The following is a 54,971-nucleotide window of genomic DNA, read 5'->3' as shown; positions in this document are numbered from 1 at the left end:
GTCCTCGCGCGCTCATGATCATGAGCGCGCGAGGACGCGCGCGGTCCGGAAGACGAAGAACATGAGCGGCGCTACCTCGCCAAGTGCTGGCCGAGATGCGCCAGGGTGCGCTGGCGCGCCTCTGCCGCGGCCGCCTCGTTGAAGGGCGGGTATCCGGCGCGATTGAAACCGTGCTCGGTGCCGGCATAGTCGTGGATGGCGACACCCGGTTCGCTGCCCATGCGGGCCTTGATCGCCGCCACGGTCTGCGGCGGCACGTGCGGATCGTTCTCGGCGAAATGCATCAGGATCGGGCAGCGGCGGCGGCCGGCCTCTTCCAGGTGCTGGTCAATCTGCACGCCGTAATAGTTGACGGCCGCCTCGATCGGCAGGCGCGTGCTGGCAAGGTAGGCGAACTTGCCGCCGAGGCAGAAGCCCATCACGCCGACCTTGCCGGTGCAGTCCGCCCGACCGCGCAACGCTGTGACCATGTCCCCGAGGTCACGGGCGAACTGGTCAGTGTCGAGCTTGGCCCACAGCGCGCGCGCCTTGGCGCGGCCCTCATCGGTATAGGGCAGGTAGTTGGCGGCCTCCTGGCGCCAGAAGACGTCGGGCGAGAGAGCGATGAACCCTGCCGCCGCGTAGCCGTCGGCGACCGAGCGAATGTGCGGGTTGGTGTTGAACACCTCAGGCAGCACGACCAGGCCGGGCGCCGGGAGCTTCGCCGGCAGCGCGAGGTACGCTGCGAAGCGTCCGCCGTCCGATGCCGTCAGCGTGATTTCCTGGCCCATGCTTCCTCCGTCGCAACTCCGGCCATCCTAGGATGGCCGGCGGACGGCGAACAATCGCGGTCAGGCCGTGGAATTTCGCAGGAGCTACTCAGCCGCCTGGGGAACCCGCTTGCCCCGCATCGCGGCGTACTTCGCATAGGCCCGGTTGCGGCGCTCATCGAACTTCGCCAGGCGCCGCTGCGGGTTCAGGTTGGCGACGTTGTCCGCCGATCCCGGCTCCTTCTGCGAACCGGCCCAGCCGTGCGCCGCGATGTCGAAGATGATGCCGTTGAGGTCGGTGTGCTTGACCTCGTAGCCATCCGGATTGTCAGGATCGCCCATGATCCAGGTGGCGCCGACGTTGCGCGCGATCTTGCCCTGCTCCACCACGTCATCGACCCAGAAGCCGATATGGTGGATGCCGACGAAGTCGACGCCGGTCCCCTGCGAGGCCTCGTCGCTCTTGAAGTGGAGGATGGCGAGGTTGACCACGCCGTCGGTCAGGAACACGCCCTCGGCCAGGGCGCCGTCGATCTCCATGACTTCCTGCAGGCCGACGGCCTGCTTGTAGAACTCGGCGGTTTCCCAGGGGTCTTTTACGCTGAGGGCGACGTGACGGATGCGGCCTTTGGTCTGCGCAGTCATCGGCTGGCTCCCTTGCATCGGGCTGGCGTGCAGGGAGTGTAGCGGGAATCCGGCCAGACTGTCACCCCGACCCCGACTGTCACCCCGAGCGAAGCGAGGGGCCTTTGAGGCAACAGGAAAGGTCCCTCGCTTCGCTCGGGATGACAGCTTTAATTTGTCGGGATGACAGCCTTATTTGAACGTCGGCTGCCCCGATACATAGCCATAGAAGTTGCGCGAAAACTCCTCCACCGACAGCGTGCCGACCTTGGGGATCACCATAGGTGTAGACGTTGATGGCGATGCGGCCGTTCCTGACCTCCGGCGGCTCGTCGACGACGACGCAGTGATTCCAGAAGTGCGAGTTCATCTTGTTCTTCACGTCGTAGAGGATGTTGGTGTGGACGAACAGGCAGACGTCGCGATAGGCGCGGGCGTCGCGGTCGAACGCCTCGATCTCCTTGCGGCCCTTGGACACGAAGATGTTGGAAACGTCATGCACGCCGGCATAGCCGATCTGGCGGAACCACTTCGCCACCTCGCCCTCTCGCGTGCGGGCGGCGATGTCGTCGTCGACCGAGGCGACGTCGAGGATGGCGTTGTAGGAATCGCGCAGGCTGGCCAGCGCCACCCAGTCGACGGGCGCGATCTTGCCGGCCGGCGGCTGGTAGACGCGGCAGGCCATGCCCGGCTTGACCTCGAGCGAGCCGATGCGCGCCTTGCCGGTGGTGAAGAGGTCGATCACGTACTGGACGTAGAGTTCGGGCTTGTAGTTCAGCACGCAGTAGAAGAAGGACGCCGGACAGCACAGGCTCGCCGCGCCCTGGTCCTGCGTCACCGGGTCTTTGACGCGCTCGCGCAGGCCGGCAATCAGCTCGGCCGGATCGATGCGGGGAAAGGGACGGCCCTTGGGGAGCGGTGGAAACCTGTCGATCAGCGACAAGGCATAGTCCTTGCGCATCGGACCCGCGAACATCGGCGCCTCCAGCCTGATCACGCATGGTGAGGCGAGAACGCCGAGAATGACTGTGGGGGAAATCACAAATCGCAGTTAGGCTTCACCGTCATCCCGAGCGAAGCCGCCCGAAGGGCGGTGTAGCCGAGGGACCTGTTTTTGCCGACGCCGCAGCAAAAAAGGTCCCTCCACTCCGCCTCGCTGCGCTCGGCTCCGGTCGGGATGACGGGACTTCACGGGAGGGCTCCATGCCAACCAGAACCGGAGGCTGCCTGTGCCGGGCAGTCCGCTACGAAAGCACCGGTGAGCCGCAATTCGCGCTGCAATGCCATTGCCGCGACTGCCAGCTGCAGAGCGGCGCGCCGCATGTTGCGGCGGTGCGCATGCCGTCGGCCGGGTTCCGCATCGTCCAGGGTTCGCCGAAACGCCACGTCGCCAAGGCCGATTCCGGTAACGAGATCACCCGCGTGTTCTGCGGCGACTGCGGCACGCCAATCTACGTGCAGGTCTCGACGCGGCCCGACATCGTCGGCGTCCGTGTCTGCACCTTCGACGATGCGAGCTGGTTCCGGCCCGAGGCCAACATCTTCACGAAGAGCGCGCAGCCGTGGGACCACTTGGATCCCACGGTGCCGGCGTTCACGACCTATCCGACGGGCAAGTCGTATTGATCAGCCGTAGACCTTGCGCACCTCGCCGTCGGCCCACTTCACCGCCTCCTCGGCAGGCATGCCCTGGACGGCCTTCGCATACATGTCGACGATGATGTACTTGGAGAGCACCTCCGCCGCCTTCTGTCCTGCCGGTCCGGCATAGCCGTAGACGCGGCCGAGCCGGGGCGCCACGCGGTAGGGCGCCATCACCGGGTCCTCCTGCCACATCTCGTGGTTTTCCCACTGCTTGGTCGGGCCGGTGGCAAACCCCTTCTGCACGTTGAACCACTTGCCGTAGACCTCAGCCGAATGGAACCACTTCAGGAACTCCATCGCCTGCTGCTGGTTCTTTGAATATTTCATCACCATCATGCACTGGAAGGGATGCACGCCGAACTGGCCGGCAGGTCCCTTGGGCAGGGGTGCGTGCAGGATGTCGGTCTTGAGCTGCGCGCCCTTGTCGGTCTTGTACTGGTCGGGCTTGCGCAGCGCTTCGATGTAGATCGACGCGCCGTTCAGCGTGGCGCTGATCGTGCCCGACAGGAAAGCGCGGTTGTTGTTGGAATCGTCCCACGCCAGGCCGCCCTCGTCGAGGGCGTCCTTCCACAACGCCGTCAGGAACTTGACCGACTCGATCGTCTCCTTGGTGTTGAGCTTGACGGTCTTGCCGTCTTCCTCGACCTCGCGCCCGCCCCACGACCACAGGTAGGGATAGGCGAAGGCCGGCGCGTCGCCGACCGTATGGCCGAGCGTCTGCCCCATCGGCCGGCCCTTGACCTTGAGCTTCTTGCCGGCGTCCCGGAACTCCTCCCAGGTCTCGGGAAATTTCGTGACGCCGATCTCGTCGAACCACGATTTGCGGTAGGCGACCATGGCGCCGATGATGCAATAGGGCACGGCAATCCACTTCTTGCCGTCGTGCGTGTTGGCCTTGGCGAGGTCGTAGTAGCCGCCCTGCGCCGAGCCGAGCGCCTCGCAGACGGCTGAGACGTCGGCGACGCTGTCGGCATAAAGCTGCGCCTTGTTGTCGAAGATCATGATGATGTCGGCGCCGCTCCCGGCCTGGATCGCCGCCGTCGCCCGCGGCTGCAGGTCGTTGAGGCCGATCGTCTCCATGTTGACCTTGAAGCCCAGTGCCTTCTCGGCTTCCGCCAGCATCGATTGGCGAAGGATCTGATCGCCGGCTGGAACGAAGTCGTTCCACTTCAGCCAGTGGATGGACGACGTCTGCGCATAAGCGGGCGCTTTGCCGAGGGCCAGAATGCCAGCCATGCCGGCGGTCTTGGCAGCCAGTGCTCCTGTACCGGACGCGTTCAGGAACTGGCGACGCGTAACACGAGCCATTGTTTCCTCCCTGAGAACGCTTGCTGTTAACTCAGCACTATTTACTTATGCGGAAAGTGTAGGTGCGAGGCCCGAGCTAAACAAGGGCCGGACAAGGCCGGGTTGACAGCGCCGCCGGGCCATCGCCCGATGCCAGGCAACGCAACGAGAGGAAGGAAACAGCCCGATGTCCGAGACCCCGACCTTTGGCCGCTACGCCGAAGTCCCCTACGAGAAGATGAGCCCGGAACAGCAGGCGGGCTACAAGTCGATGATCGAGGCACGCGGCCGCCTGCCCGGCCCGACCAAGATCTGGGTGCACAACCCCAAGCTCGCCAAAGTCGCGGGCCCGTTCGGTGCGCATTTCCAGCCCGGCCAGTATTCCCTGAGCGAGCGCGAGCGCGAGATCGCCGTCTGCGTCATCACCAGCCACTGGCGCTCGGCCTATCCGACGGCCGCGCATGAGCGCATCGCCAAGGCGGCCGGGCTGCCGGCCAACAAGATCGACGCGATCCTGGGCGGGCTGCCGACATCATTCGACGACGCCCGCGAGCAGGTCGTCTACGAGATGGCGATCGCCCTGTCCAACGGCCGCTGGGTGTCGCGCGGCCTGCACGAGCGCGCGGTCAAGGCGCTGGGCCATGTCGGCATCACCGACGTCATCACCTTGATGGGACACTACACCAGCGTGGCGATGACGCTCGCCTTCTATGACGTCCCGGACGGGGCGGCAGGCATGGCGCGCTGACCTTCGCCGGGAGCGCGCCACACAAGTGGCGCGTCCTTGCCGTCCCTACAGTTTGCTTACCGACTCTCGACCGAAAAAGACACGGTTCCAGCGCAGGATCTGGGTTGGCTTCTTCAATGACTTGTAGATGTTGTCCAAACCACGAACGACGATGTAGAGAGCCCCGAGTGCCGTAAGGGATCGAGTGTCGGCATTTCCCAAGTTTCCGAGGACTTCGTTTAGGTAGTGAGCCGCGAGCAAGAATCCGACCGCGATTTCAAGACCGCCATACCACCCTGGTAGCCGGCATCTAAACCAATACAGTCCGGCTCCGAGAGGCAGAATTCCTGCCGCAAGAAATGGCAACAACCAGCCTGACTCGATTGAGCTCGCTGAAATTCCGGCAACGACCGATACAAAAAAGATCAGAGCGACCAGCATGCCTCCCAGTACCGGCCAGGTTGCGACAGCAATCAGGACGAGCGGAAGGACTCGCTTGAGAACGTCGACGGGATTGGGAAATTTCACGTAAGGCACTGCAATCCACGTTCCGCCCCATACCCTCGGCTTTCTTGCTGCAGGATCCATTGCACCCACTCTGCAATCCACAGTAGACAGATTATCATACTACAACTGTGACGGGCGCGGCTTTTCACTGCACGAGCGGTGCACCACTGGTGTTGTGCGCACTTCGAAGAACACACAGTCCCCTTGCGCAACACAGACGACACAAATCGCCCGCCCGGCAACACCGGGACGATATCCAGACTCGATAACGTCGTGATGCCAGGCGCCACGCTAGCCGCAGCGCCCGGCATCGCGCGGCGTAGCGTTGATGCGCGATGAGCGTACCAACCTACGGAGGACAGAATGCTCAAGAGCTTCTCAGCCCTGTTCGGAGTGCTTCTTCTGGTGTCGGCTTGCGGTGAGTCGACGCAAAACATGTCCCTGCAACAGCCACCGCCGGCCCCGCCGCCGCCGCCGAAGTCCTGGATGGTCTTCTTCGATACCAACAGCACGGCGCTGTCGCAGCAAAGCTCGACCACGATCGGCGAGGCGGCCACTGTCGCCAAGTCCATGCCGAGCGCGCGGGTGGCCGTCACCGGCTTCGCCGACACCGACGGCAATCCGGCCTACAATCAGCAGCTGTCGCTACGGCGCGCCAACGCGGTGAAGAACGCGCTGGTGAGCAACGGCATTGCACCCCAGGCCGTCACCGTGACCGGCTCCGGCGAAAGCGGCCTGCTGATCGATACGCCGGACCAGACGAAGAACGAGAAGAACCGTCGCGTTCAGATCGTCGTGCAGTAACCTGAGTCGCTTTCCTCCCCACGCAAAAGCGTGGGGAGGGACGTACTTTGACTTAGGCGGCAGCCGCGCGCGTGCCGGCCGCATCGAGGGCCTGCGAGAGATCGGCGATGATGTCGTCGATGTGCTCGATGCCGATCGACAGGCGCACATAGCCGTCCGACACACCGGTCTTGAGCTGCTCCTCGGGCGTGAGCTGGGAGTGCGTGGTGCTAGCCGGATGGATGGCGAGGCTGCGCGCGTCGCCGATATTGGCCACGTGATAGAGCAGCTTCAGCGAATCGATGAAGCGACGCCCGGCCTCGCGGCCCGCCGCCAGCTCGAAACCGACCAGGCCGCCATAGCCGCCCTTGAGATAGGTGTCGGCGCGGCGGCGCTGCTCGCCCTTCTGCAGCGAGGGATGGATGACGCGCGCGATCTCCGGGCGCTTGGCCAGGAAGTCGGTGACGGCCTGGGTGTTCCTGACATGGCGCTCGATGCGCAGCGCCAGGGTCTCGATGCCCTGCAGGATCAGGAAGGCGTTGAACGGCGACAGCGGCGCGCCGAGGTCGCGCAGCAGCGTCGTGCGCGCCTTGATGATGTAGGCGACGGGACCGATCGGCTTCACCGCCTCGACCCAGACGGCGCCGTGATAGCTCGGATCGGGCGTGTTGAGCGCGGGCTGGCGTGCCGCGTGGGCCGCCCAGTCGAAGGTGCCGCTATCGACGATCAGGCCGCCGATCGAGTTGCCGTGGCCGCCGAGATACTTGGTGCTGGAATAGACGACGACTGCAGCGCCATGGTCGAACGGCCGGCACAGGATGGGCGCCGCCGTGTTGTCGACGATCAGCGGGATGCCGAGCGGACGGCCGATGTCGGCGACCTCGCGGATGGGAAACACCGTGAGCTTTGGATTGGGCAGCGTCTCGGCGTAATAGGCGCGCGTGCGCTGGTCGGTGGCGCGGGCGAAGGCCTGCGGGTCGGCGGGATCGACGAAGCGCACCTCGATGCCCTGGTCCTTCAGGGTGTTGGCGAACAGGTTCCAGGTGCCGCCATAGAGATCGGTCGAGCTCACGACGTTGTCCCCGGCGCGCGCCAGGTTCTGCAGCGCGAAGGCCGACGCGGCCTGTCCGGAGGCCAGCGCCAGCGCGGCAGCGCCGCCTTCGAGCGCGGCGACGCGCTGCTCGAGCACGTCGGTCGTGGGATTGCCGATGCGGGTGTAGATGTTGCCGAGTTCCTTCAGGGCGAACAGGTTGGAGGCGTGCTCGGTGTCACGGAACTGATACGACGTCGTCTGGTAGATCGGCACGGCCACGGCGCCGGTCGAGGGATCGGCACGCCAACCGGCATGCAGCGAAATCGTTTCGGGATGACGTGACGCGACCATGCAGGGGCCTCCTGGGCTGGATGAAGGGGCGACTGTTTCAAACTGCGGGTGATACCGTCAACCGTAGCGGTTGCTCTCGACGCCCGTAGGTGAGGAATATCACGTTCGCGAAATGACGGCGCGACCGACGAAAATACTGCAGAGGCTGCCGCCCTACTCCACCGTCATGCCGGCGTCACGCACGATGGTCTCGTATCGTTTGCGCTCGGCCAGGATGAACTCGGCAAAGGCCGCCGGCGTGCTCGCGACCATGTCGCCGCCCTGCTGGGCGACCACCGTCTTCGCGCCCTCGGTCGCGGCGGCGCGCACCGCCTCGTCGGCGATCTTCTTCACCAGGTCCGGCGGCATGTCCTTCGGGCCGACCAGGCCGTACCAGGCAACCGACTGGTAGCCCTTCACGCCGGCCTCATCGACCGTCGGCAAGTCGGGATAGAAGCTCGAGCGCCTGAGCGAGCTCACCGCCAGCGCCCGCATCTTGCCCGTGGTCACGAGGTCCTTGGAGTTGGGCTGGGTGATCATCATGTCGACATTGCCCGCCATCAGGTCGAGTTGGGCAGGATTGCCGCCCTTGTAGGCGACGTGGGTCAGGGTGACGCCTGCCATGTGCGCCAGCAGCGCGCCGGCGAGATGCTGCGAGGAGCCGTTGCCGCCCGAGGCATAGGTGAGCGGTGGTGTCGCGCTCCTGGCCAGCGCCAGGAGTTCGGGCAGCGTGCTGGCCTTCAGCGCGGGCTTCACCAGCACGAGCTGCGGGAAGGTCGCGATCAGGCTTATAGGCGTGAAATCCGCGGTCCCGTCATAGGGCAGCTTCTTGTAGATCAGCGGATTGATGGCATGGCCCATGGCCACGACCGAGAGCGTGTAGCCGTCGGCGGCTGCCTTGGCGACGATCTCGCCCGCCACTACGCCGTTGGCGCCGGCGCGATTGTCGGCCACCACCGGCTGGCCCCAGGCCTGCGAGAAATGCTGGCCGACGGCGCGCGCCAGGAGATCCGTCGTCCCGCCAGGGGCGAAAGGGATGACCATGCGGATCTGCTTGTCGGGGTACGCGCCTTGCGCGCGCGGCGCGACGGCGGGCGCGGCGACGGCGAGCGCGCCGAGGCCCTTGAGGAAGTCCGCGCGCTTCATTGCAGGTAGTAGCCTGAGGGCGTGCCCTTGACGGTGGTGCGTTCGAGATGGCGCGTCTCGCCTTCCTCGTAGTCGCCCAGCGCAATGTGCATGGTGCAGCGGTTGTCCCACAGCACGATGTCGTCCCGGCGCCACTGGTGGCGGTAGACGAACTGCGGCCGCGTGGCGTGCTTCACCAGGTAGTCGATCAGGGGCTTGCTCTCCTCCTCCGTCATGCCGACCAGGCAGGAGACCTTGTCGCCGATATAGAGCGCCTTGCGGCCGGTCTCGGGATGGACGCGCACGACCGGCTGGGCGATCGGCGGATTGATCTTGCTCTGCTCCTTCTCGCGCTCGGAGGACGTGTCCAAGACCTTGCGCCGGCCGGTATGGATGGCATGCAGCGGCTCGATCATCGCCTTCATGCCGTCCGACAGCGTGTCGTAGGCGCGATACATGTTGGTGAACATGGTGTCGCCGCCCACGGGAGGAATGATGATGCCGCGCAGCAGCGAGCCCAGCGACGGCACCAAGGTGAACGACATGTCCGAATGCCACTGCTGGCCGGTGTACTTCGAGGCCGAGGGCTTGCCGTCCTCCTCCGGGATGTTGGTGACCAGCAGCAGCTCGGGATAGTCGGGATGGCGGTCGCGCGGCAGGTTGTCGTGCCGGTCGAGCTCGCCGAAGCGACGGCTGAAGGCGATGTGTTGTTCGCGCGTGATCTTCTGGTCGCGGAACAACAGGATGCCGCGCTCGAGAAAGGTGCGATGGATCTGGTCGAACTCGGAGTTGCTGAGCGGCTGGGCGAGATCGACGCCCTGGACTTCGGCGCCGAGGGCGTGGCTCAGGGGGCGGAAGGAGAGAGACATGGGGACCTGTGCTGACAGCAGAGGTTCCCATCATGCGCCCGACGATGGCGAGCCGAAAGCCCGCACAAACGAGACCAGATTCCGAAAGGCGAGATCACTCGGGGGCACATCTTCGCCATCGCAGCCCGGGAGCTGGGCGCCTACACCATCGAGCTCGGCCGATAGAACGGCTGGTGCTTCGACGTATCGATGTAGTTCTCGTAGAACTTCCGCGCATGCGGCAGCAGCGCCACCGAGAGCTTGCGGCGCTCGACCTCGTCGTCGGCCAAGGCCTTGCTGAGGTCGTCGTGCAGCGCCTTCAGCGCCACCGTCTTGTCAACCTTGGTGAACTTGCCGTCCTGGTAGATCACCTCGCCGTCGCACATGGTCATGGTGACAGCGTCGTTCTTGGCGCGCTGGACGACGGCGTCGAGGGTCGGGGTCAGCTCGTCGAGGTAGGGGTAAGCCACCTGGTCCCAGTCGATCAGGACCATGTCGGCGCCCTTGCCCACCTCCAGTGAGCCCAGGGTCTCGCCGTAGGGCGTCGTTTTTGCGCCGCCGACGGTCGCCATGCGCAGCACCTGGGACATGGTCGGCACGTCGGCCTCGACCATGCCGGGGACGCGATGGGCGCGCAGGACCAGCTTCAGCTCCTGCAGCATGTCGCGGTCGTCATTGATGCCGGCCTCGTCGAGGCCGATCGCGGTGTTGATGCCCTTCTTCTCGAAATGGTTCAGCGCCGCCACGCCGGACCGCAGACGGAAGTTGGAGGAGCAGTTGTGGCAGACGCAGCCGCCCGCGGCGGCCAGGCGGTCGATGTCCTTCTCGTTTAGCCACACGCCATGGCCCAGGGTCAGGCGGTTGGTCACCAGGCCGAAGCGGTCGATGTATTCCAGCGCGGTGCAGTTGCCGCGCCGCAGGGCGTATTCCTTCTGGTAGGCGGTCTCGACCAGGTGCATATGCATGGGCGCGTCATACTTGGCCGAGGCGTCGCTCAGGAGAGTCAGCGCCTTGTCGGAGCACCAGTGCAGGTTGGCCGGCGCCAGCTGGATCTTCACCCGCCGCTTGTTGTGATGCTGCGCGTGAAAACTCTTGAACATGTCCATGGCGTCGTCGAGGCTCATCTTGAAGCGGTCGAACCAGCGCTGCATGGGGCCCTGCAGCTCCTGGGGCAGGCTTTTCACGAACTCCTCGTCGGCCTGGTAGACGAGCCGGTTCTGGTCGCGCACGGCGTAGCAGTAGCTGACGCGCATGCCGACATCCTCGTAGGCGCGGATGGTCTCGGTGGCGCGCTTCTCGACGTCCGACAGCACGCCCGGCATCCAGCCCTGGATGTGCTGCACCGTGGTGATGCCCGAGCCGATCATCTCGAAGGCCGAATAGAGCGTGTCGAGGTAGAGGTCGAGGTTGCGGATCACCATGCGGGTGATGAACCAGAGCTCCAGCGGCATGTCGGGCGAGCCGAGCTGGACCGGCGTCAGGCCGACATGGTGATGGCCGTTGACGAAGCCCGGCAGCAGGATCTCCTTGCCGGTGCCGATGACGGGAACGGTCGGGTGCTTACGATGCAGGTCGTCGTAGGTGCCGACGGCGACGATGACGCCGTCCTCCTGCAGCACGGCACCGTCCTTGATCTCGTTCCAGGCGAAACGGTCCTTCACGCCGGTGATGGTGGCGCGGCTGCGGATGAGCGATGCGGGCATGGACGTCTCCTTGTTCTTTCTTCACCTCCCCCGTCATATGGGGGAGGCAGGGAGGGGGAAGGCCGCAGGGGCGATCCCGGAAGATGAGAGATCATGACTCATGATCTGAAACTGTCGGCATCTCGATTGGGGCCCTCCCCCTCCCTACCCTCCCCCGTACGGCGGGGGAGGAAATGAGGCGGTCAGGCGGTCATCGCCTCCTGCTCGGCGAAGGCGCGGTCGACCTCGTCGCGCAGCAGGTCGGTGAGCTGGATGCGCAGGGCCTCGGCCTCGCGGCTGAAGAGGTTGCGTGGGCGGGGCAGGTCGATGGGCACGATGGTCTTGATGCGGCCGGGGCGCGCGGTGAAGACGACGACGCGGTCGGCGAGCGCCACCGCCTCGTCGATGTGATGGGTGACGAACAGGACCGAGGCGCCGGAGTCGCGCCAGACGTCGAGCAGGAAATCCTGCATGCGGGCGCGCGTCTGCACGTCGAGCGCGGCGAAGGGCTCGTCCATCAGCAGGACCTTGGGGCGCATGGCGAGCGCCCGGGCCACGGCGACGCGCTGGCGCATGCCGCCGGAAAGCTCGTCGGGGCGCTTGTCCATCGCGGCCTTGAGGCCGACGCGCTGCAGCGCCTCGGCCGCGACCCGGCGGCGCTCGGCCTGGCTGGCGCCGCGGATCGCGAGCCCAAAGCTCACGTTCTGCCACACCGTCAGCCAGGGGAAAAGCGAGGTCTCCTGGAAGATGAGACTCCGCTGGGGCGACGGCGTCTCGACCTTGTCGCCGAACGACCAGATGGCGCCGTCGGTGGCGTCCTCCAGCCCGGCGATGAGATAGAGCAAGGTGCTCTTGCCGCAGCCCGAGGGGCCGAGGAAGACCACGAACTCACCGGGCGCGATGTCGAGGTCGACGTCGCGCAGCGCCTCGTGGGCGCGCTTGGTGCCGGCCGCCCAGGTCTTGCCGGCGCCGCGGCAGACGACGGCCGTCCTCGACGAAAAATGCGGAGCGTCAAAGGCCACGCAGCTTCTCCTGGGTGTCGGGGAGCCAGTACAGGATGCGGCGCTGGGCCAGCCGCAGCAGCCAGTCGAAGCCGAAGCCCAGCACGCCGACCACGGCGATGGTGAAAAACACCAGCGACGGGTTGAAGGTGTTACGCGCCAGCATGATCACCTGCCCCATACCGTAGCCGACGCCAGTCGATTCGGCGACCAGCACCACCATCCAGGCGCCGAACAGGTTCATCCGCAGCACCTGCAGCATGCCGGGCAGGATTGCCGGCACGATGACGCGGCCGTAGATCTGGTGTTTCGACGCGCCCATGGTGCGCGCGACGTTGATCAGGTTGGGGCTGACACTGTCGATCTGGGCGATGGTCGCCAGCACCATGTGGAAGAACAGCGCCACCACGACCATGAAGATCGCCGGTGCATTGCCGATGCCGAACAGGAAGATCGCCACCGGCAGCCAGGCGATCGGCGACACCGGCGAGAGCAAGGTGACGGTCGGCAGCACCAGCTTGTCGATGACATGCCAGTAGCGCACGGCGACGCCGACGCTGATCGCCAGCACGCAGGCGATCACCAGGCCGACGAACACGCGCATAGTCGTGGCGGCGACGGTGATCATCACCGATTCGAAGGCCGAGGGCCCCTCGCCCATCGACTGCCCGACCTGCCATCGGGTGGCGGTGTTGAAGAACTTTCCCTGTTCGCCGAAGTCCGAGAGGAAGATGTGCGGCGGCGGCAGGAGTTGGGGATCGGCCCATCCGACCGCCCAGAGCAGCTCCCAGAGGCCGGCGAACAGGCCGACCGACAGGCAGGTCCACCAGGCCTTGGTCAGCCAGTCGATGCCGCCCACGGACAAGAACCAACGCGCCGCCGGGCGGGATGTCCCGGCAGCGGCATCGCTTGGTCTGACGTCGCGTTCGACCACCGCCATCGTCAGGCCGAAGCCGACTTGTACTTGAGCTTGGAGTAGAGGTCGGGGTTCTCCTTGATCACGGCTTCGAGGAGGGTCCAGTCGATGGCGTCGCGGCCGGGCTTCTTCTTGATGTAGCCCATCTCCACGACGCTGTCGGTGCGCTGCAGGATGAAGTCGGTCTGGCTGCGCGCGTCGACCACCGCGGGCTGCTTGCCCTGGGCGATGCGGGCGTTCTCCATCGAGGTCTTGTAGTACTTGCCGACAAGCTCCTTCAGCACCTCTTCGGTCTTGGTCTCGGCGTCGAGCTGAGCCTGCATCATGCCCTTGATGATGGCCTTCAGCCCCGCGGGATTGTCCTTCATCAGGCTGGCGCGGGCGGCCAGCACGCAGTCGGTGTAACCCTTGCCGTAGAGATCGACGCCGTCGGTCAGCATGACCGCACCCTTGACGTCGTTCACCAGGGCCGAGGCGTAGGGCTCGATGGTGCAGATCCAGTCGATGGCGCCGGCCTTGAAGGCCTCGACCGCCTCGGGCGTGTTGCCCATGTAGCGGACCTTCACGTCCTTGAAGGCGATGCCGTTCTTCTTGAGGTAGTCGTAGGGCATGACCTCCAGCGTATCCATCTGGAAGGTGCCGAGCGTCTTGCCTTTGAGCTTCTGCGGCGAATCGAGGCCGGGACGGGCGACGATGGCGCAGCCCTCGACGCCGCCGCCGGCCACGATCTTGACCGGCGCGCCCTTGTCGTAGAGCGCCATGAAGCTGGTGTACGGCATCAGGCCGACATCGACCTGGCCCATGCCGAGGAAGGTCACCATCTCGGCCGAGGTCGGCGTATTGATGAACACCAGCTCGGTGCCAGCGGCCTTGGAGTACTGCCGCGAATGGGCGAGGAAGATGTTGAGGTTGCAGAAGCCCGAGCCGTGGGTGGACTTCACCGGCGCGCCGGCGTGGGCTGTGCCGCCCAGCAGGCCCATGCTGATGGTGGCGGCGGCGGTGCCTTTCAGGAAGCGCCGCCGCGAGGGCACCGCAGCGCCGGAAAAATCCATTTCGGAAAGCTTCGGAAAATGCGTACAGCCAATGCGATCACACATGACGTGCCTCCTCGTCGAGCGGGCTGTTTGAAGTGGGATTTACCGTGTCGGTAAGTGGCTCCTGACGAACTCCCTGCTGGAACACGTCGGCACGCCAACCGAAGAGAACCGCTGATGCGGCCTGCGCTAGTTGCGGCCGTGCAAGGTGCATGCCACGCGACCGTCATTCCGAGCGAAGCCGAGCGTAGCGAGGCGCAGTCGAGGGACCTTGTCTTTGCGGCGCCGATGACAAGAAGAGGTCCCTCGGCTACGCCGTCCCCGCCCAAAACTTGGTCAGATGATCATTTCTTGTTCGGAGCGTACCAATGGAAGCGACGCGGACAGTGACGACCCGTGACGGTCGCACCCTCGCCTGTCTCGAAGTCGGAGATCCGAGCGGCCCGCTGGTCATCCATAATCACGGCGGCCCCAGCAGCCGGCTCGAAGCGCGTCTCTTCGCAGGTGCGGCAACGAAGAACCGGCTGCGGCTCGTCTGCGTCGACCGCCCCGGCATCGGACAGTCCAGCCGCCAAACGAACCGCAGCTACGCCGGCTGGGCCGACGACATGACGGCGATCGCCGACACGTTAGAGCACGACGAGTTCGGCGTGACCGGCTGGTCGGAGGGCGGACCGTGGGCGCTGGCGGCCGCGGCCTACATCGATCCGCTGCGGCTGCGCCACGTCAGCAGCATCGCGGGCGGGAGCTACGGAGCGTTCGGCGACAACTGGGCCGCCGACCAGCTTTCCAAGGCCGACGCGATGGGCGGCTACCTCGCCCTCGAATTCCCGCCCGGTTTCCGTCTCATGTACGCGGCCCTCGGCCTGACGGCGAAATACTTCCGCCGCAGTTTCGTCGACCAGGTGCGCAAAGCCCTCAGCGACGACGATCAACGGATCCTGCGTCAACCCGATATCGAAGCCGCCTTCTGCGACACCAGCGCTGAATGCTTCGCCCAAGGCAGCGACGGCCTGGTCCGCGACAGCCAGCTGCTCTATCGGCGCTGGGCGTTCGACGTGTCGGCCATCAAGCGGCCGGTCCACATGTGGCAGGGCACCGACGACCGGCTTGTCGCGGCCTCCATCAACCGAACGGTGGCCGACCGGATGCCCGTAGCCGTGTGGCATCCGGTCGAGGGAGCCGGCCATTTCGTGGCCGTCGGTTCAGGCGACGACATCTTCGCCATCGCCGCCGCGGAACTCGGCGCCTGAAGCGTCAGCTCTTGCCCGGCGGCGGCGCCTGCTGCGCCAGGCGATGCCGGATGCGCTCGCGATGGCCGATATAGAGGCCCGAGCTGACGATCACGCCGGCGCCGACCCAGCTCCAGAAATCCGGCATGTCGCCGAACACGAGGTAGCCCAGCAGAGCCGCGCCCACGAGCTGGAAATAATTGAAGGGGGCCACGATGGCGGCCGGCGCCTGGCTGTAGGCGATGGTCACGAAGTAGTGGCCCACACCCGCCATCACGCCCATGCCGGCCATCAGGGCCCAGTGCCACCACGCCCACGGCGTCACCCAGTCGAACGGCAGGAACGGTGTCGCCATCAGCGTGCCGACGATGGTGGCCATCGTGGCCGAAGCGTCGGGCCGCTCGGTCTGGCCGTAGCGCCGGGAGAAGAGCTGGTAGAAGGCGCTGCAGAGTGTGCTGCCGACGATCAGCAGCATATGCCAGTCGAAATGCGCCTGACCCGGCCGCACCACGATCAGCGCGCCGATGAAACCCACGGCGACGGCGGCCCAGCGGCGCGGGCCGACCGGCTCGTTCAGAAAGCGCGCCGAGAGCGCCGTCACGATCAACGGGCTGGTGAGCGAGATCGACGCCGCGGTGGCGAGCGGCAGCACGACGATGCCGTTGAAATAGAGGTACGAGGAGAAGAACAGCAGCAGGCCGCGCACGATCTGGCTGCCGACATTGTGGAAGGTGAACAGCTTCAGGCCGGCGCGCGGCAGGAACATCGCCAGCATCAGCAGGAAGGCGAAGGCGTAGCGCGCCCAAATGACCTCGATAACTGGCAGGAACTGGCCCAACGTCTTGGACATGGCGTTGAGCACCGAGAAGCACATCACCGAGAGGACGATGGCGATGATGGCCCGCAGGATCGGGCTCATTCTTTTGCCGAAGCCCGTTGCTCCGCGAGCTCCTCGTCGGTCGGCCACAGCACCAGCGAGATGACCATCAGGATCGCGAGCCCACCGACGATGCCGGCGAAGCGCTCGACCCCCGGCAGGATGCTGTCGGGCGGCGCCGCGCCCTGGATCAGGGTGACGATGAAGGCGAAGGTGGCCTGGGTGCCGACATAGCCGACGCCGTGCGGCCCGACCTGGACGTGCATGCCGATCCACACGGCGACGCCGATCATACCCAGCCACCAGACGAACGATTCGACGTTGAGGGCGAGGCAGCCCAGCGCCACGGCGCCGCCCAAGGTGCAGCCCAGCAGGCGGTGCAGCGAGCGCACGGCGACGGCGTGCCGCGTACCCAGCCCGCCATCGGCGACCACGGGGGCCGCCATCACCACGGCGACGGTGATGGCCATCTCCACGACCTCCTGGATCTCGAGCATCATCCAGATCGCCAGCACCGCGCAGACGGCGATCGCCGAGCGCGCGCCGTGCAGGACGACCGGCCATTGCGCGCCGAGCAGATGACGCCAACCCGGCGCGACGGGCGGCGGCTCGCGATTCCAGCCGAACATGAGGTTGGAGGCGATGATGGCCGACAACACGCCAATGCCGACCTCGAACGTCCGGTAGTAGGCGATCGAGGCTGCCTGGAGCGGGTTGGCGATGGCCTCCAGCAGCACCAGAAGCGAGGTGATGGAGAGGAACATCCAGGCGAGCCCGTGCGGGCTCACCTGCATGCCGACCACGCCCAGCATGGTGATGCCGGCGATGAACAGGTACATGGCGAAATGGTCGTAGGGCAGCCAGCGCGCCATGATGAAGCCCAGCAGCGCGCCCGCGATCGTGCCGGCCAACCGCATGAGGCCGCGGCGCACCGAGCCGCCGCCGGTCGCGGTCAGCGACATGAAGGCGCTGATCGCCGCCCACCAAGGCGATTGGATTTCCAGCAGCAGCGCCAGGAAGGTCGCGAGCATGACCGCGCCGGCGGCGACGATGCCCTGCCGCGTGCGGTCCGGCGCCTCGCCCAGTTCGCCGAGCTCGCGGCCGAACTTCACCAGCGTGTCGTAGGTGATGTCCCAGGTCTCGACGGAGATGTCGTGGACCTCGTGGAAGAAGTGCCTGAGATGCCCGATCATCGCGGGAACACGATGGTGCGCGCGTCGGCGCCCATGTAGAGCTTGCCGCCAGGCGGCGGCTCGTCGAGCACGATGGTCACCGGAATGCGCCGCTGCAGGCGGATCCAGTCGGTGGTCGGCGCGACGTAGGGCAAGAGCATGGGCGCCTGCGGATCGCGGCTGATGCCGCGGGCGATGCCGGTGATGCGCGCCTTGTGGAACTTCCAGGGATCGCTGTCGAGCCACACCCAGGCCGTGCCGCCCAGGGTGAAGGGCCGGATGTAGTACTCCTTGTAGTTGGCGATGATGCGCCAGGCATGGGCGTCGACGATGCCGATATTGGGGATGTTCACCGTCGCGGTGTCACCGATACGGACCGTGAGGTTGTTGATCCAGCCATCGGCCGGCGCCACCACGTCGGTCTTGCCGAGCTTCCATTCGGCGGTGGCCTTCTCCGCCGTGGCGAGGGCGAGCGCTGCCTGGTGCACGTTGATGCCGGTCCGCGCCTTGGCGATGGCGATCTCGGAGATGGTCTTCTCGGCCGCGGTGCGGCGCAATTCGTTGTTGGCGCGGTCGAGTTCGGAGCGCGGCGCATTGTTGTCAGCGGCGAGTATGGCATAGCGTGCCTGCTGCTCGACGGCATAGGTGTGCGCCGATGTGGAGGAGTCGAGGGCCGCCTGTGCGGTCTGGAGCTCCTCCTGTGCGACCTTGACCAGCGCGGTCTGCTCCTCGATCTGGGCCTGTCGCGTGTTGACCTCGAGCTGGAAGGGCGTCGGATCGATCTTGTAGAGCTTGTCGCCCTTCTTGATCTGCTGGTTGTCGACGACGTAGAGCGAGATGATCGGGCCGGTCACTTCCGGCGCCACGCCGATCAGGTCGGAGCGGACATAGGCGTCGTCGGTGTAGGCGATGTAATAGGTCGCGACCTCCCAGGCCACCAACAGGATCAGGATCGTGCTGACGACGGCCACCAGGCGGCGCACCCGGCTTGTGACGCGGCTGGCCGCCGCCTGCGCGTCGGGGGCGGCGGGCGCCGCGGCGGCGGCAGGCGCCACGGGCGGCGGCGGATCAGGTGGCGGCGTGGGCGGCGGTACCGGCCGGGCGGGCGGTTCCGCGACCTTGGGCGTAGAGGCCGGCGCGTCGACCGGCGGCGCCTCGGGCTTTCGAGGCTCCGGCTTGGGCGGCGCCGGTGGGGACGCGGTATCGCTCATCGACCGACAGGATAACCGATTTCGCGCGCCCTGAGATCAGGCCTTGCGGACGAGCGACGCCACGAACCTCGAGAGCTCCTCGACGCTGTACGGCTTGGCAAAGACGTGGATGCGCGGGCCGGTCACCGACGGCGGCGCGTTGTTGCCCGAGCAGCGGATGATGGGCACGTCCGGCCGATGCCGAAGCGCCGCCTCGATCACCTTCTCGCCTGACATGTCGGGCAGGCCGATATCGACGATGATGGCGGCCAGTGGCGCCGTGCCGGTCACGACGTCGAGGGCGGCCTGGCCGGTCGCCGCCTCGATGCAGTCGAGGCCAGCCGAGTTCAAGGCGTCGACCACTACGGCGCGGATGAGGAACTCATCCTCCGCCAGCAGCACACTTGGCATAAAGCCTCCCGCTCTAGTCAGCCGCCCTGGCCAAGGGGGGCTGAGGCTTGAACGGCAGAATAGTTGTGGCGCGGGCGGCGGGCAGCGGCAAGGGCGGTGTTTCGACTCCCAGCGCGCGGGCGGCGTTCCAGCCCCAGCGCGGATCGAGCAGGAAGGCGCGTGCATGGGCCGTGCAGTCGGCCTGGCCCGAAGCGATGATGCGTTCAGCCTGTTCGGGCTCGGTGATGATGCCGACCGCCCAGGTCTTGATGCCGGCTTCCTTGCGGAGGCGGGCCGCGAACTCGACGTGATAGCCCGGCCCGACCGGGATCTTCTGGCCGGCGGCATTGCCGCCCGAGCTGGCGTCGACGAAATCGCAGCCCATTGCCTTGAGCTGGCGCGCGGTCTCGATCGTGTCCTCGATCGTCACCCCGCCCTCGACCCATTCGACGCAGCTGAGCCGCATGCCCAGGGCCTTGCCGGCCGGCCAGACCTTGCGGCAGGCCTCGAAGACTTCCAACGGGAAGCGGCGGCGCTTGTCGGCGGAGCCGCCGTACTCGTCGCTGCGCCGGTTGCTGAGCGGCGACAGGAACTGGCTCAGGAGATAGCCGTGCGCGCCGTGCAGCTCGACGACGTCGAAGCCCAGCCGGGCGCTGCGCAGGGTGGCGTCGACGAAGGCCTGCTTGACCCGCTTCAGGCCGACCGTGTCGAGAGCCACCGGCGTGTGCCACTTGGCATCGTAGGGCACGGCCGAGGCCGAGACCGTGGTCCACGGCAGGTCGGGCGCATCGGCTTGCGTCAGCGGACCGCCGCCTCTCCACGGCCGCTGCGCCGAGGCCTTGCGGCCGGCATGGGCGAGCTGGATGCCGAGCTTGACCGTAGGCATCCAGGCTCGCGTCCAATCGACGACCGATTTGATGGCGGCTTCGTTCTCGTCGCTGTAGAGGCCGAGGCAACCCTGGGTGATGCGGCCGTCGCGCTCGACGTGCGTCGCCTCGAGGCAGAGCAGGCCGGCGCCGGACATGGCGAGCATGCCGTAGTGCACCTGGTGCCAGGGCTGGGCGCTGCCGTCGACGGCCGAGTATTGGCACATCGGCGACACGACGATGCGATTGGGCAGAGTCACGCCGCCGAGCTCGACGGGTGTGAAGAGCTGGGCGGTCATATAAACCTCGTTAGATGACGGGTGGCATCAACCACTGATCGACGGGCCAGCCTCGTGGCCCAGCCATTCCTCGATCAGGCGGCGGGCGATGGAATCACGGCGCGGCATGAAGAACGAGCCGTCCTTGGGCAGGTTCTCCGGCTTGAGGTCCTCGCGGCTCATCCAGCGCGCGGCCTCGAGCTCGGACTTGTTGACGTCGAAGTCGAGCGATTCGGCCTCGGCATGGAAACCGATCATCACCGAGGCCGGGAACGGCCAGGGCTGCGAGGAGCGGTAGGTGACGTTCTTCACGTGCACCCTCACCTCTTCGTAGACCTCGCGCGCGACGGCGTCCTCGAAGCTCTCGCCCGGCTCGACGAAGCCCGCCAGCGTCGAATGCATGCCGCGCGGGAAATGCGGGCTGCGCCCCAGCAGGCACTTGTCGCCGTGGTGCACCAGCATGATCACCGCGGGATCGGTGCGCGGGAAATGCTCGGTCTTGCAGCTCTCGTTGGTGCACCGGCGGACATGCCCGCCGCGCGTCACCGTGGTGCTGGCGCCGCACACACCGCAATAGCGGTGGCGGCGGTGCCAGTAGGTCATGCCGCGGGCATAGGCCAGGATCGAGCCCTCGCGCGCGAACAAGAGCGCGCCGACCTGGCGCAGGTCGACGAACTCGCCGAGCTCCTTCAGCGGCACGTCCTTGCCGGTGACGTCGACGGCGAAATAGGGCGTACCCTCGACATAGCCCAGGAAGATGTGATGGTCGGCCTGGTTGACGACGGCGCGCGCCATCATGCCCTGCAGGAACACCGCCTCGGGGTTGCCGCCGGTCTTCACCAGGTTCTTCTCGGTGTCGATCGGAACAAAGCGAGCGGCGCCCGACGAGGCGAGCTCGATCATGCGCTCGTCGTTCTCGCGCTCATGGCTGGCGCGGTCGATTTCAGCGCTGGAATAAGGATTTCTGGATCGTTGCATGGGTGACGGACCGTGCCATAGCGATGGCGGGGCTGCAATCACTCCCGTCATCCCGAGCGGAGCGAAGCGAAGCCGAGGGACCTCTTTTCCCGACGTTAGCCGTCCGTGTAGATTTCGCCAGACAAGTCGCGCCAGTTGGGATTCGACCGATTTATCAGCGCGATTTTCTTGCTGCGCCGCCAGCCTTTCAGCTGATTCTCCCGTGCAATAGCGTCAGGCGCAGTGTCGTACGATTCTACATAGATCAGACGATCGATTTGTATCTCAACGTATGACTTACCCGACCGGATCGGTGCTCCACCAACCGTCGCGGCAGGTCCGTCGTGATGCCGATATAGAGTGCCCGACCTGTCGCACTGGCCATGATGTAAATGACAGGTTGCCGCATGCTACCGCCCCGAAGAGAGGTCCCTCGGCTTCGCTTCGCTCCGCTCGGGATGACGGGAGTTTGTTGCAATCACACGGCGTCATTGTGTCAGATACGCAACCCCCGGTTACTTTAGCGCCCGTGCCAGCACTTCGGCGACGTGTATCGCCTGCCGGTCGCTGCCGTCGGCGATCTGATGGCGGCAGGAGGTGCCGTCGGCAACGATCAGCGCGTTGGCCGGCGCCTTGCGCACGGCCGGCATCAGCGACAGTTCGGCCATGGCGATCGACGTCTCGTAGTGCTCGGCCTCGTAGCCGAAGCTGCCGGCCATGCCGCAGCAGCTCGATTCGATCAGGTTGACCGAAAGCTCGGGCACGAGCGAGAGCGCCTCCTGCACCGCACTCATGGCGCCGAACGCCTTCTGATGGCAGTGGCCGTGGAGGAACGCCGCCTTCTGCGCCAGCGGCTTCAGCGCGAGCTGCAGCCGCCCTGCCCTCTTTTCGCGCGCCAGGAATTCTTCGAACAGGAAGGCGTTGTCGCTGACTGCCTGGGCGTCCTTGCTGAGGCCGAGCGCCAGGAATTCGTCGCGTAGCGTGAACAGGCACGAAGGTTCCAGCCCGACGATCGGCACGCCCTTGGCGACGAAGGGCAGTAGCGCCTGCAGCAGCCGCTGCGCTTCCGCCTTCGCCTTCTCGACCTGGCCGGTGGCGAGATAGGTGCGACCGCAGCACAGCGCCGGCGAGCCGATGTTCGGCCAGGCGATGGCGACGCGGTGGCCGGCGGCCTGCAGCACGCGCCGTGCCGCGTGCAGCACATGCGGCTCGAAGTTGTTGGAGAAAGTGTCGGCGAAGATCACCACCGTGGCGTCGGCCTGGTCGACGTCGGTGGTGGCGAGGAAGGTGTCGCTGCGCCATTGCGGCAGGCGGCGCTGCTTGGCAAAGCCGACGTAGGACTGGAAGAACCAGGCCAAGTTGAACAGCCACGGCACGCGCCGGGCCCACGGCGCGATCTCGGGCAGATTGCCGATCAGCCGGTCGCGCCAGCTGAGGCCCTTGGCCATGCGCCGCGCCGAGCGGACCTCGATCTTCATGCGCGCCATGTCGACGCCGGTCGGGCAGTCGCGCTTGCAGCCCTTGCAGCTCACGCAGAGGTCCATCGCCGCCGCCACGGCGTCGGAGGTCAGTGCGCCTTCGAGCTGTCCGGAGAGTGCCAGCCGCAGCGTGTTGGCGCGGCCGCGCGTCAGATGCTTCTCGTCGCGGGTGACGCGGAAGGACGGGCACATCGTGCCGGCGTCGAACTTGCGGCAATGCCCGTTGTTGTTGCACATCTCGGCGGCCTTGGCGAAGCCGCCCGTCGTGTCGCCGCCGCTGCCGGGCGCGGTCAGCGCCTCGGTCATGGGATCGTTCTGGACGTTCCACGCCGACCAGTCGAGCGCGGGCTTGTAGTTGACGTTCTTGTAGCCCGGCTTGAAGCGGAACAGCGAGCGGTCGTCCATCTTGGTCGGTCGCACGATCTTGCCGGGATTGAGCATGCCGGTCGGATCGAACAGGTCCTTGACCTCGCCCATCGCCTTTGTGAGCCGCGGGCCGAACTGCCAGGCCACCCACTCCGAGCGCACAAGCCCGTCGCCGTGCTCTCCTGAGAAGGCACCTTTATATTCGCGCACCATCGCCGAGGCTTCCTCGGCGATCGCGCGCATCTTGGCCGCGCCCTCGTTGCGCATGTCGAGGATCGGCCGCACATGCAGCGTGCCGACCGAGGCGTGGGCGTACCACGTGCCCTTGGTGCCGTGCTTGGTGAAGACGTCGGTCAGCCGCTGCGTGTAGTCGGCGAGATGCTCCAGCGGCACCGCGCAGTCCTCGATGAAGGACACGGGTTTTCCGTCGCCCTTCATGGACATCATGATGTTGAGGCCAGCCTTGCGCACTTCCCACAATGCGGACTGCGGCCCGGGCTCGGGCATCTCGACCACGCTCTTCGGCAACCCGAGATCGCCCATCAGCTCGACAAGACGCTGCAGGTCGCGCAGTTGCGCCTCGCGCTCCTCGCCCGCGAACTCGACCAGCAGGATGGCCTCGGGCTGGCCGATCAGGGCACGCTCGATCACCGGCCGGAAAGCGGGATTGGCGCGCGCCAGCTCGATCATGGTGCGATCGACCAGCTCGACGGCCGTCGGCTTCAGCTTGACGATGTGCTGGGCGCTTTCCATCGCCTTGTAGAAGCTCGAGAAGTTCACTACGCCCAAGGTCTTGTGCTTGGGCAGCGGCGCCAGCTTCAAGGTCAGGCGCTCGGTGACGGCGAGCGTGCCCTCGCTGCCGACCAGCAGGTGGGCGAGGTTCACCGAGTTGTCGAGCGTGTAGGGCCGCTCCGACTGCGGGAAGAAGATGTCGAGGTTGTAGCCGCCGACGCGGCGCAGCACCTTGGGGTACATGCGCTCGATCTCGTCGCGTTCGGCGAAGACGAGTGCCGCCACCCTGTCGGCAATGGCGCGCACGGCCGCGGGCATGTCCTCGGGCCGCGCCGAGCCGAAGCGCGCGCGCTCGCCGCTTGCCAGGATGGCATCGATCGAGGCGACGTTGTGCACCATGTTGCCGTAGCGAATGGACCGGCTGCCGCAGGAATTGTTGCCGGCCATGCCGCCCAGGGTGCACTGCGCCGACGTGGAAACGTCGACCGGATACCAGAGGCCGTGCGGTTTCAGCCAGGCATTGAGCTGGTCGAGCACGACGCCCGGCTGCACCGTGACCTCGGCGCGGTTCTTGTCGAAGCCCACGACCTCGCGCATGTACTTCGACACGTCGACGACCAGCGCCTCGCCCACCGTCTGGCCGCACTGCGAGGTGCCGGCGCCACGCGGCAGGATCGCGGCCTTGGCGTCGCGCGCCACGTCTATGACCAGCGCGAGGTCGGTCTCGTCGCGCGGCAGCACGACGCCCACCGGCTCCACCTGGTAGATCGAGGCGTCTGTCGAATAGCGCCCGCGCGAGGCGGCGTCGAAAAGGACGTCGCCCTTGATGGTGCGGCGGAGCGTGGTCTCGAGTGTCATTGCAAATGCCTACCCGTCATGACGGGGCGTCAGTCCAGCTTCACTCCGGCCGCGTCAACGACCTTCTGCCATTTCTCGATCTCGGCGCGGATGCGCTTGGCGAACTCCTGGGGAGTCTCGCCGCCAAGCTGCGCCGTCTGTTCCTTCCAGATGGCCTGCAGCTTGGGCGTCTGCAGCGCCTTCACGATCTCCTGGTACATGCGATCGACGATCGGCTGCGGCGTGCCCTTGATGGCCCACAGGCCGTACCACGTCGACACGATCCAGTTGGGCACGCCGATCTCGGCCGCCGTCGGCATGTCGGGGAACTCCGCCGTGCGCTTGGGCGTCGCCACCGCGAGCCCCAGAAGCTTGCCGGCCTTGATCTGCTGCGCCGAGGTGCCCATGCCGTCGAACATCATGTCGGCATTGCCGGCCAGCAGGTCCTGCATCGCCGGCCCCGCGCCGCGATAGGGCACGTGGACGATGTCGGTCTTGGTCTCGAGCTTGAACAGCTCGCCCGCCAGGTGATGGGCGGTGCCGGCGCCAGCCGAGGCGTAGTTCACCTTGCCGGGATTCTTCTTCACGTACTCGATCAGCTCGACGGCGGTCTTCACCGGAATGCGGTTGGGATTGATCGAGATCACCTGCGGCACCAGGGCGATCATGGTGATCGGCTCGAAGTTCTTCTCGAGGTCATAGTCGAGGTTCTTGTAGATCGACGGCGCGATCGTGTGGTGCACCGCGCCGACCAGGAAGGCCTGGCCGTCGGGCTTCATCTTGGCCGCCTGCGAGGCGCCGACCGTGCCGCCCGCGCCGCCCTTGTTGTCGATGAGGATCTGCACGCCGAGCTGGTCACCGACCTGCGCCGCCAACGGCCGCGCGAACACGTCGGTGCCGCCGCCGGCCGGGAACGGGTTGATCCAGGTGATGGGACCGGCGGGCCAGCCCTGCTGCGCCCTCACAGCGGCAGGGGCGATCGCGGGCGCCGCCAGCGAGGCGGCCAGACCCAGTTGCAGCGCTCGGCGGCGCGAAGTTCGGTACGTCATGCTCACTCTCCTCCCGACTACTCTTTGTCTTGCCCCATCGTCTCCAGCACCGCCTGAAGCTTGGCATGCAGGTGACGGACGAGGAGGTCACGTAGCGCAGCGCCATCGCGCGCCGCAAGGGCTCCGAGCATGGAACGATGTTCCGCCACCGCGCGATCCCACTTTGCGCCGTTCAGGTTGGAGCGGAAGCGCAGCGCATGCAGGCGTGCATTGAGCGTGCGGTAAGTCTGCGCCAGCACCGGATTGCCGGCGATTTGGTTGAGGCGGTCGTGGATGGCGCGGTTGACGCGATAGTAGCCCGGCAGGTCGCGCCGCTTGTGGGCCCGCTCCAGGTCGCCCTGCAGGGCCTTGAGATCGTCGAGGTCGGCATCGGTGACGCGGGCCGCGGCGAGCTCGCCGGCCAGCCCTTCCAGCGAGGCCATGACCTCGAAGGCATGCCGCACATCCTCGCGCGACAGCGCCACGACTTGGGCCCCGCGATTGGGCAACTGCACGAGCAGGCCGTCGGCAGCCAGCATGCGAAAGGCCTCGCGCAGCGGCGTGCGCGAGACACCGAGCTGCTCGCTGAGCTCGCGCTCGTTCAGCCGAGCGCCCGGCGCCAGCGCGCCCTCGATGATCAGGGTCCGCAGCCGCTCCGCCGCAACCTGCGGCAGGGTCGAGCGCGCGATTGAGATGTCGAAGCCGTCCATCGGAGCCTTGTAGACTCACTTTGGCATGTTGTATACAAAATGCAAGATCGCTCCCCAGGAGCGGTCGCCGCCCTGAGCGAAGCGAGCAAAGCGAGCGCAGCCGAAGGGCCTCGTCTAACGTCGATCGGCCAAATACCGGGACCCCCACCATGCGCCTGAACTCACATCCCAGCGGACGGCATTTCCTGCAGATCCCCGGCCCGACCAATGTCCCGGACCGCATCCTGCGGGCGATGGATCATCCGACCATCGATCACCGCGGACCCGAGTTCAACGCACTGGCCAAGAAGGTCCTGCGCAGCGTCAGGCAGGTCTTTCAGACCAAGCAGCCGGTGATCGTCTATCCGGCGTCGGGCACCGGCGCGTGGGAAGCGGCGCTGGTCAACACGCTGTCGTCCGGCGACCTGGTGCTGATGTGGGAGACCGGCCACTTCGCCTCGCTGTGGAAGAAGATGGCCGACAAGCTCGGCATCAAGTCCGAATTTTTAGGCGGCGACTGGCGCAAGCCGGCCGATCCCGCGGCCATCGAGAAGCGCCTGAAGGAGGACAAGGACCACACGATCAAGGCGGTGTGCATCGTGCACAACGAGACCTCGACCGGCGTGGTGAGCGACATCGGCGCCGTGCGCCGCGCCATCGATTCAGCGCGCCACCCCGCCCTGCTGCTGGTCGATACCATCTCCTCGCTGGGTTCGATCGACTATCGCCACGACGCCTGGGGCGTCGACGTCACGGTGGCCGGCTCGCAGAAGGGCCTGATGCTGCCGCCCGGCCTCTCCTTCAACGCCGTCAGCGAGAAGGCGGTCGCGGCGTCGAAGAGCTCGAAGATGCCCAAGGCGTTCTGGAACTGGGAGGAGATGCTGGCGGCCAATGCCAACGGCTGGTTCCCCTACACGCCCGCCACCAACCTGTTCTATGGCCTCAACGAGGCCTGCGACATGCTTCTGGAGGAAGGGCTCGACGCCGTGTTCGCCCGTCATGCCCGCCACGCCGAGGCGACGCGCACCGCGGTGAACGCCTGGGGCCTGGAGATCCTGTGCAGCGACGAGAAGGCCTACTCCGGCTCCCTGACCGCGATCGTCATGCCCGAAGGCCACGACGCCGACGCCTTCCGCAAGGTCGCGCTGGAGAACTTCAACCTGTCGCTCGGCCAGGGCCTCAGCAAGGTCGCGGGCAAGATCTTCCGCATCGGCCATCTCGGCGACTTCAACGACCTGATGCTGATGGGCACGCTGTCGGGCGTCGAGATGGCGCTGGGCCTCGCCAAGGTGCCGCACAAGACGGGCGGCGTGCAGGCCGCCCTCACCTATCTGCGCGACACCGCACCGGGCGCCAGAGGCTAGGGCTGCCCGTCAGTCGCCAGCGCTGTGGCGGCCACGCTGCGAGACGTGCCATGGCAGGCAGAGGCGCTCGGCATAGTCGAGCACGAAGAACAGAAGCGTGCCGAAGATGCCGAGCAGCACCAGGCAGACGAAGACGCCCAGCGTGTCGAACTGGCCCTGCGCCACCAGGATCTGGAACCCCAGTCCTTTGCTGCCGGCCACGAACTCGCCGACGATTGCACCCACCAGCGCGAAGGAGATGCCGACCTTCATGCCGGCGAACAGGCTGGGTAGTGCACAAGGGAACTTGATCTTGGCCAGCACGGCAAGCGGCGAGGCGCGCGATACGCGGGCGAGATGCAGCATGTCGGGATCGACCGAGCGCAGGCCGAGCACGGTGTCGATGACGATGGGAAAGATGGCGAGCATCAGGGCGATCGCCACCTTGGGCTCCGTGCCGGTCCCCATCCAGATGACGAACAGCGGCGCCAGCGCCACCTTGGGAATCGAGTTCAGGGCCACCAGCAAAGTGTAGATCGTGCGCTCGAGCAGCTTCGAGGAGACGATGGCCACGGCCAGCAGCACGCCCAGCACGACGGCCAGCGCGAAGCCCAGGCACGTCATGCCGAGCGTGAAGCCGAGCTGGCGCATGAACAGGCCGGGCGTCTGCAGGAAGGCGCCGACGATGGCGCTCGGCGCCGGCAGGATCAGCGGCGGCGGCTGGAAGATCCGCACGCCTGCTTCCCACAGGAGCAAGGAGACGGCGAGGACCAGGATGACGTCGCGCGCCTCGCTGGGCGCAAGCAGGCGCTTCAGCATCGGTTACTCCTTGACGATGCCGAGCTCGGCGAAGTGATGACGGATATGCGCGACGTAGTGGCTGAAGGCAGCGCTCTCGCGCACCGCTAGCGAGCGTGGCCGCGGCAGGTCGATGGCGACGATCTCCATGATCGAGCCCGGTGCGCGGCCCATCATGGCCACCCGGTCCGACAGGAAAACCGCCTCGGCAATCGAATGGGTGATGAACAGCAAGGTCTTGCGGGTCTCCTGCCAGATGCGCGCCAGCTCGAGATTGAGATCGTCGCGCGTCATCGCGTCGAGGGCGCCGAACGGCTCGTCCATCAGCAGGAGCTGCGGGTCGGACAGCAGCGCCCGGCAGATCGAGGCGCGCTGACGCATGCCGCCCGACAGCTCCCAGGGATAGCGATGCTCGAACGAGCCCAATCCGAAGCGCGCGAGCAGCCCCAAGGCGCGCTCGCGGTAGGCGTCCGTCGGCTTGCCGGCGAGCTCGACGGACAGCAGCACGTTCTGGAGGATGGTCCGCCAGTCGAGCAGGACGTCGCGCTGGAAGACGACGCCCAACCCGTCGGGCGGCCCGTCGATCCGCCGGCCATCGACCATGATCTCGCCGGCGCTCAGCCCCTCGAGACCAGCCACCAGCTTGAGCAGCGTGCTCTTGCCGCAACCGGAAGGCCCGACGATGCTGACGAACTCGCCGGCGCCGAGGTCGAGGTCGATGCCGGCCACTGCCGGCACCGGTCCACGCGGCGAGGCGTATGTCTTGCCCACGTTGCGCAGGCAGACATGCGCGGCTCCCAGGAAGGTCGATGCCTCAGGCACCGGCTCAGTCCATCAGAGCGTTCGTGAAGTAGTCGTCGGCCTTCCAGCCCGGCTTGACCACACCGGCCGCCTCCAGCGTCTTCAAGGTCGCCTCCCAGTCGGCCGCCGCCTGCCAGCCGATCGGCTTGCCCTTCGTCGCCGGCGTCTCGAAGAAATCGAGCGACATGACGATCTGGCTCTTCTGCACCGCTGGATCGAGGCGCGCGTCCGGGCGGGCGGCGAGCATCGCCTTGACGCCAAGCTCGGGGTCCTTGCGGATCTGCTCCCAAGCGCGCTGCTGGGTCTCGATCAGCTTCTTCAGCGCGGGGCCGCGCTTGGCGATGGTGTCCTCCTTCACGACCAGTCCATAGCTCATGAAATTCAGGCCGGCCTCGGAGGCCCACAGGCACTTGGACGGCCGCGATGCCTCGGCGACCGGCACGGCCGAACTTGCCGTCGACATCAGGCCGTCGGCGCGCTTGGCGATATAGGTGCCCCAAAGAGCGGCAGGATCGACGAAGTCGATCTTCGCGGTCTCGCGATTGAGGCCACCTGCCTTCAGGTAGGGATCGATCAGCGGCGCCCACGGGCTGGCGGCGAACACGACCACGGTCTTGCCCTTGAGATCGGCCGCCTTGGTCATCGGCGAGGCCTTGTCGACCAGCACGCAGAGGTCGGTCTTGGGCATGATGGTGGCGATGGTCTTCAGGGCGGCGCCCTGGGCGCGCGCCGCCCCGAGCAGACCGACCTGGACCTGGCCGACATCGGCCTGCCCGGCATTCACCAGCTGGATGGTGTTGCCCGAGCCGCGGCCGTCCTGGACGTCGACCTCGAGGCCGGCCGCCTTGAACATGCCGTTCTGGTTGGCCAGGTGCATGGCCGCGTGCACGCCCCACGGCGCGAAATCGAGGCGCACCGACATCTTTTCCTGCGCTGCCGCCGGACCTGCCAATGCGGCCGCGATGACCATCGCCGCCGCTACTCCACCCCAAGATATCCTGCTCATCCCCTTCTCCCCTCTCCAGATTGCGCCGCCGGCGCGTCCTGTCCCTCCGACGACGGATGCACGAGATAGGCCAGCACCATGTCGACCACGTGCCGACGCCGGGCGGCAACGCGACGCGGCGTCACCAACGGGCGATCGAGCAGCCAGGACATCGTGTACTGGTTGGACAGGAAGAAATAGGCCAGGCCCGAGATCGACAGGTAGAGATCGATCACGTCGACCTTGCGCCGGAAAATGCCCTCGGATTGACCCCGCCGCAGGATCGTCTGCAGCGTGTCGAGCAGGTTTCCGTAGAGCGGCTTGACCACGGTCGAGCGCTGCAGATTGCGGGCGTAGTGGATGTTCTCGACGCTCATCAGCCGGATCAATTCCGGCGTGGCGACGAAATGATCGAAGGTATGGATGACCAGCCGGCGCATCGCCTGCTCCGGCGGCAGCGCCACCAGCTCCTCGTCGCGCTGGTTGGCGCGCAGGCCGGCCCAGATGCCCTCGATCACCGTGAGGTAGAGGTCTTCCTTGGAGCCGAAGTAGTGATAGAGCAGGTTCTTGTTGACGCCACATGTCTCGGCGATGCGGTCCATCCTGGCGCCGCTCAGCCCGTGGTCGACGAACTCGGCTTTCGCGACGGCGAGGATGTGCGCGCGCGTCGCCGCCGCGTTGCGGGCGCGACGAGGCGGCGACGGGACCTCGGCGACCTGCATTGCTCCCCGCCGCCTCAAGCCGCCGTCGCGACCGGTCGCGCGCGCCCGCGCGCCGCACGCAGGGCAGCGGTGGCGTCGCGATCGAGCGCGCCTGCGGCGGTCAGCACCACAGCATGGAAGCGTTCCGCGTAGTCGCGGCTGATCTTGCCTTCGAGATGGTCTTCCAGCACGGCTTCGGGCGGCCGCTCCAGCGGATCGCCGAAGCCACCGGCACCAGCCTGCTCGTGGACGATCACCGTGTCCTGCCGGATGCTGGTGGTGATCTTGCCGGGCAGAGGTCTGCGCTCGCCGGCCACCTCCATGTAGTTGTTGGAGGTGCCTCCTGGGGAACCACCGGCCAGGCCGTACGGTGCAAAACGGACGCGATCGGTGCGCATCTGCAGGAGCGCTTCGGGCGCGAGGATGCGATACGTCCGACGGATGCCGACGCCGCCGCGATAGAGGCCTGCCCCGCAACTGTCGGTCACGAACGCATATTCCTCGATGCGCACAGGGTGCTCGGCTTCCATCACCTCGACCGGCATGTTGGAGAGGTTCTGCGAGGCGTTGGTCACCGCCTCCAGCCCGTCCTTGTCCGGCCGGCCGCCCCAGGCGCCGCAGATCATGTCGACGATGATGAACGGTTCGCGGTTCGGCCTGAGCCCGCTGATGCAGATGACGCTGTTGCCGCCCTCGCCCGCCGCCGGCACCTTGTCCGGGACGATCTGCGCCAGCGCGCCCAGCATGGCGTCGAAGACGCGGTAGCCGGTGAGCGCGCGCGCGGCGCAGGCGCCCGGCATCGCCGGATTGAGGATCGAGGCCTCGGGCGCCGTCACGTCGACGCAGCGGAACAGGCCGACATTGTTGGGAATGTCCTTGGCCAGCACGCAGCGGACGCTGAGATAGGTGAGCGAGCGGGTGAAGCTCAGGGTCGAGTTGAGGGCGCCGCGCACCTGTGGCGAGGAGCCGGCATAGTCGACGGCGAGCGTGCCGTCGTCGCGCACTGTTATGGCGACCGAGATCGGGATAGGTGTGTCGGAAAAGCCGTCGCTGTCGATATGATCGGTGAACCGCCAGGTGCCGCGCGGCCAGGTCAGGATCTCCTGCCGGGTCAGCCGCTCGGCATAGTCGAGCAACTCCTGCATGTAGGCCTCGAGCTCGTCGGCGCCGTAGCGCTGCATGAGCTTCTCCAGGCCGCGGCGACCGACCTGGGCGGCTGCATACTGGGCCGCGAGATCGCCCAGCACGCGGTCCGGCACGCGCACGTTGATCCGGATCATCTTCTCGAGGGTGCGATTGATGCGGCCCTGCTCATAGAGCTTGAGCGGCGGCATGCGCAGGCCTTCCTGGTAGATCTCGGTCGAATCGGACGCATTGGAGCCCGGCACCCGGCCGCCGACGTCGGTATGGTGGCAGATCACGACGGCGAAGGCGCGCCGCACGCCGTCGTGGAAGATCGGCATGAACATGAAGATGTCCGGCAGATGCATGCCGCCGTGATAGGGATCGTTCATGATCACCACGTCGCCGTCGTGCAGGTCGTCGGCGAAGGCCGTCAGAACCGACTCCATGGCCTCGGGAATCGCGCCGAGATGCTGGGCGATGGTCTTGGCCTGCGCCACCATCTGGCCGTCGGCGGCGCACAGGGCCGCCGAGAAGTCCATGACGTCCTTGACGATCTCCGAGCGGGCGGTTCGCACCACCGTGTAGGCCATCTCGTCGGCGATCGAATCGAGGCCGTTCTTGACGACGGCGAAGGTGATCGGATCGATCTTCATGCGGCAATCTCCACGACGATGCAGCCGATCGCATCGCAATGCACAGTGGCGTCCGGCGGCACGACGACGGTGGCGTCGAACTCCTCGACGATCAAGGGACCGGGGCGAGGAACGCTCCCCAGCGCGTCGCGTCCGACGATCGGAACCGTCACCGCCGGCTCGCCACGGGCGAACGACACGGCTCGGCTCGCGCCCCCAGAGCTGCCGGCACGCGGCGCGACCTTCATGTCGGCGAAATCCAACCGGTTGTCGCGCAGGCCGCGGCCGATGGCGCGCAGCTTCATGAGCTCGACCGGCGTCGTGTCGTGATAGCCGTAGGTCTTGAAGTACTCAGCCGCGAAGCGCTCGTGCAGCCGTTCCAGGTCGTCGCCGTCGAGCGGCACGGTGAGCTCGCTGGCCTGGCCCTCGTGGCGCAATTCGGCCTCGAAGACGATCGCCCGGCGGTCGGGCCGGTAGCCGTCGGCGGCGAGCCGCGCATCGACCTCGCCGGCTACGCCCTTTTGCAGCGCCGCCAGCTCGGCGGCCTCCATGCGGTCGAGGCGACGCACGACGGTGGCCATCGCGATGTGCTCGACGTCGCTCGCCAGCATGCCGACCGAACAGAACACGCCGGAGAGCGGCGGGACGACGACCGTGGGAATGCCAAGCTGGCGGGCGAGATCGAATGCATGCACCCCGCCATTGCCGCCGAACGCCATCAGCGTGAGATCGCGCGGGTCGCGGCCGCGCTCGACGGTGACGGCGCGCACGGCCCGAGCCATGTTGGCATTCGCCACGGCGCGGATGCCGTGCGCGGCATCGGCGACGTCGAGACCCAGCGGGTGCGCAAGATGCTGGGCGATCGCCTTCTCGCTCAGCGCCTTGTCGATGCCGAGTCGTCCGCCGGCCAGGCTGCTGGGATTGATGAAACCCAGCACGACGTTGGCATCGGTCACCGTCGGCCGATCGTTGCCGAGGCCATAGCAGGCCGGGCCCGGAACCGCGCCGGCCGATTGCGGCCCGACCACCAGCAGGCCGCCCTTGTCGATGCCGGCGATCGAGCCGCCGCCCGCACCCACCTCGGCGATGTCGATCGCCGGCACCTTCAGCATGTAGCCGCCGGCCTTGACGAACCGGCTCGAGGTCGAGATGCCGTCGCGAAACTCGTACTCCGACGTCATGGTCGGCCGTCCATCCTCGACGATCACCGCCTTGGCCGTCGTGCCGCCCATGTCGAAGACGATGACATCGCGGTCGCCGCGCGCCTCGCCGAGCCGGGCGGCGCCGATCACGCCGCCGGCCGGACCGGACGCGACGGCGAGCACCGGCTTCTCGCAGATCGCCTTGGCCGCCAGCATGCCGCCATTGGACGTCATGACCAGGATCGGTGCCGCGATGCCGATGCCGCGCAGCCCGGTTTCGAGCCTTTGCAGGTAACGCTGCATGGCGGCCAGCAGGTAAGCGTTGACCACCGTGGTGCTGGTCCGCTCGTATTCCTTGATCTCCGGCAGGACGGCGCAGGAGCTGGTCACGAGCAGGCCGGGAATCGCCTCGCGGAGCAGGGCTTCTGCCCGCTGCTCGTGCACCGGATTGCGATAGCTGTTCAGGAAGGCGATGGCGATCGCCTCGATGCCCTCGGCGACCAGCGCGCGGCCCGCCGCGACCACTGCAGCCTCGTCGAGCGGTGTCACGATCGATCCGTCGGCGGCGATGCGCTCGGCGACCTCGAGGCGGTGACGGCGCGGCACCAGCGGCTTCGGCTTCTCCCAGGTGAGGTCGAACATGTCGGGCATGCGGATACGCCCGATCTCGAGCACGTCGCGGAAGCCCTTCGTCGTGATCAGCCCAGTACGCGCCCCCGCCCTTTGCAGGATGGTGTTCGAGCCGACCGTCGTGCCGTGCATCACCTCGCTGACGCCCGCCGGATCGAGGCCGAGCTCGGCCAGCAGCTGGGCCACGCCCTCGATCACCGCGCGGCTCGGATCGTCGGGCGTCGAGGAAATCTTGCTCTGGTGAATGCGTCCGTCGGCCGTCGCCAGCGCGATGTCCGTGAACGTGCCCCCGATGTCGACCGCAACCTTGCTTGCCGCCGTCGCCCCACCCTCCGGCATGCCATCCCCTTTAACTAACTAGCTAGTTAATTTGACGGCGCCCCTGCGGTGGCGTCAAGAGCTGGGCTATCGCATCTGAAAATTCTTCCCGTCATCCCGACCGGAGCCGCCCGAAGGGCGGCGTAGCGGAGGGACCTCTTTTTGCTTCGCCGGCAACAAAAAAGGTCCCTCGACTGCACCGCCCTTCGGGCGGCTCCGCTCGGGATGACGAGGCTTTAAGTCCCGGTGGGAACGTGGCGGACCGCGCGGAACACGTCGCTGTCCCAGGGCATGCCCTCGGCCAGCGCGCGGGTCGCCGCAAGGTGCGCGGCGCTCGACTGGGTATGGTCGGTCAGGGGCCGCTCGCGCGCCTCCCAGGCGGCAAGCGCGGCCGGCAGGTCGTTGCGGCTCACGCCCTCGACAGCGACGGCGAGGCCGAGCGCGTTCATCATGGCGCATCCCGCCCCCTGGGCCAGCGTCGGCGGCATGGCATGCGCGGAATCGCCGACGATGGCGACACGGCCGGCCGACCAGCGCTCGAGCCGCGTCGTCTCATAGACGTCGTAACGACCCTTGGTGCCGATCGCCTCGAGCGCCGGCCGCAGGTCGGGGAAGCACGAGGCCCAGACGTCGGGATCGACCGGGATCGCCGACGCCGCGGCGTCGGCCACCGGCGCCATCATCGCCATGTACAACGAATCGGTGCCGCACGGCGTGTAGAGGATGCGCAAGGTGCGCGGCGCAAAGGCCCAGAAATCGATGACCTCGTCCCAGCGGCCGCCGACCAGCGGCCCGCGCGGCACCAGCACGCGGATGATGCCGTCGATGTACTTCTTCCGCGCTCCGGGCAAGGCAAGCGACTCGCGCACCGCCGAGCGCACGCCGTCGGCCCCGATCACCAGGTCGGCCTGCAGGCGACGCCCGTCGGCCAGGTGAAGCACGCCGTCCGGAGTTGCGCCGATGGCGCCCGAGTTCGTCTCCAGCTCGACACCCGCCCGGCGCGCCGCCGCCAGGATGGCGGAATAGAGATGCTGGCGCGACATCGTGAGCAGGCGGAAGTGCCCCTCGGAGTTGACCTTGCCGAAGGACATGCAGACGCCGTTGCGCTCGGTCCGGTAGCCCGGCGCGGCATAGGCTCCATCGGCCACGGCGTCGTAGGCACCGATCGCCTGCAGCACGCGCAGGCCGTTGTCCCAGATGAAGATGCCGGCGCCGAAGGCGCGCAGCTCCGTATCGATCTCGTGGACGCGGGCCGTCCAGCCGCGCTGGCGCAGCGCGATCGCGGCGACCAGGCCGGCGAAGCCGGCGCCGGCAATCTCGGCATGCATCACTCGGCAGCGGCCAGGTTCTTGCCGCCGAGCAGGCCGAGCTCCTGCACCCGCTCCTGAGTGTAGAGGTCGCTCCAGTTGATCCAGGATTTGTCGGTGACGAGGTTGGGATCGTAGCCGCGCTCGGGAATCTGCAGGCGCTTGCCGCCGATATGGACGTGGCGGATCCGCTTCTTGTCCTGGAGCAGGGCGATGTTGTCGATGGGCGAGCCTTCGACCGCGATGAAGTCGGCCTGCCGGCCCGGCGCCAGCACGCCGAGCTTGTCGCCGCGCGCCAGGAAGCGGGACGCCACCTCGGTGGCGCAGCGCAGCGCCTCAGCCGGCGTGAAGCCGAGATCGCGCACGAAGATTTCCAGCTCACGGGCATGCCATTCGCCGTAGGGCGTGACGGCAAAGCCGGTGTCGGTACCGGTCATCATCGGGATGCCGGCCTTGCGCGCCCGCTGCAGGTTGGCGCAGGCGATCTCGTACTCCCGGCTCGTATTCTCGATGCGGCCCTTGGTGGCGGCGCGCTCGTAGGACTGCGTGAAGTCTATGATGTTGCGCGGGAAGGTCATGGTCGGGCCGATGGCGGACCCCGACTTGACCATCGCGTCGAGGCATTCGTCGTCGAGATAGTAGGCGTGGAAGATCAGGTCGACGCCGGCGCGTGCCGAATAGAGCGTGGCCTCGCGGCCGCGGGCATGGACCACCACCTTGCGGCCGAGGCGCTGGGCCTCGGTCACCATGGCCGTCGTCTCATCCTGGTTGAAGGCGGCGATCAGCTCGCCGTCGGGCCGGGTCTGGAAGCCGTCCATGGCGATCTTGATGCAATCGACGCCGTTCTTGACCTGGACGCGGATCTCCTCGATCGCCTCGTCCTTGCTGGCGACCAGGCGGCCGATCGAGGTGTCGGGAGCGCCGATCCAGCTCGGATACCAGTCGGTCAGGCCCTGGCGCGAGGTGATGTAGCGGCCGGCCGCGGTGACGCGCGGTCCGTCGAACAGGCCGGCGACGATGGCGTCGCGCACCGAAAGGCTGATCTGCCCGGCATCGCCCGGGGCACAGATCGAGGTGTAGCCAGCGGCGACGACCTTCTGGGCGAAGAACATGCCGCGCAGCGCGCGGAATTCCATCGGCTGGTAGAGATCGATGTCCTCTTCGGTCTTGGCGTTGCCGTAGGCCAGGTGGACATGCACGTCGATCAGGCCCGGCATGACGAACAGCGAGTCGTAGTTCAGCACCGTCTCGCCGACGGCGACCGGCGGAGCACCCGCCGTCGGACCGACGTAGGAGAGCAGTCCGTTGTCGCCGTAGACAAGGGTCCCGCCTGTCGATGGCGCCGCCTGATCACCGGTGAAGAGAGAACCACACCGCACATGGGTCGCCATGAGACTGCCTCCGCTGTCGCCTGCCGCGAGGCTCCATCATAGGCCTCCTTCGCAAGAGATCGCAAAAGCCGGGCCAGGATCAGAGCCGACAAGCGGCTCGCCTATTCATCATGCTCGTGGCGGCAACCGGCCGCGGGCTGCGCGGATCTCCGCTACAGCGCGATCCCAGGCGGCGACGCGTTCGGGCCCGGCGGGATGCGTATCCAGGAAGGCGGTCGCCATTTGTTGCGAGCCGGCCGCCATGCTCAGCAGCAGGCCGCGCGCCTTGTCGAGGTCGATGCCGGCCCGGTACAGGATCGCCGCCGCCAGGTAGTCCGCCTCGCGCTCCTGCTCCTTGGAGAAGGAGAGATGGCCGATCTGACCACCGAGCTGGGCTGCCATCTGCGTCGTATCAGAGGTGGGGGCGCTGCCGGCGACGGCGCCGGCGATCCCGACGATGGCGACGCCGATCAGGGCGCCGATCATCTGATTGCGCACGCCTCTCGCGACGTGGTTGGCGGCGTGATGACCGATCTCGTGCGCCACCACCATGCAGACTTCCTCGTCATTGGCGGCAAATTCGACGATGCCGCGATTGAGCACGATCTGGCCGTATCCCGTGGCACCGGCATTCATCTCCCGACTGCGCGACAGCTGGAACCGCCAGTCGCATACGCCGACATCCATCTCGTGGCAGAGATGGGCGGCCGGCGCCCGCACGAGCTGAATCGCGTTGCGCAAGGTGCGGGCCACCTCGTCGTCGGAGACCGGGCGGCGCTGTGGCGGCGGTGTCATGCCTACCTCCGCCTGCGCCGTGGCGATGTCGCCATAGTTGACCTCGGGCAGCCGATGGACCGCGCCGGCACAGCCACAGACAAGACAACTCCCCGCCAGAGCCATGAAAGATCGCCGCTGCATGATCGCGCCCTCCCTGACCTGGAGGACGAGGCGACGGTGGCAGGCGTTACAGGGGAATCTTCGCCGGGAGCGCGTTCATGGTCTTCCGGACCGCCAGCCTCCGACCGGCCTCATGTTCATGAGCCGGCGAGACGCCGGCGGTCCGGAAGATTGCCAAAGAGCGCGGGAGTTGCGATGCCAGCATTGCAATTCTTGGCTATGGTGAGCCATGGAACTGGACGAAATCGACCTCCGAATCCTGGGCGCGGTTCAAAAGAATAATCGGCTTACCTCGGAAGCCATCGCCGAAAAGGTCGGCGTTTCCGCCACCGCCTGCCAGCGACGCCTGAAGCAACTGCGCGCCAAGGGCGTCATCGAGGCCGATGTATCCATCATTTCCGCGAAAGCCGCCGGCCGGCCGATCCAGATGCTAGTCCTCGTGACGCTGGAACGGGAGCGATCGGATATCATCGATCGCTTCAAGAAGGCGATCAGGACGACTCCGGAGGTCGTGAACGGCTTTTACGTCACCGGAGATGTCGACTTCGTGCTCTATGTCACCGCGCGCGACATGGAGGACTACGAGCAGTTCACGCGGCGCTTCTTCTATGAGAATCAGGACATCAAGGGCTTCCGAACGCTCGTCGTGATGGATCGCGTCAAGGTGGGCTTCGCCCTTCCTCTCCCGGGCGTCACAGACGCGCCCCGCCAGCGAAAGGCCCGTCGAGCGGGAGCGGCCGCGGGCTAGGACGCGGGTGCTCAAGCCTGCTTCGCGAACTCCCAGGCGCCGTGGGGATTGATCTGCCGTTGGGGCGTCGGGAGGCCCAGCATATCGCGCAAGGTCCCGTCGGGATATTCCGTGCGGAACAGCTTGCGACGCTGCAGCTCGGGAATGACGAGATCGACGAAGTCCATCAGTGACCGAGGTTGGACCGGGTTGATGACGTTGAAGCCGTCGGCCGCCTTGCTGCGGTACCAGTCCTCGAACTGATCCGCCACCTGACCAGCCGTGCCCTTGAAGATGACATGGCCCGCCGAGGGCACGATCAGCTTGTACATCTCGCGGATCGTCATCTTCTGCTGCTTGGCGAGCTGGTCGATCGACTTGCGATAGCTCGTCATGCCGACCACTTCCTCCGACATGTCGGGTAGCGGGCCGTCGATTGGATAGCCGGAGAGATCCTGCCGGCAGAACTTCGACAGCGAGGCGACGCCGACCGGCGGAGGGATCAGGTCCTGCAGCTCAGCATAGAGCTCGTCGGCCTCCGCCGCCGTGCGCCCGACATAGACGGTCACGCCCGGCATGATCTTCACCGCATCGGGGTTGCGCCCGCGCCGCTCGACGCGAGCTTTCTGATCGGCATAGAATTCCTGGGCCTCTTCCTTGGTCAGCGCGACCGAGAAGATCAGCTCGGCATGCTTTGCCGCCAGCTCGCGGCCCGGCTCCGACTGCCCTGCCGAGGCAAGAACCGGGTAGCCCTGCGGCAGGCGTGCGACGTTGAGCGGGCCTTGCACCGAGAAGTGCTTGCCGACATGGTTCAGCCGCTGGACCTTGGACGGCACGAGGAAATGACCGGTGGCCTTGTCTTCGATGAAGGCATCCTCGGCCCAGCTGTCCCACAGCCCCTTGCAGATCGTGACGAACTCGTCCGCGCGTTCGTAGCGCTCGTGACGCGGAACGTGCGCCGACCGGCCGAAATTGTGCGAGTCCCCTTCATAGTTTCCGGTGACGATGTTCCAGCAGGCGCGGCCGTTGCTCAGGTGATCCAGCGAACCGAACCGCCGCGCCAGCAGGAAGGGCTCGTCGTACGTCGTCACCGCCGTACAGAACAGGCCGATATGCCTGGTGTGCTGCGTCAGCGCGGCGAAGAGCATCAACGGATCGTAGGTCGATGGCCGGTCGGTGTTGGTATTGGCGACGAACATGACGGGATCGTCCATGGCGCGAACGGCGTTGCCGTCCGCCAGGAACAGCATGTCGAACTTGCCGCGCTCGGCGAGCTGGGCCTGGGCGATGAACACCTCGAACCGCATGTTGGTCTTCGGCCAAGCGTCCTTGTGCCGCCATCCCGCGAGATGGGCGCCAACCGGGAAGATGGTGGTCATGAGGTTCATCATGGATGGTCACTCACTCGGACAACGTTTCGCGGAAAGCAGCAATGTTCGTGCCGTCAGGCGACCGACGCCATGGCCAACCGGCAAAGGCTTGTGATGTCATAGACGGGAAGCTTTGCCTGACGGCGGATCGCCGGTGCGACGGCCGGAAACCCGGCACATTCAAACAGGATAACGGCTATCTCGCGATGCGCGGCGCACAGGCGCGCGACACAGGCACCGACATCCGCCTCGATGGCGGCAACGTCGATCGGCGGCGCTGGACGCTTCAATTCGTCGTGCCAGAATTTACCTCCTTCGATGCCACCGATCACAACCCGCGCCCGGTCGGCCGGATCGTCAACGCCAAGGAGTTCTTCACTGCAATGGGTCGAGTCGTACGTCAGCACCGCGATCTTGGCGGACGGCGCCAACTGCCGCAGCAGTACCGGAATCAGCAACAGGCTCGACATCACCACAGGCGCCTCGACGGCCGCGGCGACCGCCGCCTGATGCCGGATGGAGAAGCCGCAGGTCGAGCTTACGACGGCCGCGCCTCTCTCGACCAACCGCCGAGCGGCGACGACAAAGGCCGTTTCGAGCGCGGGGTCGGCGCGGACGACATTCTCCACCCAGGCACCCTCAACGATTTCGGAGATGATCGGGAAATCAAAGGTCGCCGGATCCAGCATGGATCCTGGCACAGGCGCCGGGGGCGTGGCGCCGGGCGGCAGACCGCGTTCGAGGCCCAGTATTCCGAGGGGGCGCAGCGGTCGCGGAATCATCGAGCAGATTCTTTCATCTGTGCAAGGCTTCGACCATCTGCCGCTGAACCTGGCGGCTGCGGAAAAGCACCATCTCCTTCCAGTCCAGGCGGTCCGGGTAAAAGTGCTCTCTCACGCGGCGCCGGATCTGACGGCCAATGTCGGTCTCGATTTCCGACGGCTGGTAGGCGTGAAGCCAATGATCCGCGCGCATTGCCGCCCTGCCCGACTCGGGAGAATACGTGCCGTATTCCAGGCAGACATAGACATGCCGATCGCCGAGGAGCCGCTGCCAGTACTCGTCCTGGGTGCCACTCAGGGTGACGGCCGAAGATGTGCCGAGATCCGGCGATGTGACGGAAAGACCGAAGATATCGCGCGCACGTTCGTAGCCCGCGATGCCCGATACGGCCTCGCATTGAAGCTCGCCATATCCATAGGGTCCGAGGCCGGTGTGGTAGTCGACGATGACGACAAGCTCGCGCGCGCCGATGCCGTGGTCGGCCACGATCCGCTCGAGCGTCCGGCGCGCCACGGTCGGGCCGAAGCCGCCGAAGAAGACGCCCGTCGCATGCCGGTACTGCCCGCTGCTGCGCGCCTTGCGAAAGGCAAGCTCTCCGTGCTCCTCGCGGAACGCCTTTATCTTCGCCTCGGCTGCTTCCACGACGGGGCCGTCCAGCTCGCGCGTAACGAAGCAATCCGCCAGCAGGTCGTAGGCATCGTTGTGCGGCAATGGTGCCGAGAAATCGACGAAGTTCCGATTGAGGTCGCATCCCTCCTGCGTCACGCGGCGGTCCCAGGCAAAGCCATAGGGGTTGAGCGCGTGGATCAGCAGCATCGCCTGACCCGATTCGAGCCTCTCGTGTCCCTTCCCGGCCAACCAATCGAGCTGTGCCGCGGATCCGCAATAGCCCTCGGCGCCATGCGTCGCCGACACCAGGACCCCGACGCTGGACGCGCGCCGGTCGCCGAACCACGCGACGTCAGTCGAAAGATCCTTTTCACCGGGGCCCTGCGCCGAGGATGGATAGGCAACGGCTTCACCGCCGGCCTTCGCCACATGGTCGTGGAATTTCCGGCGGGCGTCGAAGTAGGTCGCCGAAAAGTGCCTGTTCGCGGCGTCGACGATGGCGTCGTTCATCACAACCCGATGCCTACAGAACGAACAGCTTGCGCGGCGCGCCGGTCAGCGTTTCCACGCCGGAACCGGTGACGCGGATGCTTTCGCTGATGACATAGCCGAAATCCTCGTCGACCCAATTACCCAGCATCAGATGGAAGGTCATGTTGGGCTTGAGTTCCGTCATGTCTCCTTCCTTGAGGCTCGCGGTCGGCTCCGACCAGTCGATGCCCAGCGCGTACCCGCAACGCGACTCCTTCTTGAAGCCCGCTTTCTCGAGCGTGCGGTTGAAGGCGACCGCAACGTCGCTGCAGGTGGCACCTGGCCGCACCGCCTTCAACGCGGCTTCCAGGCTTTCGACCTGCGCGTCATGCAGGCGCTTGAGGCGATCCGACGGCGCGCCGATCGAATAGGTGCGCATGATCGGCGCCACATAGCCGTGTCGGCATCCCCCCAGCTCGAGATTGATCTGCGAGCCATCGCGGAAAACGTCCTCGGTCCACGGAATATGACAGGTGCCGATACGGGGCGAGGCGCAGAGATACATCGACTTCAGAGCGGTTCCCGGCTTGCCGTTGACCCCGCGCATCAGCGTCCCGACGATCTCCGCCGCCGCATCCGCTTCGCGCACGCCCGGACGGATGACCTCCGCCGCCCGCAGGATCGCCGCATCGGAGATCGCGGCAGCCTCCCGCATGATCTCGATCTCGAGGTCGGACTTCACGCCCCTGATCCAGGCGATCGCCCTGGTGAAGTCGACGATCCGGGCCTTCGGCAGCCGCGCCTTGAATTTGGCGACGGTATCGGCCGGCAGGTTGCCCGCTTCCAGTCCAATGCCGCGACCGTCGACGCCGAGCTCGACGAGAAAATCGATCACCTTGTCGTACCCATCCTTTTCGGGATGGGCGATGAGGTCTTCTGGATAGCCGACGATCTTGTCCCGGCCCATGAACGTCTGATGGTGCGCGGCGGGAGCGTCCATGCGGCGCATGAAGAAGGTCGGCTCCTCGTCTCGGACCGACACGACGAGCCCCTGCGGCACATAGGCGGACAGGGACGTGTAGCCCGTGAGGTAGGTGATGTGGGATGCATTGTTGACGACAAGTGCTTCGACTTCCCGCCGCGCCATCTCCGCCTTGACGGCTGCCAGCCGCCGCAAATACTCCGATCTCGGGAAGACCTGTGGCGCTTTACCGATCGTCATCGTCGTCACTCCCTCGCAGGACCCTAGAGCTCGTTCATCACATGGCGGGTCGCGTCGGCTGCGATCGCGACCATCTCGTCGACTTCCTGGCTGCTCATCACAAGCGGCGGCGAAAAGCCCATGATATCGCCATGAGGCATCGCCCGTACGATCAGACCGCGGTCGCGCGCCGCCTGGGCGATGCGCGCGCCGACCTTCAATTCGGGCGCGAAGCGCGTCCGCGCCGCGGGATCTGCCACGAACTCGATCGCCGCCATCATGCCGACGCCGCGCACCTCGCCGACGATTGGAAGGCCGTCGAATGCCCGATGCAACGTCTTCTGCAGATGCGCACCGGTGGTCTTCGCCTGGCCCGGGATGTCCTCGCGTTCCACGATGTCGAGAACGGCGTTGGCTGCCGCGACCGCGAGCGTATGGCCCGAATAGGTGTAGCCGTGCGCGAAGGCGCCGACCTTTTCCGAGGCGTTCTCCATGACCTCGTAGACGCGCGCGCCGACGATCGAGGCGGAGAGCGGCACATAGGCCGAGGTGATGCCCTTGGCGATCGTGATCAGGTCCGGCTCGATGCCGTACATGTCGCATCCGAACATCGCGCCGGTACGGCCGAACCCCGTGATCACTTCATCGGCAATCAGCAGCACGTCGTGCTTCCGCAGCACCTCCTGGATTGCCGGCCAATAGCCCATCGGCGGCGGCGTGATCCCGCCCGTGCCCAGCACCGGCTCGCCGATGAAGGCGCCAACGGTTTCCGGCCCCTCGCACAGGATCAGCTCGTCCAGCTCGCGGGCGCGGCGCAGAGAGAACTGTTCCTCGGATTCACCTGCTTCGGCGCCCCAGTAATGATGCGGCACGCCCGTGCGCAGGATACCGGGGCGCGGCAGGTCCATGTGGTCATGATAGAAGCTCAGGCCCGTCATGGAGCCCGATACGACGGAGCTGCCGTGATAGCCGCGTTCGCGCGCGATGATCTTCTTCTTGGCGGGCAGGCCACGCAGGTTGTTGTAGTACCAGACGATCTTGGCGTTCGTCTCGTTGGCATCGGAGCCGGAGAGGCCATAGAAGACCTTGCTCATCTTCCCCGGCGCCATCGCCACGAGCCGGCCGGACAAGCGGGCGAGCTGCTCCGTCGTATGCCCGGCATAGCTATGATAGTAGGCGAGCTTGTGCGCCTGCGCGGAGATCGCCTCCGCGACCTCGGTGCGGCCATAACCGATATTGACGCAATACAGTCCGGCAAAGCCGTCGATGAATTCGCGGCCGGCGCCGTCGCGGATGCGCGATCCCTTGGCCGTCTCGACCACGGTCGTCTCGGCCGTACCATGGGCATGCCCATGCAAGCTTGTGAAAGGATGCAGCGTGGCCGCCCGATCGAGGGCGATGACTTCGTCCAGATCCAGCGAATTGCGGCGCAGAACAGCGGACATATCTTCAGCCTTCTTTCATTCCGGTTTTGAGAACGGCGCTCCGACGGAACGATTGTGCGCCAGCTCCTGCCGATGGTTGCCGCAAAACGACAGGCCTTTGCTCCGATTTCCTGCGTTCAACCGGCGCTCACGCAGTTTTTCGGCGCAGCCATGGCAAATCGACCAATGCAGGAATCCTGCGTATGGAGCGGCAATCCGGCGGTTTCGCCTGCGCATGATGGTTCATTCGCCGCAAATCTGCAGCGTGGCCGGCTATGATCTTCACGGGTAGTGGTCCACCCGGACCAGGGGGCGAAGGGAGTCGAACAGCCGCTTTGCTGTTCGCACCGGCATGTCCGCGTCGGGGCGGCGCGCTGCACCGCGAACTGCGTTGACAGGCCTATTGGCCCGATCGTTGCACGGTTTGTTGAAGCATCACCCTTCGCTTCATCACGCGGCGTACATGGGCAACGGCGAAACGCGCTTCGTTTGTGATGTGAGAAAGCAGCAAGGAGATCAGCGATGAGACGGCGTCCCTTTTTGAAGCTTGCACCGACTTTTGCCGCCACTGCGGTCGCAGCGCCTTATGTGCATGCGCAGTCGAAAAAGTTTGCCGGCGTTACGCTGCGCATCAACGGCTACGGCGGGACATACGACAGCGCGCTGACGGCGAACGTGGCCAATCCGCTGGAGGAAAAGTATGGACTCAAGGTCCGGTTCATCGCCGGCTCGACCGACGCCGACCTGGTCAAGACGGTCGCCAGCCGGGACAACCCTCCCTACGACCTGTTCATGGGCGACAGCCCGCACATGGCGCAACTGACCGAGGCGAGCATGCTCGAGCAGATCTCGCCCTCGGACGTTCCCAATTTCGCCCGCGTGTTCCCGAATTTCCGCGAGTTCGGCAACTACGCCGCGCCCTTCAGCGTCGCGACGGTCGTGCCCATCTACAATTCGAAGCTCGTGAAGGAGCCGATGACCTCCTACTCCGACATCGCGCGGCCCGATCTGAAAGGTCGCGTCGTTGTCGCGAGGCCCGGTTCCACGCCTGCCGCGCTCATGATGCTGGGTATCGCCCACGAGAACGGCGGCTCGATGACGAACATGGAGCCCGCCTACAAGGTCATGGCCAATGCCAAGGCCAATATCATGGCGATGCCGCCGACGACGGTCACGCAGCTCCAACTTTTCATGGACGAAGAAGGCACGGCCGGCGTGTTCTGGGATGGACGGGCGCACGAGATGCGCACCAAGGGCAAGCCGATCGTGACCGTCTTCCCGAAGGCGGGCGTCTATGGCGTGACGAGCTACACCGCCATCCTCAAGGGCTGCAAGTATCGCGAAGCGGCGAACGCCTACATTGACCAGCTCCTTTCCGACCAGGGAATGCTGGCCATCCCCAACGCGCTGCGCTACGGCGTCACGACGGACGTCAAGCTCTCCGACGAGCTCAAGAGCGAGCTGCTCTTCAATTCGCCGGAACGCGTCGCGCTGAAGCAGCCTGTCGACTGGTCGCAGCTCATGAAGCTGCGCGGCGAATGGGGCGAAAAGGTCAACAAGATACTTGGCGGGTAAGCAGCGCCGGAGCATCAACGACCTTGCAATCCACGCCAGCCAAACCGGGCCGCGAGTGCCTCCTGCTCCTCATCTCGCCGCTGCTCGCGATCCTGATCGCCTTCCTCGTCCTGCCCCTCGTCTGGCTGTTTCGCGCCAGCTTCTACACGGGCGAGGGCTTCGTCGAGCGAAGCGGCTTCTCCCTCGCCCACTATGAGCACTTTCTCTTCGACGCCTATTACCTATCGGTCCTGGTGGAGACGCTGCTCTACGGCGTCGTCACGGCTGTCGTCTGCGCCCTGATCGGCTTCCCCGTCGGCTATTCGCTGGCGCGGTTGGCGCCCGCGCGACGGCGCTGGCGAATGATCATCGTCATCCTGCCGTTGACCCTCAGCCTGGTCGTCGTGGTGTTCGGCTGGGTCGCCGTCCTCGGCCGCTCCGGCCTCGTGAATTCCATCCTCGTTGCTTCCGGCCTGTTCGACTCGCCCAAAACGCTGCTCTTCAACAAGACGGCGGTGGTCGTCGTCCTGGTTCAGCAGACCATCCCCTTCATGATCCTCTCGGTCATGAGCGTCGTCGCACAGATCGACCCGGTCCTCGAACACGCCGCCGCCAACCTCCGCGCCAACCGCTTCGTCACCCTCACGAGGGTCGTCATTCCCCTCGCCGCGCCCGGAATCCTGGCGGGCTTCGTGCTCGTCTTCGTCATCGCCATTTCGGCCTTCATCACGCCGATGCTGGTCGGCGGCAGCCGTATCCGCATGATGGGCAGCTTCATCTACGAGCAGATGATGTCGTCGATGAACTGGTCTTTCGGCGCGGCAATGGCTTTCATCATCCTGGGTGCGGGGTTGTTGTTCACGGCGCTCCTGAACGCTCTCGCCCGCCGCTTCGTCCGGAGATAAGGCTCATGCGGAAGGATCTGATCGATCGTATCATGTCGGCCTCCGGCCTGGTCGTTCGTGTCTGTGTCTACGTGATGCTGGCCTTGCCGGCCGTCATCGTAATCGTCTCGTCCTTCGCCGCCGACAATGTGCTGAGCTTTCCTCCCACCGGCTTTTCGCTGCGCTGGTACAAGAGCGCCTTTGCCAACGAAGAGTTCATGTCGTCGCTCTGGACCAGCACCTATATCGGCATCCTGGCATCGTGCCTCTCCCTCGGCATCGGCTTTGCCGCCGCCTTTGCCATCGACCGCTACGAATTCCCGGGCCGCGCCGCTTTCCAGGCGCTCGCCCTCTCCCCCCTGATTGTCCCGGGCATCGTCCTGGGCATCGGCCTGCTCTACCTGTTCGCCTGGACCGGCCTCAATCAGACATTGGCGGGCATTCTTCTTGCCCATGTCGTGCTCGCGATCCCCTATGTAGTGCGCACCGTCCTCGCCAGCCTCAGCCTGTTCGACCGGCGTCTCGAGGAAGCCGCGATGAACCTGCGAGCGCCGCCGTGGGTCGTATTGCGGCGCGTGACGTTTCCCATGCTCCTGCCCGGCGTCCTGTCGGCGGCCGTGTTCGCGTTCGTCGTCTCGTTCGGCAACGTCACGGTTACCGCCTTCCTGACCTATGACGATACGGTGACGTTGCCGGTACGCCTGTTTTCCTATGTGCAGCAAAGCTCGGGCCCGTTCGTGGCCGCCATCTCGAGCATCATGATCGCCGTGACCCTGATCGTGATCCTGGCGATCGAGCGACTGATCGGCGCGGAAAGACTGGCGTAGGCATGAAGAACAACAAGGACGTCGTGGTCTCCCTGCAGGGCGTCTCCAAGCGCTACGGAGACGTCACAGCCGTTGAGACCCTTTCGCTGGACGTTCGCCGTGGCGAGCTGCTTTGCCTGCTGGGACCCTCGGGTTGCGGCAAGACGACGACGCTCCGGATGGTGGCCGGCTTCGTTGAGCCGTCCGAAGGTGCCGTCGTCATCGACGGCCGGGACATGACGCGGGAGCCTCCCTATCGTCGCGACACCGGCATGGTGTTCCAGAACTACGCCCTGTTCCCCCACATGACGACGGCGCAGAACATCGCCTTCGGCCTCGAAAACCTGAAATGGCCCAAGGCCGACAGGGAAAAGCGCGTCCAGGAAATGCTGACGCTGGTCGAACTGGCCCATCTCAGCGATCGGCTGCCCGCGCAACTGTCCGGCGGCCAGCAGCAACGCGTGGCGCTGGCGCGAGCGCTCGCCATGCGACCCGCCGTCCTGCTTCTGGACGAACCCTTCTCGAACCTCGACGCCCAATTGCGCGTGCGCATGCGCGAGGAACTTCGCGACGTCATTCGCAAGGTCGAGATCACCACCATCTTCGTGACGCACGATCAGGAAGAGGCGCTGATGCTTTCGGGATCGCATCTGCGTCATGAACAAGGGAAAGCTCGAGCAGGTCGGCACACCAGCGGACATCTATGAAAGGCCCGCCAGCCGCTTCGTGGCGCAATTCGTCGGCTGGTGCTCCCTGGTCGACGGCATTGTCGACGGCAAGGGAAACTTCGTGTCGGGACACGGACTGGCCTTCAAGAGCGGCCTGCCGCCCGGAGCCGCGACGGCGGTCATTCGACCGGAGCATGTCAGGGCAAGCGGCCCGGATCCGGTGGATGCCCATCCGGCCTATACGGCAAAGATCATCAGCAGCGACTACTACGGCGGCATTTCCCGCCTCTCGCTCAGCGTCTGCGGCGAACAACTGATGATGGATGGTCACTTTCCGGAAGATCGACGGCCGCGCGCCGGCGACGAGATCGCGATAACGCTCGAAGCCGCTCACATCCGTACGATTCCAGTGGAGCCTGCGACGTAAGTCCTTTAGGCGGACCTGGAGGTCCGCGTTCCAAGACGCTAGCCCGGGACCGAGAGTGGCTCCGGAGACCCGCCGACCGGGCGGCGCAGGCAGGCGACGTGGTGGCCGGGCGCCACCTCGACGAGGGGCGGCGCCGTCACCTTGCACTCGGCCACCGCATAGGGGCAGCGGGTGTGGAAGTGGCAGCCGGGCGGCGGCTTGGCCGGGCTCGGCACGTCGCCCTGCACGATCCGCTTGCGCTTGCGCCGCCGCTTGGGATCGGGCGCCGTGGCAGCCGACAGCAGCGCCTCGGTGTAGGGATGCAAGGGCTGGGTGAAGAGCGTGCGCTTGGTCGTAAGCTCGACGATGCGGCCGAGATACATCACCGCGATGCGATGGCTGATGTGGCGCATCACGGCAAGGTCGTGGCTGATGAAGAGATAGGCGAGCCCGTATTCCTCCTGCAGGTCGATCAGGAGATTGAGCACCTGCGCCTGCACCGAGACGTCGAGCGCCGACACCGGCTCATCGGCCACGATCAGCTCGGGATTGACCGACAGGGCCTTGGCAATGCCCAGCCGCTGGCGCTGGCCGCCCGAGAATTCGTGGGCGTACTTGCGCATGGCCTCGGGTCTCAGGCCAACGCGCCGGAAAAGCTGCGCGACCCGCTCACCCGTCTCGCTGCCGCGCGTGATGCCAAAATTTTCCAACGGCTCGCCGACGATCGTGCCCGACGACAGGCGCGGGTTCATCGAAGAGTACGGATCCTGGAAGATCGTCTGGATGCGGCGGCGGTGTTGCCACATCGCGCCGGGCTTGAGTTTGGTGACGTCCTCGCCGCTCAGCAGGATGCGCCCGGCGGTCGGCTCGATCAGCTTCAGCACGGTCTTGCCGATCGTGGACTTGCCGCAGCCCGACTCGCCCACCAGCCCCAGCGTCTCGCCCTTGGCGATGCTGAAGCTGACGCCATCGACCGCCCTCACCTCGCCCACCCGCCGCTGCAGCAGGCCGCCCAGGATCGGGAAGTGTTTTACGAGGCCGTCGACCTCGAGAACGGGTGCATTCGGGGCCGCGCTCACAGCTTGACCTCCCAGCAGGCGACGGTGTGCCCCCCGCCGGCATCGACGAACGGCGGCAGCGTGGCGCGACAACGATCGGTCGCGAGCTCGCAGCGCGCGGCGAAGGCGCAGCCGACGATCGGCTGGGTCAGGATCGGCACCAGACCGGGGATCTCCTGCAGGCGCGGCCGCGTGCCCGCGGCGTCGGCCTCGACGTCGAGCCGCGGGATCGCCCGCATCAGGCCGCGCGTGTAGGGATGCAGCGGGTTCTCGAACAGCGCCTCGACCGGCGCCTCCTCGACCTTGCGCCCGGCATACATCACGACGACGCGTTCGGTGGTCTCGGCGACGACGCCGAGATCGTGGGTGATCAGCACGATGGCGGTGCCGGTCTTCTCCTTGAGCTCGATCATCAGATCGAGGATCTGCGCCTGGATGGTGACGTCGAGCGCCGTCGTCGGCTCGTCGGCGATAAGGACCTGCGGATCGCAGCTGAGCGCCATGGCGATCATGACGCGCTGGCGCATGCCGCCCGAGAGCTGGTGCGGATATTCGTCGAGCCGGCGTCTGGCGTCGGCGATGCGCACCAGGTCGAGCATCTCGCGGGCGCGATCACGTGCCGCCGCCCACGACACATTCATATGGCGCACGACGTTCTCGGCGATCTGCGTCCCCACCGTCAGCACCGGGTTCAGGCTGGTCATCGGCTCCTGGAAGATCATGGAGATGCGATGGCCGCGCAGGCTCTTCATCTGCTGTTCGGAAAGGTGCGTGAGCTCGTTGCCTTCGAAGCGGATGGAGCCCTGGGCGATGCGGCCGGTCTCGGGCGGGATCAGGCGCAGAATGGAGAGCGCCGTGACCGACTTGCCGCAGCCTGATTCGCCCACGATGCCCAGCGTCTCGCCGCGCGCCACGTCGAACGACACGCCGTCGACGGCGCGCACGACGCCGTCCAGGGTGTTGAACTGGGTATGGAGGTCGCGGACCTCGAGGATCGCGCTCACGCCCATCGCCTCATTGGCCGCTCCTCACAGGCGCCTCGCCAGGCGCGGATCGAGCCTATCGCGCAGGCCGTCGCCTAAAAGGTTCACCGCCAGCACCGTGACGGCCAGGAACGCGCCGGGAATCAGGATCGTCCAGGGCGCAATCTGGAAGAAGGTCTTGCCCTGGGAGATGATGTTGCCCCAGCTCGGCGTTTCCAGCGGCACGCCGGCGCCCAAGAAGCTCAGGCTCGCCTCGATCAGCATGGCGGAGGCGCAGACATAGGTCGATTGCACGATCAGCGGCGCCAGGGTGTTGGGCAACACATGGCGCACCAGCAGTTTCATGTTCCTGGTGCCGCCGGCGATGGCGCTTTCGATGTAGGGCTGGGAGCGGATCGACAGCACCACGGCGCGGACCACGCGCACGACGCGCGGCACCTCGGGAACGATGATGGCAACGATGACGATGCCGAGCCCGGGCCGCGCCAGCGTGATCAGGGCGATGGCGAGCAGGATCGAGGGGATCGCCATCAGGCCGTCCATGATGCGCATGACGAAGCCGTCGATGCGCTTGAAATAGCCACAGGCGATCCCCAGCGCGAGGCCCAGCGCGCTCGAGATCACGGCCACCGAGAGGCCGACGATCAGCGATACGCGCGCGCCGTAGATCGTGCGCGAGAAGACGTCGCGGCCAAACTGGTCGGTGCCGAACCACCAGCGCTCGGAGGGCGGACGCAGGCGATTGACCGGCGCGATCTTGAACGGGTCGTGCGTGGCGATCAGCGGCGCGAACACCGCCATCAGGATCAGCAGGGCAAGCATGACCGCGCCGAAGGCGATGGTCGGGTTGCGTCGGATCCCCGTCCACAGCGAGAAACGCCGCGGCGGCAGGACGAGATCGTCGGTGATGACGGTCATGTCAGTACCGGATGCGGGGATCGAGGAAGGCGTAGGAGATGTCGATGATCAGGTTCACGACGACCTTGACGCCGGCGAACACCAGGATCAGCCCCTGGACGATGGGATAGTCGCGCTTCAGCACGGCATCGACGGTGAGCCGGCCGAGACCCGGGATATTGAACACGGTCTCGGTGATGACCACGCCCGAGATCAGCAGCGCAATGCCGATGCCGATCACGGTGACGATCGGCACCGAGGCGTTCTTGAGCGCATGCAGCAAGAGCACGCGGTCGGTTGCCAGGCCCTTGGCGTTGGCGGTGCGGATATAGTCCTGCTGCAGCACCTCGAGCATGGACGCGCGGGTGATGCGGGCGATCAACGCCATGTAGGTGACGCCGAGCGCCACCGAGGGCAGGATCAGGCTTTCGACGAACGGCCAGAGGCCGGCGCTCATCGGCTGGTAACCCTGCACCGGCAGCAGCTGCCATTGCACGGCGAAGAAATAGATCAGGACATAGGCCAGCACGAACACCGGCATGGCGAAGCCCAGCACGGCAAAGCCCATGACCACGCGGTCGACCAGCTTGCGTGCCTTCCAAGCCGCGACGACGCCGATGGGGATGGCGAGCGACACGGCAACGACCAGCGTCGACAGCGTGAGCGCGATGGTGGGCTCGACACGCTGCGCCATCAGGCGCGTCACCGGCAGGTTGGAGAAGATCGACACGCCCAGGTCGCCCTGCAGCAGCGCCCACACCCAGACGACGAACTGCTCGACCAACGGCCGGTCGAGGCCGAGCTTCATGCGCACGGCCTCGATCGCCTCGGTGGTGGCGTCGTCGCCGGCGATGATCGCCGCGGGATCGCCCGGCGCCAGGCGCAGCAGGAAGAACACGAACAGCGCCACCACGGCCATCACCGGCAGGGTGGCGAATAGACGACGGATGATATAGGCGGTCACAATGCCTCATTCGGCCGTCGTCCGCGCGCTCAGCGCGCGGACGACGGCCTGCGTGATCATTTCTTGGTAATGCCCCACAGCACCGCCAGCCCGGTGTTGGGCACGATGCCGTCGATGCGGTCGGCGCGATAGGCGAGTGGCGTGTCCCACTGGCCGAACGGCAGGAACACGACGGTCTCCATCGCCTTGGTCTGCAGCTCCTTGGCGATCTTCTTGCGCTCCTCCTCGGTCGAGGCCATGCCGAAGGCGTTGCGCAGCTTCTCGACCTCGGGATCGCACGGCCAGCCGAACAGGCCCTTGTCGCAGGCAGCGCCGATCCAGGTGTGCAGCACCGGATTGGACGAGCCGACGCCGCCCGACGTGGTGACGAAGATGTTCCAGCCGCCCTGCGCCGGCGGCTCTTTCTTGGCGCGACGCGACACGACGGAGCCCCAGTCCATCGACTGGACGTCGACGTTGATGCCGGCCTCGCGCATCGCCTGGATCAGCACCTGCGTGGCAGGCGTAATGGTGTTGTGGTCGGTGGCGGCGAGGATGGTGATCGGCTCGCCGTTGTAACCTGCCTCCTTGAGGAGCTGCAGCGCCTTCTTCGGATTGTACTCCTTCATGAAGGCCGTGCCGCCGTCGTTCTCGTACGGCCCGCCGCAGGTCAGCAGTCCCGGGCAGACGCGGTAGTACTTGGGATCGCCGACGATGGCGCGCAGGAAGTCCTCCTGGTTGATCAGGTAGTACATCGCCTGGCGCGCCTTCACGTTGTTGAAGGGCGGATGCAGGTGATTGAGCCGGATCATGCCCTGCGTGCTGTCGATCGTGCCCGTCTTCATCAGCTTGACGCCGCGCGCCTTGGCGAGCAGCGGCAGGAAGTCGTTGGGCGGCTGTTCGTAGAAATCGATCTCGCCGTTGACCAGAGCCGACATCGCCGTCTGCGGATCGGAGATCCACACCAGCTCGATACGGTCGACGCCGGGGATCTTGCCGCCGGCGAAGGACGACGGCGCCTCGGTACGCGCCACGTAGTCCTTGTTCTTGAGATAGACCGCCTTGCTGCCCGGCACCCACTGGTCCTTGGCGAAGATGTAGGGACCCGAGCCGACCGATTCCTTGACCTGCTGCTGCGGGTCGGTCTGGGCATCCTTCTCGCGCATGATGGCGGCGATCGAGCTCTGACTCTTGCCCAGCGACTCCAGCACCATGCCGTAGGGCTCGCGCAGCACCATGGTGAAGGTCTTGTCGTCGACCGGCTCGAGCTTGGTGACGAAGCCCATCAGGCGCTGGCCGACGCCATCCTTGGCACCCCAGCGCTTCAGCGAAGCGATCACGTCCTTGGTGGTGACCGGCGAGCCGTCGTGGAACTTCAGCCCGTCGCGCAGGGTGAAGGTATAGGTCATCCGGTCGGGGCTGATCTCGTACTTGCCGACCATCTGCGGCTGCGGCTTCTGGTTGGCGTCGTTGCCGAACAGCGTGTCGTAGACCAGCGCGCCATGAATGTTGGCGATCGTCTGGGTCGTCCAGATCGGATCGATGACACGCACATCGGCATGCATCACCGCCTTCAGCACCTTCTCCTGCGCCATCGCCGAAAACGGCAAAGCGAGCGCAGCAAGGCCGGCCATTACCCGGAATATCATTTGAGTCCCTCTAAAGCTCCCCGATCCCATGCACAAACTATGCAAAGCGACCTGCGCCTGTCCAGCAAACTCATGCTCTTCCGGACCGCGCGCATCCTGCGCGCATC

General features: G+C 66.1%; 52 protein-coding genes. 11 read left to right on the top strand and 41 right to left on the bottom strand.

Translation table 11 applies throughout. The features are described from left to right. Nucleotides 1-71: 71 nt before the first annotated feature. The 3 genes from RSO01_RS12240 to RSO01_RS12230 all read right to left on the bottom strand — a co-directional run bounded on the left by RSO01_RS12240 (nucleotide 72) and on the right by RSO01_RS12230 (nucleotide 2,349). Nucleotides 72-770, bottom strand: a complete 699-nt coding sequence (locus RSO01_RS12240; protein WP_147149377.1) for a dienelactone hydrolase family protein — start codon at nucleotides 768-770, stop codon at nucleotides 72-74. An 84-nt stretch (nucleotides 771-854) separates the two neighbouring features. After that, a complete protein-coding gene (locus tag RSO01_RS12235; protein WP_170303005.1) occupies nucleotides 855-1,394 on the bottom strand; it encodes a VOC family protein in 540 nt (179 codons plus the stop codon). A 79-nt stretch (nucleotides 1,395-1,473) separates the two neighbouring features. Continuing rightward, nucleotides 1,474-2,349: a hypothetical protein gene (locus tag RSO01_RS12230; protein WP_147149375.1), complete on the bottom strand. Its 876-nt coding sequence runs from the start codon at nucleotides 2,347-2,349 to the stop codon at nucleotides 1,474-1,476. 227 nt (nucleotides 2,350-2,576) lie between these two features. Here RSO01_RS12230 and RSO01_RS12225 point away from each other — a divergent pair, with 227 nt between their 5' ends. After that, nucleotides 2,577-2,999 carry a GFA family protein gene (locus RSO01_RS12225; protein ID WP_147149374.1) on the top strand — a complete coding sequence of 141 codons (423 nt, stop codon included), beginning with the start codon at nucleotides 2,577-2,579 and terminating at the stop codon, nucleotides 2,997-2,999. Here the strand turns inward: RSO01_RS12225 and RSO01_RS12220 are convergent, their stop codons facing one another. Then, nucleotides 3,000-4,325, bottom strand: a complete 1,326-nt coding sequence (locus RSO01_RS12220) for an ABC transporter substrate-binding protein (RefSeq protein ID WP_147149373.1) — start codon at nucleotides 4,323-4,325, stop codon at nucleotides 3,000-3,002. Nucleotides 4,326-4,491: 166 nt separating this feature from the next. Here RSO01_RS12220 and RSO01_RS12215 point away from each other — a divergent pair, with 166 nt between their 5' ends. Then, on the top strand, nucleotides 4,492-5,052 hold the full coding sequence (locus RSO01_RS12215) for a carboxymuconolactone decarboxylase family protein (RefSeq protein WP_147149372.1): 561 nt from the start codon (nucleotides 4,492-4,494) through the stop codon (nucleotides 5,050-5,052). 45 nt (nucleotides 5,053-5,097) lie between these two features. On the opposite strand, the gene RSO01_RS12210 is transcribed toward RSO01_RS12215, so the two are convergent. Continuing rightward, a complete protein-coding gene (locus RSO01_RS12210; RefSeq protein WP_147149371.1) occupies nucleotides 5,098-5,619 on the bottom strand; it encodes a hypothetical protein in 522 nt (173 codons plus the stop codon). Between the two features lie 282 nt (nucleotides 5,620-5,901). On the opposite strand from RSO01_RS12210, the gene RSO01_RS12205 reads away from it, so the two are divergent. Then, complete coding sequence (locus RSO01_RS12205; protein ID WP_147149370.1) at nucleotides 5,902-6,342, top strand: OmpA family protein; 441 nt, start codon at nucleotides 5,902-5,904, stop codon at nucleotides 6,340-6,342. 52 nt (nucleotides 6,343-6,394) lie between these two features. On the opposite strand, the gene RSO01_RS12200 is transcribed toward RSO01_RS12205, so the two are convergent. The 7 genes from RSO01_RS12200 to RSO01_RS12170 form a co-directional block, all read right to left on the bottom strand. After that, a complete protein-coding gene (locus RSO01_RS12200; protein ID WP_147149369.1) occupies nucleotides 6,395-7,705 on the bottom strand; it encodes an O-acetylhomoserine aminocarboxypropyltransferase/cysteine synthase family protein in 1,311 nt (436 codons plus the stop codon). A gap of 153 nt (nucleotides 7,706-7,858) precedes the next feature. Next, nucleotides 7,859-8,830: a Bug family tripartite tricarboxylate transporter substrate binding protein gene (locus RSO01_RS12195; RefSeq protein ID WP_147149368.1), complete on the bottom strand. Its 972-nt coding sequence runs from the start codon at nucleotides 8,828-8,830 to the stop codon at nucleotides 7,859-7,861. After that, nucleotides 8,827-9,678, bottom strand: coding sequence for a TauD/TfdA dioxygenase family protein (locus RSO01_RS12190; protein ID WP_147149367.1), 852 nt, complete (start codon nucleotides 9,676-9,678; stop codon nucleotides 8,827-8,829). The genes RSO01_RS12195 and RSO01_RS12190 overlap by 4 nt, the downstream gene beginning before the upstream one ends. Before the next feature lie 140 nt (nucleotides 9,679-9,818). Beyond that, nucleotides 9,819-11,360 carry an amidohydrolase family protein gene (locus RSO01_RS12185; protein WP_147149366.1) on the bottom strand — a complete coding sequence of 514 codons (1,542 nt, stop codon included), beginning with the start codon at nucleotides 11,358-11,360 and terminating at the stop codon, nucleotides 9,819-9,821. A 182-nt stretch (nucleotides 11,361-11,542) separates the two neighbouring features. Then, nucleotides 11,543-12,361, bottom strand: coding sequence for an ABC transporter ATP-binding protein (locus RSO01_RS12180; protein WP_147149365.1), 819 nt, complete (start codon nucleotides 12,359-12,361; stop codon nucleotides 11,543-11,545). Further along, the gene (locus tag RSO01_RS12175) at nucleotides 12,351-13,280 is read right to left on the bottom strand and encodes an ABC transporter permease (protein WP_147149364.1); all 930 of its coding nucleotides are present in this window, start codon (nucleotides 13,278-13,280) and stop codon (nucleotides 12,351-12,353) included. The genes RSO01_RS12180 and RSO01_RS12175 overlap by 11 nt, the downstream gene beginning before the upstream one ends. 2 nt (nucleotides 13,281-13,282) lie before the next feature. Next, complete coding sequence (locus RSO01_RS12170; RefSeq protein ID WP_147149381.1) at nucleotides 13,283-14,308, bottom strand: ABC transporter substrate-binding protein; 1,026 nt, start codon at nucleotides 14,306-14,308, stop codon at nucleotides 13,283-13,285. Between the two features lie 350 nt (nucleotides 14,309-14,658). On the opposite strand from RSO01_RS12170, the gene RSO01_RS12165 reads away from it, so the two are divergent. Next, entirely contained in the window at nucleotides 14,659-15,543 is an 885-nt protein-coding gene (locus tag RSO01_RS12165; RefSeq protein ID WP_147149363.1) for an alpha/beta fold hydrolase, read from the top strand. Nucleotides 15,544-15,547: 4 nt separating this feature from the next. Here the strand turns inward: RSO01_RS12165 and RSO01_RS12160 are convergent, their stop codons facing one another. The 10 genes from RSO01_RS12160 to RSO01_RS12115 all read right to left on the bottom strand — a co-directional run bounded on the left by RSO01_RS12160 (nucleotide 15,548) and on the right by RSO01_RS12115 (nucleotide 26,403). Further along, a complete protein-coding gene (locus RSO01_RS12160; RefSeq protein ID WP_147149362.1) occupies nucleotides 15,548-16,441 on the bottom strand; it encodes a DMT family transporter in 894 nt (297 codons plus the stop codon). Continuing rightward, nucleotides 16,438-17,592 (bottom strand): FUSC family protein, encoded by a 1,155-nt coding sequence (locus RSO01_RS12155; RefSeq protein WP_147149361.1) that lies wholly within the window; start codon nucleotides 17,590-17,592, stop codon nucleotides 16,438-16,440. The genes RSO01_RS12160 and RSO01_RS12155 overlap by 4 nt, the downstream gene beginning before the upstream one ends. Beyond that, a complete protein-coding gene (locus RSO01_RS12150; protein WP_218037321.1) occupies nucleotides 17,589-18,782 on the bottom strand; it encodes an HlyD family secretion protein in 1,194 nt (397 codons plus the stop codon). The genes RSO01_RS12155 and RSO01_RS12150 overlap by 4 nt, the downstream gene beginning before the upstream one ends. Before the next feature lie 36 nt (nucleotides 18,783-18,818). Beyond that, nucleotides 18,819-19,172, bottom strand: a complete 354-nt coding sequence (locus RSO01_RS12145) for a response regulator (RefSeq protein WP_170303004.1) — start codon at nucleotides 19,170-19,172, stop codon at nucleotides 18,819-18,821. 13 nt (nucleotides 19,173-19,185) lie between these two features. Next, a complete protein-coding gene (locus tag RSO01_RS12140) occupies nucleotides 19,186-20,316 on the bottom strand; it encodes an NADH:flavin oxidoreductase/NADH oxidase (protein WP_147149359.1) in 1,131 nt (376 codons plus the stop codon). A 27-nt stretch (nucleotides 20,317-20,343) separates the two neighbouring features. Beyond that, entirely contained in the window at nucleotides 20,344-21,273 is a 930-nt protein-coding gene (nudC, locus tag RSO01_RS12135) for an NAD(+) diphosphatase (protein WP_147149358.1), read from the bottom strand. 244 nt (nucleotides 21,274-21,517) lie between these two features. Then, nucleotides 21,518-21,637: a GIY-YIG nuclease family protein gene (locus RSO01_RS49745; protein ID WP_308933088.1), complete on the bottom strand. Its 120-nt coding sequence runs from the start codon at nucleotides 21,635-21,637 to the stop codon at nucleotides 21,518-21,520. A 130-nt stretch (nucleotides 21,638-21,767) separates the two neighbouring features. Then, nucleotides 21,768-24,686, bottom strand: coding sequence for an FAD-binding and (Fe-S)-binding domain-containing protein (locus RSO01_RS12125; RefSeq protein ID WP_147149357.1), 2,919 nt, complete (start codon nucleotides 24,684-24,686; stop codon nucleotides 21,768-21,770). A gap of 29 nt (nucleotides 24,687-24,715) precedes the next feature. Continuing rightward, entirely contained in the window at nucleotides 24,716-25,714 is a 999-nt protein-coding gene (locus tag RSO01_RS12120; protein ID WP_147149356.1) for a Bug family tripartite tricarboxylate transporter substrate binding protein, read from the bottom strand. A gap of 17 nt (nucleotides 25,715-25,731) precedes the next feature. Then, nucleotides 25,732-26,403, bottom strand: coding sequence for a GntR family transcriptional regulator (locus RSO01_RS12115; RefSeq protein ID WP_147149355.1), 672 nt, complete (start codon nucleotides 26,401-26,403; stop codon nucleotides 25,732-25,734). Between the two features lie 149 nt (nucleotides 26,404-26,552). Between RSO01_RS12115 and RSO01_RS12110 the strand changes: the two genes are divergently transcribed. After that, nucleotides 26,553-27,746 carry a pyridoxal-phosphate-dependent aminotransferase family protein gene (locus tag RSO01_RS12110; protein ID WP_147149354.1) on the top strand — a complete coding sequence of 398 codons (1,194 nt, stop codon included), beginning with the start codon at nucleotides 26,553-26,555 and terminating at the stop codon, nucleotides 27,744-27,746. Between the two features lie 9 nt (nucleotides 27,747-27,755). Here the strand turns inward: RSO01_RS12110 and RSO01_RS12105 are convergent, their stop codons facing one another. From RSO01_RS12105 to RSO01_RS12065, 9 genes are all read right to left on the bottom strand, one after another. Further along, a complete protein-coding gene (locus tag RSO01_RS12105; RefSeq protein WP_147149353.1) occupies nucleotides 27,756-28,544 on the bottom strand; it encodes an ABC transporter permease in 789 nt (262 codons plus the stop codon). 3 nt (nucleotides 28,545-28,547) lie between these two features. Beyond that, the gene (locus RSO01_RS12100; protein ID WP_246158334.1) at nucleotides 28,548-29,345 is read right to left on the bottom strand and encodes an ABC transporter ATP-binding protein; all 798 of its coding nucleotides are present in this window, start codon (nucleotides 29,343-29,345) and stop codon (nucleotides 28,548-28,550) included. A gap of 4 nt (nucleotides 29,346-29,349) precedes the next feature. Beyond that, nucleotides 29,350-30,330 carry an ABC transporter substrate-binding protein gene (locus RSO01_RS12095; RefSeq protein WP_147149352.1) on the bottom strand — a complete coding sequence of 327 codons (981 nt, stop codon included), beginning with the start codon at nucleotides 30,328-30,330 and terminating at the stop codon, nucleotides 29,350-29,352. Next, complete coding sequence (locus tag RSO01_RS12090) at nucleotides 30,327-31,031, bottom strand: TetR/AcrR family transcriptional regulator (RefSeq protein WP_147149351.1); 705 nt, start codon at nucleotides 31,029-31,031, stop codon at nucleotides 30,327-30,329. The genes RSO01_RS12095 and RSO01_RS12090 overlap by 4 nt, the downstream gene beginning before the upstream one ends. A 14-nt stretch (nucleotides 31,032-31,045) precedes the next feature. Next, entirely contained in the window at nucleotides 31,046-32,788 is a 1,743-nt protein-coding gene (locus RSO01_RS12085) for a hydantoinase B/oxoprolinase family protein (protein ID WP_147149350.1), read from the bottom strand. Then, complete coding sequence (locus tag RSO01_RS12080; protein WP_147149349.1) at nucleotides 32,785-34,878, bottom strand: hydantoinase/oxoprolinase family protein; 2,094 nt, start codon at nucleotides 34,876-34,878, stop codon at nucleotides 32,785-32,787. Before RSO01_RS12080 ends, RSO01_RS12085 begins: the two co-directional genes overlap by 4 nt. 215 nt (nucleotides 34,879-35,093) lie before the next feature. Next, a complete protein-coding gene (locus RSO01_RS12075) occupies nucleotides 35,094-36,185 on the bottom strand; it encodes an FAD-dependent oxidoreductase (protein WP_147149348.1) in 1,092 nt (363 codons plus the stop codon). Beyond that, a complete protein-coding gene (locus RSO01_RS12070) occupies nucleotides 36,185-37,555 on the bottom strand; it encodes a metal-dependent hydrolase family protein (protein WP_147149347.1) in 1,371 nt (456 codons plus the stop codon). Before RSO01_RS12070 ends, RSO01_RS12075 begins: the two co-directional genes overlap by 1 nt. A 108-nt stretch (nucleotides 37,556-37,663) precedes the next feature. Next, nucleotides 37,664-38,452, bottom strand: a complete 789-nt coding sequence (locus RSO01_RS12065; protein WP_147149346.1) for a M48 family metallopeptidase — start codon at nucleotides 38,450-38,452, stop codon at nucleotides 37,664-37,666. A gap of 208 nt (nucleotides 38,453-38,660) precedes the next feature. On the opposite strand from RSO01_RS12065, the gene RSO01_RS12060 reads away from it, so the two are divergent. Then, complete coding sequence (locus RSO01_RS12060; protein ID WP_147149345.1) at nucleotides 38,661-39,179, top strand: Lrp/AsnC family transcriptional regulator; 519 nt, start codon at nucleotides 38,661-38,663, stop codon at nucleotides 39,177-39,179. An 11-nt stretch (nucleotides 39,180-39,190) separates the two neighbouring features. On the opposite strand, the gene RSO01_RS12055 is transcribed toward RSO01_RS12060, so the two are convergent. From RSO01_RS12055 to RSO01_RS12035, 5 genes are all read right to left on the bottom strand, one after another. Next, nucleotides 39,191-40,537 carry an LLM class flavin-dependent oxidoreductase gene (locus RSO01_RS12055; RefSeq protein WP_218037320.1) on the bottom strand — a complete coding sequence of 449 codons (1,347 nt, stop codon included), beginning with the start codon at nucleotides 40,535-40,537 and terminating at the stop codon, nucleotides 39,191-39,193. A gap of 65 nt (nucleotides 40,538-40,602) precedes the next feature. Further along, nucleotides 40,603-41,217, bottom strand: coding sequence for an aspartate/glutamate racemase family protein (locus tag RSO01_RS48950; RefSeq protein WP_308933087.1), 615 nt, complete (start codon nucleotides 41,215-41,217; stop codon nucleotides 40,603-40,605). Nucleotides 41,218-41,323: 106 nt separating this feature from the next. Further along, a complete protein-coding gene (locus RSO01_RS12045) occupies nucleotides 41,324-42,430 on the bottom strand; it encodes a DUF2817 domain-containing protein (protein ID WP_147149343.1) in 1,107 nt (368 codons plus the stop codon). A 13-nt stretch (nucleotides 42,431-42,443) separates the two neighbouring features. Beyond that, complete coding sequence (locus RSO01_RS12040) at nucleotides 42,444-43,613, bottom strand: M24 family metallopeptidase (RefSeq protein WP_147149342.1); 1,170 nt, start codon at nucleotides 43,611-43,613, stop codon at nucleotides 42,444-42,446. Between the two features lie 23 nt (nucleotides 43,614-43,636). After that, a complete protein-coding gene (locus tag RSO01_RS12035) occupies nucleotides 43,637-45,037 on the bottom strand; it encodes an aminotransferase (RefSeq protein ID WP_147149341.1) in 1,401 nt (466 codons plus the stop codon). A gap of 501 nt (nucleotides 45,038-45,538) precedes the next feature. On the opposite strand from RSO01_RS12035, the gene RSO01_RS12030 reads away from it, so the two are divergent. The 5 genes from RSO01_RS12030 to RSO01_RS48940 are packed head-to-tail and all read left to right on the top strand — an operon-like array spanning nucleotide 45,539 to nucleotide 49,355. Then, complete coding sequence (locus tag RSO01_RS12030) at nucleotides 45,539-46,591, top strand: extracellular solute-binding protein (RefSeq protein ID WP_147149340.1); 1,053 nt, start codon at nucleotides 45,539-45,541, stop codon at nucleotides 46,589-46,591. Nucleotides 46,592-46,614: 23 nt separating this feature from the next. Then, complete coding sequence (locus tag RSO01_RS12025; RefSeq protein WP_170303003.1) at nucleotides 46,615-47,475, top strand: ABC transporter permease; 861 nt, start codon at nucleotides 46,615-46,617, stop codon at nucleotides 47,473-47,475. Nucleotides 47,476-47,480: 5 nt separating this feature from the next. Then, nucleotides 47,481-48,281 (top strand): ABC transporter permease, encoded by an 801-nt coding sequence (locus RSO01_RS12020; protein WP_147149338.1) that lies wholly within the window; start codon nucleotides 47,481-47,483, stop codon nucleotides 48,279-48,281. A gap of 2 nt (nucleotides 48,282-48,283) precedes the next feature. Next, nucleotides 48,284-48,967, top strand: a complete 684-nt coding sequence (locus RSO01_RS48945) for an ABC transporter ATP-binding protein (protein WP_246158330.1) — start codon at nucleotides 48,284-48,286, stop codon at nucleotides 48,965-48,967. After that, nucleotides 48,918-49,355: a TOBE domain-containing protein gene (locus tag RSO01_RS48940; protein ID WP_246158327.1), complete on the top strand. Its 438-nt coding sequence runs from the start codon at nucleotides 48,918-48,920 to the stop codon at nucleotides 49,353-49,355. Before RSO01_RS48945 ends, RSO01_RS48940 begins: the two co-directional genes overlap by 50 nt. A gap of 38 nt (nucleotides 49,356-49,393) precedes the next feature. On the opposite strand, the gene RSO01_RS12010 is transcribed toward RSO01_RS48940, so the two are convergent. The 5 genes from RSO01_RS12010 to RSO01_RS11990 are packed head-to-tail and all read right to left on the bottom strand — an operon-like array spanning nucleotide 49,394 to nucleotide 54,849. Next, nucleotides 49,394-50,413, bottom strand: a complete 1,020-nt coding sequence (locus tag RSO01_RS12010; protein ID WP_147149337.1) for an ABC transporter ATP-binding protein — start codon at nucleotides 50,411-50,413, stop codon at nucleotides 49,394-49,396. Next, complete coding sequence (locus RSO01_RS12005; protein WP_147149336.1) at nucleotides 50,410-51,402, bottom strand: ABC transporter ATP-binding protein; 993 nt, start codon at nucleotides 51,400-51,402, stop codon at nucleotides 50,410-50,412. The genes RSO01_RS12010 and RSO01_RS12005 overlap by 4 nt, the downstream gene beginning before the upstream one ends. A gap of 18 nt (nucleotides 51,403-51,420) precedes the next feature. After that, nucleotides 51,421-52,293 (bottom strand): ABC transporter permease, encoded by an 873-nt coding sequence (locus RSO01_RS12000; RefSeq protein ID WP_147149335.1) that lies wholly within the window; start codon nucleotides 52,291-52,293, stop codon nucleotides 51,421-51,423. Nucleotide 52,294: 1 nt separating this feature from the next. Beyond that, entirely contained in the window at nucleotides 52,295-53,236 is a 942-nt protein-coding gene (locus tag RSO01_RS11995) for an ABC transporter permease (protein WP_147149334.1), read from the bottom strand. 56 nt (nucleotides 53,237-53,292) lie between these two features. After that, on the bottom strand, nucleotides 53,293-54,849 hold the full coding sequence (locus RSO01_RS11990) for an ABC transporter substrate-binding protein (RefSeq protein WP_218037319.1): 1,557 nt from the start codon (nucleotides 54,847-54,849) through the stop codon (nucleotides 53,293-53,295). Between the last annotated feature and the right edge of the window lie 122 nt (nucleotides 54,850-54,971).

The organism is Reyranella soli (assembly GCF_007992495.1).
GTDB classification, from domain to species: domain Bacteria; phylum Pseudomonadota; class Alphaproteobacteria; order Reyranellales; family Reyranellaceae; genus Reyranella; species Reyranella soli.
This window is presented reverse-complemented; position numbering and strand designations above follow the sequence as displayed.

What these genes read in the sequence shown, in the direction of transcription:
- RSO01_RS12240 (WP_147149377.1), bottom strand. Translation starts at nt 770, where the DNA reads ATGGGCCAGGAAATCACGCTGACGGCATCGGACGGCGGACGCTTCGCA.
- RSO01_RS12235 (WP_170303005.1), bottom strand. Translation starts at nt 1,394, where the DNA reads ATGACTGCGCAGACCAAAGGCCGCATCCGTCACGTCGCCCTCAGCGTA.
- RSO01_RS12230 (WP_147149375.1), bottom strand. Translation starts at nt 2,349, where the DNA reads ATGTTCGCGGGTCCGATGCGCAAGGACTATGCCTTGTCGCTGATCGAC.
- RSO01_RS12225 (WP_147149374.1), top strand. Translation starts at nt 2,577, where the DNA reads ATGCCAACCAGAACCGGAGGCTGCCTGTGCCGGGCAGTCCGCTACGAA.
- RSO01_RS12220 (WP_147149373.1), bottom strand. Translation starts at nt 4,325, where the DNA reads ATGGCTCGTGTTACGCGTCGCCAGTTCCTGAACGCGTCCGGTACAGGA.
- RSO01_RS12215 (WP_147149372.1), top strand. Translation starts at nt 4,492, where the DNA reads ATGTCCGAGACCCCGACCTTTGGCCGCTACGCCGAAGTCCCCTACGAG.
- RSO01_RS12210 (WP_147149371.1), bottom strand. Translation starts at nt 5,619, where the DNA reads ATGGATCCTGCAGCAAGAAAGCCGAGGGTATGGGGCGGAACGTGGATT.
- RSO01_RS12205 (WP_147149370.1), top strand. Translation starts at nt 5,902, where the DNA reads ATGCTCAAGAGCTTCTCAGCCCTGTTCGGAGTGCTTCTTCTGGTGTCG.
- RSO01_RS12200 (WP_147149369.1), bottom strand. Translation starts at nt 7,705, where the DNA reads ATGGTCGCGTCACGTCATCCCGAAACGATTTCGCTGCATGCCGGTTGG.
- RSO01_RS12195 (WP_147149368.1), bottom strand. Translation starts at nt 8,830, where the DNA reads ATGAAGCGCGCGGACTTCCTCAAGGGCCTCGGCGCGCTCGCCGTCGCC.
- RSO01_RS12190 (WP_147149367.1), bottom strand. Translation starts at nt 9,678, where the DNA reads ATGTCTCTCTCCTTCCGCCCCCTGAGCCACGCCCTCGGCGCCGAAGTC.
- RSO01_RS12185 (WP_147149366.1), bottom strand. Translation starts at nt 11,360, where the DNA reads ATGCCCGCATCGCTCATCCGCAGCCGCGCCACCATCACCGGCGTGAAG.
- RSO01_RS12175 (WP_147149364.1), bottom strand. Translation starts at nt 13,280, where the DNA reads ATGGCGGTGGTCGAACGCGACGTCAGACCAAGCGATGCCGCTGCCGGG.
- RSO01_RS12170 (WP_147149381.1), bottom strand. Translation starts at nt 14,308, where the DNA reads ATGGATTTTTCCGGCGCTGCGGTGCCCTCGCGGCGGCGCTTCCTGAAA.
- RSO01_RS12165 (WP_147149363.1), top strand. Translation starts at nt 14,659, where the DNA reads ATGGAAGCGACGCGGACAGTGACGACCCGTGACGGTCGCACCCTCGCC.
- RSO01_RS12160 (WP_147149362.1), bottom strand. Translation starts at nt 16,441, where the DNA reads ATGAGCCCGATCCTGCGGGCCATCATCGCCATCGTCCTCTCGGTGATG.
- RSO01_RS12155 (WP_147149361.1), bottom strand. Translation starts at nt 17,592, where the DNA reads ATGATCGGGCATCTCAGGCACTTCTTCCACGAGGTCCACGACATCTCC.
- RSO01_RS12150 (WP_218037321.1), bottom strand. Translation starts at nt 18,782, where the DNA reads ATGAGCGATACCGCGTCCCCACCGGCGCCGCCCAAGCCGGAGCCTCGA.
- RSO01_RS12145 (WP_170303004.1), bottom strand. Translation starts at nt 19,172, where the DNA reads ATGCCAAGTGTGCTGCTGGCGGAGGATGAGTTCCTCATCCGCGCCGTA.
- RSO01_RS12140 (WP_147149359.1), bottom strand. Translation starts at nt 20,316, where the DNA reads ATGACCGCCCAGCTCTTCACACCCGTCGAGCTCGGCGGCGTGACTCTG.
- nudC (WP_147149358.1), bottom strand. Translation starts at nt 21,273, where the DNA reads ATGCAACGATCCAGAAATCCTTATTCCAGCGCTGAAATCGACCGCGCC.
- RSO01_RS49745 (WP_308933088.1), bottom strand. Translation starts at nt 21,637, where the DNA reads ATGGCCAGTGCGACAGGTCGGGCACTCTATATCGGCATCACGACGGAC.
- RSO01_RS12125 (WP_147149357.1), bottom strand. Translation starts at nt 24,686, where the DNA reads ATGACACTCGAGACCACGCTCCGCCGCACCATCAAGGGCGACGTCCTT.
- RSO01_RS12120 (WP_147149356.1), bottom strand. Translation starts at nt 25,714, where the DNA reads ATGACGTACCGAACTTCGCGCCGCCGAGCGCTGCAACTGGGTCTGGCC.
- RSO01_RS12115 (WP_147149355.1), bottom strand. Translation starts at nt 26,403, where the DNA reads ATGGACGGCTTCGACATCTCAATCGCGCGCTCGACCCTGCCGCAGGTT.
- RSO01_RS12110 (WP_147149354.1), top strand. Translation starts at nt 26,553, where the DNA reads ATGCGCCTGAACTCACATCCCAGCGGACGGCATTTCCTGCAGATCCCC.
- RSO01_RS12105 (WP_147149353.1), bottom strand. Translation starts at nt 28,544, where the DNA reads ATGCTGAAGCGCCTGCTTGCGCCCAGCGAGGCGCGCGACGTCATCCTG.
- RSO01_RS12095 (WP_147149352.1), bottom strand. Translation starts at nt 30,330, where the DNA reads ATGAGCAGGATATCTTGGGGTGGAGTAGCGGCGGCGATGGTCATCGCG.
- RSO01_RS12090 (WP_147149351.1), bottom strand. Translation starts at nt 31,031, where the DNA reads ATGCAGGTCGCCGAGGTCCCGTCGCCGCCTCGTCGCGCCCGCAACGCG.
- RSO01_RS12085 (WP_147149350.1), bottom strand. Translation starts at nt 32,788, where the DNA reads ATGAAGATCGATCCGATCACCTTCGCCGTCGTCAAGAACGGCCTCGAT.
- RSO01_RS12080 (WP_147149349.1), bottom strand. Translation starts at nt 34,878, where the DNA reads ATGCCGGAGGGTGGGGCGACGGCGGCAAGCAAGGTTGCGGTCGACATC.
- RSO01_RS12075 (WP_147149348.1), bottom strand. Translation starts at nt 36,185, where the DNA reads ATGCATGCCGAGATTGCCGGCGCCGGCTTCGCCGGCCTGGTCGCCGCG.
- RSO01_RS12070 (WP_147149347.1), bottom strand. Translation starts at nt 37,555, where the DNA reads ATGGCGACCCATGTGCGGTGTGGTTCTCTCTTCACCGGTGATCAGGCG.
- RSO01_RS12065 (WP_147149346.1), bottom strand. Translation starts at nt 38,452, where the DNA reads ATGCAGCGGCGATCTTTCATGGCTCTGGCGGGGAGTTGTCTTGTCTGT.
- RSO01_RS12060 (WP_147149345.1), top strand. Translation starts at nt 38,661, where the DNA reads ATGGAACTGGACGAAATCGACCTCCGAATCCTGGGCGCGGTTCAAAAG.
- RSO01_RS12055 (WP_218037320.1), bottom strand. Translation starts at nt 40,537, where the DNA reads ATGACCACCATCTTCCCGGTTGGCGCCCATCTCGCGGGATGGCGGCAC.
- RSO01_RS48950 (WP_308933087.1), bottom strand. Translation starts at nt 41,217, where the DNA reads ATGCTGGATCCGGCGACCTTTGATTTCCCGATCATCTCCGAAATCGTT.
- RSO01_RS12045 (WP_147149343.1), bottom strand. Translation starts at nt 42,430, where the DNA reads ATGAACGACGCCATCGTCGACGCCGCGAACAGGCACTTTTCGGCGACC.
- RSO01_RS12040 (WP_147149342.1), bottom strand. Translation starts at nt 43,613, where the DNA reads ATGACGATCGGTAAAGCGCCACAGGTCTTCCCGAGATCGGAGTATTTG.
- RSO01_RS12035 (WP_147149341.1), bottom strand. Translation starts at nt 45,037, where the DNA reads ATGTCCGCTGTTCTGCGCCGCAATTCGCTGGATCTGGACGAAGTCATC.
- RSO01_RS12030 (WP_147149340.1), top strand. Translation starts at nt 45,539, where the DNA reads ATGAGACGGCGTCCCTTTTTGAAGCTTGCACCGACTTTTGCCGCCACT.
- RSO01_RS12020 (WP_147149338.1), top strand. Translation starts at nt 47,481, where the DNA reads ATGCGGAAGGATCTGATCGATCGTATCATGTCGGCCTCCGGCCTGGTC.
- RSO01_RS48945 (WP_246158330.1), top strand. Translation starts at nt 48,284, where the DNA reads ATGAAGAACAACAAGGACGTCGTGGTCTCCCTGCAGGGCGTCTCCAAG.
- RSO01_RS48940 (WP_246158327.1), top strand. Translation starts at nt 48,918, where the DNA reads ATGAACAAGGGAAAGCTCGAGCAGGTCGGCACACCAGCGGACATCTAT.
- RSO01_RS12005 (WP_147149336.1), bottom strand. Translation starts at nt 51,402, where the DNA reads ATGGGCGTGAGCGCGATCCTCGAGGTCCGCGACCTCCATACCCAGTTC.
- RSO01_RS12000 (WP_147149335.1), bottom strand. Translation starts at nt 52,293, where the DNA reads ATGACCGTCATCACCGACGATCTCGTCCTGCCGCCGCGGCGTTTCTCG.
- RSO01_RS11990 (WP_218037319.1), bottom strand. Translation starts at nt 54,849, where the DNA reads ATGGCCGGCCTTGCTGCGCTCGCTTTGCCGTTTTCGGCGATGGCGCAG.